Source organism: Pseudooceanicola aestuariicola, from assembly GCF_045763785.1.
GTDB lineage: Bacteria > Pseudomonadota > Alphaproteobacteria > Rhodobacterales > Rhodobacteraceae > Pseudooceanicola.
Map to the genome: position 1 here is coordinate 685,784 of NZ_JBJGSF010000001.1, position 57,671 is coordinate 743,454.

General features: G+C 61.6%; 50 protein-coding genes and 1 tRNA gene (2 of these 51 running past the window's edge). 34 read left to right on the plus strand and 17 right to left on the minus strand.

From position 1 onward, the window contains the following. Both ACI3GR_RS03020 and ACI3GR_RS03025 read right to left on the minus strand, forming a co-directional pair. Window positions 1–205 carry the 5' portion of a TRAP transporter substrate-binding protein gene (locus ACI3GR_RS03020; RefSeq protein ID WP_407492488.1) on the minus strand. It extends 833 nt beyond the left edge of the window, so only the first 205 of its 1,038 coding nucleotides appear in the window; its start codon is at window positions 203–205; its stop codon lies beyond the left edge, outside the window. A 32-nt stretch (window positions 206–237) separates the two neighbouring features. Continuing rightward, complete coding sequence (locus tag ACI3GR_RS03025; protein ID WP_407492489.1) at window positions 238–1,428, minus strand: cytochrome P450; 1,191 nt, start codon at window positions 1,426–1,428, stop codon at window positions 238–240. 108 nt (window positions 1,429–1,536) lie between these two features. Here ACI3GR_RS03025 and ACI3GR_RS03030 point away from each other — a divergent pair, with 108 nt between their 5' ends. Then, window positions 1,537–2,433, plus strand: coding sequence for a LysR family transcriptional regulator (locus ACI3GR_RS03030; RefSeq protein WP_407492490.1), 897 nt, complete (start codon window positions 1,537–1,539; stop codon window positions 2,431–2,433). Between the two features lie 61 nt (window positions 2,434–2,494). Here ACI3GR_RS03030 and ACI3GR_RS03035 read toward each other — a convergent pair. Then, window positions 2,495–2,569 (minus strand) — tRNA-Gly (locus tag ACI3GR_RS03035). Between the two features lie 224 nt (window positions 2,570–2,793). Here ACI3GR_RS03035 and ACI3GR_RS03040 point away from each other — a divergent pair. Together ACI3GR_RS03040 and ACI3GR_RS03045 are read left to right on the plus strand one after the other, a co-directional pair. After that, entirely contained in the window at window positions 2,794–3,186 is a 393-nt protein-coding gene (locus ACI3GR_RS03040) for a hypothetical protein (protein ID WP_407492491.1), read from the plus strand. A 143-nt stretch (window positions 3,187–3,329) separates the two neighbouring features. Next, window positions 3,330–3,617 (plus strand): hypothetical protein, encoded by a 288-nt coding sequence (locus ACI3GR_RS03045; RefSeq protein ID WP_407492492.1) that lies wholly within the window; start codon window positions 3,330–3,332, stop codon window positions 3,615–3,617. 29 nt (window positions 3,618–3,646) lie between these two features. On the opposite strand, the gene ACI3GR_RS03050 is transcribed toward ACI3GR_RS03045, so the two are convergent. Further along, window positions 3,647–7,090: a pyruvate carboxylase gene (locus tag ACI3GR_RS03050; RefSeq protein ID WP_407492493.1), complete on the minus strand. Its 3,444-nt coding sequence runs from the start codon at window positions 7,088–7,090 to the stop codon at window positions 3,647–3,649. Between the two features lie 183 nt (window positions 7,091–7,273). After that, a complete protein-coding gene (locus ACI3GR_RS03055) occupies window positions 7,274–8,419 on the minus strand; it encodes an alpha-hydroxy acid oxidase (protein ID WP_407492496.1) in 1,146 nt (381 codons plus the stop codon). A 110-nt stretch (window positions 8,420–8,529) separates the two neighbouring features. Here ACI3GR_RS03055 and ACI3GR_RS03060 point away from each other — a divergent pair, with 110 nt between their 5' ends. After that, a complete protein-coding gene (locus tag ACI3GR_RS03060; protein ID WP_407492499.1) occupies window positions 8,530–10,896 on the plus strand; it encodes an ATP-dependent helicase in 2,367 nt (788 codons plus the stop codon). Between the two features lie 388 nt (window positions 10,897–11,284). Here ACI3GR_RS03060 and ACI3GR_RS03065 read toward each other — a convergent pair whose 3' ends face one another. Further along, on the minus strand, window positions 11,285–11,497 hold the full coding sequence (locus ACI3GR_RS03065) for a DUF1127 domain-containing protein (RefSeq protein ID WP_407492501.1): 213 nt from the start codon (window positions 11,495–11,497) through the stop codon (window positions 11,285–11,287). Between the two features lie 334 nt (window positions 11,498–11,831). Here ACI3GR_RS03065 and ACI3GR_RS03070 point away from each other — a divergent pair, with 334 nt between their 5' ends. The 10 genes from ACI3GR_RS03070 to ACI3GR_RS03115 all read left to right on the plus strand — a co-directional run bounded on the left by ACI3GR_RS03070 (window position 11,832) and on the right by ACI3GR_RS03115 (window position 24,198). After that, on the plus strand, window positions 11,832–12,896 hold the full coding sequence (locus ACI3GR_RS03070; RefSeq protein ID WP_407492503.1) for an Mrp/NBP35 family ATP-binding protein: 1,065 nt from the start codon (window positions 11,832–11,834) through the stop codon (window positions 12,894–12,896). A gap of 989 nt (window positions 12,897–13,885) precedes the next feature. Further along, complete coding sequence (locus ACI3GR_RS03075) at window positions 13,886–14,410, plus strand: division/cell wall cluster transcriptional repressor MraZ (protein ID WP_407492504.1); 525 nt, start codon at window positions 13,886–13,888, stop codon at window positions 14,408–14,410. A 3-nt stretch (window positions 14,411–14,413) separates the two neighbouring features. After that, the gene (gene rsmH, locus ACI3GR_RS03080; protein ID WP_407492506.1) at window positions 14,414–15,409 is read left to right on the plus strand and encodes a 16S rRNA (cytosine(1402)-N(4))-methyltransferase RsmH; all 996 of its coding nucleotides are present in this window, start codon (window positions 14,414–14,416) and stop codon (window positions 15,407–15,409) included. After that, window positions 15,406–15,768 (plus strand): cell division protein FtsL, encoded by a 363-nt coding sequence (gene ftsL / locus ACI3GR_RS03085; RefSeq protein ID WP_407492509.1) that lies wholly within the window; start codon window positions 15,406–15,408, stop codon window positions 15,766–15,768. Before rsmH ends, ftsL begins: the two co-directional genes overlap by 4 nt. Next, window positions 15,765–17,558 carry a peptidoglycan D,D-transpeptidase FtsI family protein gene (locus ACI3GR_RS03090; protein WP_407492511.1) on the plus strand — a complete coding sequence of 598 codons (1,794 nt, stop codon included), beginning with the start codon at window positions 15,765–15,767 and terminating at the stop codon, window positions 17,556–17,558. Before ftsL ends, ACI3GR_RS03090 begins: the two co-directional genes overlap by 4 nt. Before the next feature lie 16 nt (window positions 17,559–17,574). Then, window positions 17,575–19,065 (plus strand): UDP-N-acetylmuramoyl-L-alanyl-D-glutamate--2,6-diaminopimelate ligase, encoded by a 1,491-nt coding sequence (locus ACI3GR_RS03095; protein WP_407492514.1) that lies wholly within the window; start codon window positions 17,575–17,577, stop codon window positions 19,063–19,065. Then, window positions 19,062–20,492, plus strand: a complete 1,431-nt coding sequence (locus ACI3GR_RS03100; protein ID WP_407492516.1) for a UDP-N-acetylmuramoyl-tripeptide--D-alanyl-D-alanine ligase — start codon at window positions 19,062–19,064, stop codon at window positions 20,490–20,492. Before ACI3GR_RS03095 ends, ACI3GR_RS03100 begins: the two co-directional genes overlap by 4 nt. A gap of 24 nt (window positions 20,493–20,516) precedes the next feature. Continuing rightward, entirely contained in the window at window positions 20,517–21,599 is a 1,083-nt protein-coding gene (mraY, locus tag ACI3GR_RS03105; RefSeq protein WP_407492517.1) for a phospho-N-acetylmuramoyl-pentapeptide-transferase, read from the plus strand. A gap of 72 nt (window positions 21,600–21,671) precedes the next feature. Then, window positions 21,672–23,078: a UDP-N-acetylmuramoyl-L-alanine--D-glutamate ligase gene (murD, locus tag ACI3GR_RS03110; RefSeq protein ID WP_407492518.1), complete on the plus strand. Its 1,407-nt coding sequence runs from the start codon at window positions 21,672–21,674 to the stop codon at window positions 23,076–23,078. After that, window positions 23,071–24,198 (plus strand): hypothetical protein, encoded by a 1,128-nt coding sequence (locus ACI3GR_RS03115; protein WP_407492519.1) that lies wholly within the window; start codon window positions 23,071–23,073, stop codon window positions 24,196–24,198. Before murD ends, ACI3GR_RS03115 begins: the two co-directional genes overlap by 8 nt. On the opposite strand, the gene ACI3GR_RS03120 is transcribed toward ACI3GR_RS03115, so the two are convergent. Next, window positions 24,195–25,373, minus strand: coding sequence for a BaiN/RdsA family NAD(P)/FAD-dependent oxidoreductase (locus ACI3GR_RS03120; protein ID WP_407492521.1), 1,179 nt, complete (start codon window positions 25,371–25,373; stop codon window positions 24,195–24,197). The two genes, ACI3GR_RS03115 and ACI3GR_RS03120, sit on opposite strands and share 4 nt — an antisense overlap. A 160-nt stretch (window positions 25,374–25,533) precedes the next feature. Here ACI3GR_RS03120 and ACI3GR_RS03125 point away from each other — a divergent pair, with 160 nt between their 5' ends. The 13 genes from ACI3GR_RS03125 to recN all read left to right on the plus strand — a co-directional run bounded on the left by ACI3GR_RS03125 (window position 25,534) and on the right by recN (window position 41,262). Then, the gene (locus tag ACI3GR_RS03125) at window positions 25,534–26,700 is read left to right on the plus strand and encodes an FtsW/RodA/SpoVE family cell cycle protein (protein ID WP_407492523.1); all 1,167 of its coding nucleotides are present in this window, start codon (window positions 25,534–25,536) and stop codon (window positions 26,698–26,700) included. Further along, a complete protein-coding gene (locus ACI3GR_RS03130) occupies window positions 26,697–27,818 on the plus strand; it encodes a UDP-N-acetylglucosamine--N-acetylmuramyl-(pentapeptide) pyrophosphoryl-undecaprenol N-acetylglucosamine transferase (RefSeq protein ID WP_407492524.1) in 1,122 nt (373 codons plus the stop codon). The genes ACI3GR_RS03125 and ACI3GR_RS03130 overlap by 4 nt, the downstream gene beginning before the upstream one ends. Window positions 27,819–27,821: 3 nt before the next feature. Continuing rightward, entirely contained in the window at window positions 27,822–29,219 is a 1,398-nt protein-coding gene (gene murC, locus ACI3GR_RS03135) for a UDP-N-acetylmuramate--L-alanine ligase (protein ID WP_407492525.1), read from the plus strand. An 82-nt stretch (window positions 29,220–29,301) separates the two neighbouring features. Further along, a complete protein-coding gene (locus ACI3GR_RS03140; protein WP_407492527.1) occupies window positions 29,302–30,504 on the plus strand; it encodes an APC family permease in 1,203 nt (400 codons plus the stop codon). 116 nt (window positions 30,505–30,620) lie between these two features. Further along, window positions 30,621–30,911 (plus strand): hypothetical protein, encoded by a 291-nt coding sequence (locus ACI3GR_RS03145; RefSeq protein ID WP_407492530.1) that lies wholly within the window; start codon window positions 30,621–30,623, stop codon window positions 30,909–30,911. 57 nt (window positions 30,912–30,968) lie between these two features. Next, window positions 30,969–31,907, plus strand: a complete 939-nt coding sequence (gene murB, locus ACI3GR_RS03150) for a UDP-N-acetylmuramate dehydrogenase (RefSeq protein ID WP_407492532.1) — start codon at window positions 30,969–30,971, stop codon at window positions 31,905–31,907. 113 nt (window positions 31,908–32,020) lie between these two features. After that, complete coding sequence (locus ACI3GR_RS03155; protein WP_407492533.1) at window positions 32,021–32,926, plus strand: D-alanine--D-alanine ligase; 906 nt, start codon at window positions 32,021–32,023, stop codon at window positions 32,924–32,926. After that, complete coding sequence (locus ACI3GR_RS03160) at window positions 32,914–34,011, plus strand: cell division protein FtsQ/DivIB (RefSeq protein ID WP_407492534.1); 1,098 nt, start codon at window positions 32,914–32,916, stop codon at window positions 34,009–34,011. The genes ACI3GR_RS03155 and ACI3GR_RS03160 overlap by 13 nt, the downstream gene beginning before the upstream one ends. Further along, the gene (gene ftsA, locus ACI3GR_RS03165; RefSeq protein ID WP_407492536.1) at window positions 34,008–35,342 is read left to right on the plus strand and encodes a cell division protein FtsA; all 1,335 of its coding nucleotides are present in this window, start codon (window positions 34,008–34,010) and stop codon (window positions 35,340–35,342) included. The genes ACI3GR_RS03160 and ftsA overlap by 4 nt, the downstream gene beginning before the upstream one ends. A gap of 445 nt (window positions 35,343–35,787) precedes the next feature. Beyond that, window positions 35,788–37,395, plus strand: coding sequence for a cell division protein FtsZ (gene ftsZ / locus ACI3GR_RS03170; protein ID WP_407492537.1), 1,608 nt, complete (start codon window positions 35,788–35,790; stop codon window positions 37,393–37,395). 231 nt (window positions 37,396–37,626) lie between these two features. After that, on the plus strand, window positions 37,627–38,550 hold the full coding sequence (lpxC, locus tag ACI3GR_RS03175; protein WP_407492540.1) for a UDP-3-O-acyl-N-acetylglucosamine deacetylase: 924 nt from the start codon (window positions 37,627–37,629) through the stop codon (window positions 38,548–38,550). A gap of 186 nt (window positions 38,551–38,736) precedes the next feature. After that, the gene (locus ACI3GR_RS03180) at window positions 38,737–39,579 is read left to right on the plus strand and encodes an outer membrane protein assembly factor BamD (protein ID WP_407492541.1); all 843 of its coding nucleotides are present in this window, start codon (window positions 38,737–38,739) and stop codon (window positions 39,577–39,579) included. Between the two features lie 36 nt (window positions 39,580–39,615). Further along, window positions 39,616–41,262 (plus strand): DNA repair protein RecN, encoded by a 1,647-nt coding sequence (recN, locus tag ACI3GR_RS03185; RefSeq protein ID WP_407492542.1) that lies wholly within the window; start codon window positions 39,616–39,618, stop codon window positions 41,260–41,262. A 126-nt stretch (window positions 41,263–41,388) separates the two neighbouring features. On the opposite strand, the gene ACI3GR_RS03190 is transcribed toward recN, so the two are convergent. After that, window positions 41,389–43,221 (minus strand): alpha/beta fold hydrolase, encoded by a 1,833-nt coding sequence (locus ACI3GR_RS03190; protein WP_407492543.1) that lies wholly within the window; start codon window positions 43,219–43,221, stop codon window positions 41,389–41,391. Window positions 43,222–43,316: 95 nt separating this feature from the next. Next, window positions 43,317–44,690, minus strand: coding sequence for an FAD-binding oxidoreductase (locus ACI3GR_RS03195; protein ID WP_407492545.1), 1,374 nt, complete (start codon window positions 44,688–44,690; stop codon window positions 43,317–43,319). A gap of 111 nt (window positions 44,691–44,801) precedes the next feature. On the opposite strand from ACI3GR_RS03195, the gene ACI3GR_RS03200 reads away from it, so the two are divergent. Further along, entirely contained in the window at window positions 44,802–46,490 is a 1,689-nt protein-coding gene (locus ACI3GR_RS03200; protein ID WP_407492546.1) for a chloride channel protein, read from the plus strand. Between the two features lie 70 nt (window positions 46,491–46,560). Here the strand turns inward: ACI3GR_RS03200 and ACI3GR_RS03205 are convergent, their stop codons facing one another. From ACI3GR_RS03205 to ACI3GR_RS03220, 4 genes are all read right to left on the minus strand, one after another. Continuing rightward, window positions 46,561–46,902 (minus strand): DUF427 domain-containing protein, encoded by a 342-nt coding sequence (locus ACI3GR_RS03205; protein WP_407492548.1) that lies wholly within the window; start codon window positions 46,900–46,902, stop codon window positions 46,561–46,563. A 70-nt stretch (window positions 46,903–46,972) separates the two neighbouring features. After that, complete coding sequence (locus ACI3GR_RS03210) at window positions 46,973–48,763, minus strand: aminopeptidase P family protein (RefSeq protein ID WP_407492550.1); 1,791 nt, start codon at window positions 48,761–48,763, stop codon at window positions 46,973–46,975. A gap of 87 nt (window positions 48,764–48,850) precedes the next feature. Next, the gene (gene cobT, locus ACI3GR_RS03215) at window positions 48,851–50,725 is read right to left on the minus strand and encodes a cobaltochelatase subunit CobT (protein ID WP_407493590.1); all 1,875 of its coding nucleotides are present in this window, start codon (window positions 50,723–50,725) and stop codon (window positions 48,851–48,853) included. A gap of 170 nt (window positions 50,726–50,895) precedes the next feature. Further along, entirely contained in the window at window positions 50,896–51,285 is a 390-nt protein-coding gene (locus ACI3GR_RS03220) for a hypothetical protein (RefSeq protein WP_407492552.1), read from the minus strand. A 172-nt stretch (window positions 51,286–51,457) separates the two neighbouring features. On the opposite strand from ACI3GR_RS03220, the gene ACI3GR_RS03225 reads away from it, so the two are divergent. Then, a complete protein-coding gene (locus ACI3GR_RS03225) occupies window positions 51,458–52,066 on the plus strand; it encodes an NADPH-dependent FMN reductase (RefSeq protein WP_407492554.1) in 609 nt (202 codons plus the stop codon). A gap of 185 nt (window positions 52,067–52,251) precedes the next feature. Continuing rightward, the gene (locus ACI3GR_RS03230; RefSeq protein ID WP_407492557.1) at window positions 52,252–52,983 is read left to right on the plus strand and encodes an MHYT domain-containing protein; all 732 of its coding nucleotides are present in this window, start codon (window positions 52,252–52,254) and stop codon (window positions 52,981–52,983) included. A gap of 86 nt (window positions 52,984–53,069) precedes the next feature. On the opposite strand, the gene cobS is transcribed toward ACI3GR_RS03230, so the two are convergent. Next, window positions 53,070–54,053 (minus strand): cobaltochelatase subunit CobS, encoded by a 984-nt coding sequence (gene cobS / locus ACI3GR_RS03235; protein ID WP_407492558.1) that lies wholly within the window; start codon window positions 54,051–54,053, stop codon window positions 53,070–53,072. Between the two features lie 133 nt (window positions 54,054–54,186). Between cobS and ACI3GR_RS03240 the strand changes: the two genes are divergently transcribed. Genes ACI3GR_RS03240 through ACI3GR_RS03250 form a run of 3 tightly spaced genes read left to right on the plus strand, consistent with a single transcriptional unit; the run spans window position 54,187 to window position 55,789 of the window. After that, complete coding sequence (locus tag ACI3GR_RS03240; RefSeq protein WP_407492560.1) at window positions 54,187–54,729, plus strand: sigma-70 family RNA polymerase sigma factor; 543 nt, start codon at window positions 54,187–54,189, stop codon at window positions 54,727–54,729. Continuing rightward, window positions 54,726–55,421, plus strand: coding sequence for an anti-sigma factor (locus ACI3GR_RS03245; protein ID WP_407492562.1), 696 nt, complete (start codon window positions 54,726–54,728; stop codon window positions 55,419–55,421). Before ACI3GR_RS03240 ends, ACI3GR_RS03245 begins: the two co-directional genes overlap by 4 nt. A 53-nt stretch (window positions 55,422–55,474) precedes the next feature. Then, window positions 55,475–55,789 (plus strand): DUF1272 domain-containing protein, encoded by a 315-nt coding sequence (locus ACI3GR_RS03250; RefSeq protein WP_407492563.1) that lies wholly within the window; start codon window positions 55,475–55,477, stop codon window positions 55,787–55,789. A gap of 35 nt (window positions 55,790–55,824) precedes the next feature. Here ACI3GR_RS03250 and ACI3GR_RS03255 read toward each other — a convergent pair whose 3' ends face one another. Beyond that, window positions 55,825–56,454: a DnaJ domain-containing protein gene (locus ACI3GR_RS03255; protein ID WP_407492565.1), complete on the minus strand. Its 630-nt coding sequence runs from the start codon at window positions 56,452–56,454 to the stop codon at window positions 55,825–55,827. Between the two features lie 73 nt (window positions 56,455–56,527). On the opposite strand from ACI3GR_RS03255, the gene ACI3GR_RS03260 reads away from it, so the two are divergent. Continuing rightward, window positions 56,528–56,785, plus strand: a complete 258-nt coding sequence (locus ACI3GR_RS03260; RefSeq protein WP_407492567.1) for a BolA family protein — start codon at window positions 56,528–56,530, stop codon at window positions 56,783–56,785. Between the two features lie 6 nt (window positions 56,786–56,791). Here the strand turns inward: ACI3GR_RS03260 and ACI3GR_RS03265 are convergent, their stop codons facing one another. Next, window positions 56,792–57,316, minus strand: coding sequence for a DUF4177 domain-containing protein (locus tag ACI3GR_RS03265; RefSeq protein ID WP_407492569.1), 525 nt, complete (start codon window positions 57,314–57,316; stop codon window positions 56,792–56,794). A gap of 120 nt (window positions 57,317–57,436) precedes the next feature. Continuing rightward, window positions 57,437–57,671, minus strand: the end of a protein-coding gene (locus ACI3GR_RS03270; RefSeq protein WP_407492571.1) for a thioesterase family protein. It continues 236 nt past the right edge of the window; 235 of the gene's 471 nt are visible here — the last part of the coding sequence; its start codon lies beyond the right edge, outside the window; the stop codon is at window positions 57,437–57,439.

Consider the following 57,671-nt stretch of genomic DNA (forward strand, 5'->3'; position numbering starts at 1 on the left):
CGTAATGTTCGATCTTCAGCTTGCCGTCCGACGCCGCTTCGACCCGTTCGGCCCAAGGCTTCAGGATCTTGGCAGGCACGGTAGCCACGGGCGGCAGGAACTGGTGCAGCCGAAGCGTCACGTCCTGCGCAAAAGAAGCCCCGGGCAGCATCCCGGCAGCAAGGGCCGCAACGGCCACGGTTTTAAGAAATCCCCGACGGATCATGACATCTCCTCCATTGTCATTACTCGGTTGGTTTAGTTCAGCGTCATCGGCAGGCTAAGGGGCCCGCGGAATCCGAATCCCCGGAACACGACCTTATCCGGTTCGGGTAGGGTCATGTTCGGGAAACGATCGAAAATCATCGGCAGCAGGATCTGCGCCAGCATCCGTCGGGCAATGTGGGTGCCCTGACAGAAATGTGGCCCGTTCCCAAAGGCTTGGTGTGGGGCCTTGGGCCGGAAGATGTCGTAATTCTCGGCCTCTCCATAGACCTCCTCATCGCGGCAGGACGAAGCCTGGATCGACATCACGACTTCGCCTTTTGCGATGGCATGACCACGGATTTCCGTGTCTTCCATCACAAGGCGAGAGCTGGCTTGAATCGGTGCCACCCACCGCACGCCTTCCTCAAAAGCTTTGTCCCACATCTCGTCCTTTACGCAGGCCTCTAGCTGATCTGGATTTGTGAACAGACCATAGAGGATCGTCAGGAAGGCATCGCGCGGTTCATTGATGCCGCCGCCGATGGCGATCTTGATGTTGGAATAAATCTGGGTGGTCGGGATGGGATCTTCGGCATTCACCATGGCCGACAGGGCGGAGGCATCTGGGTCGGCTTTTACCCGTTCGGCGCATTTGTCGAACAGGGCGTTCATTTCGATGTTGGCCGCGTCGGAGAGTTTGTACAGTTCGGGCACATTGCCGAAGTTGCCAGCGCCATCGATCAGGATCTGCGACCAGCGCACCATCTCTTCGTCGGTCGCCTCGGGGATGCCCAGCAGATGCGTCAGGCATCGCGCGGCGTAAGGCGCGGCCAAGTCGGTGAACAGGTCGACGGTTTCACCACGGGGCAGGCGGCCCACGTAGTCTTCGGCGACCTTGGTATAGATCTCTTGCCAGCAGCCGCGGATATTCTTGGGCGAAAAGGCTGGCGCCATGGCGTTGCGTTCGCGCTGGTGCGCCTCACCATCTTTGCGCATCAGGGTCTGCGCCTGGAAGGCGCGCGCCATCGGCGTGCGCGGATCGTCCGAACTGAAAAGTTCCCAGTTTTCCTTGACGTACTTGGTGTCGGCCGCCTTGGTCAGCAGGATCCGGTTGACGCTTGGCACGCGCAGCACCGGCGCCTCGGCCCGCAGCCGCTTGTACAGTGGATAGGGGTCGTCGGTCAGCTGTGCGATTGTGATGGACGTGTCTACAGGGACGTCTGAACGGGTCAGCGTTGCCATTCTGCTTTCCTCCCAGAAGCAAATCGTTGAAAAACCTAGCGGCCTTGTCGTTATCGGGCAATTCGATATTCTTAATAGTGCCTATTAGGAATTTCGATTGGAGGGGTGATGGCCAACCCGCGTCTGAACCTTGATGTCGCCGCCCTGCGCACCCTGCGCGCGGTCTATGCCAGCGCCAGCTTTTCCCGCGCCGCAGAAAGCCTTGGCGTCGCCCAGCCGACCGTCAGTTACAACATCGCCCGACTGAGAGAGGTGTTCCAAGATCCGCTGTTTGTCCGGCAGGGCGCACAGATGGTGCCCACCGACCGCTGCATCGAGATCGCAGAGGAGGTGTCCGAACTGGCCGATCGGTTCGAGGCTTTGGTGGCCCCGCAGCAATTTGAACCAGCGGTGGCGAACACTCAGGTCGTGATCAGCTGCAATTACTACGAACGCATTGTCATCATCCCGACGCTGGTGCGGATGCTAAGGCGTGAAGCCCCGGGCATCCGTATCCGCATCATCCCGTCGACCGTCTATGGTCAGGAACAGCTAAGCCGGGGGGAAAGCGATATCTTGATCGGCCCAATCGCGGTGGAGAACGAAAACTTTTTCCGCCGCAGCCTGATCCGCGAAACCTATTACTGCATCATGGACCCGGATAATCCGCTGGCCACGTCAATGACGCTGGATGCCTACGTCGCGGCCCCGCAGGTCATCGTGAACTACGGCGGGTCGTTCCGGTCGCGGTTCCTGGTCAACATGGAGGCGATGGGGCTAAGCCCGAACACGGCGATGGAAATCCCGAGCCCTTCGGAACTGCCCGATCTGCTGCGCGGAACGGACCTTATCGCCACGGTCCCGTCGCGCGTCGTGCAGCACTTTGGAGAATCGGTGGCCAGCGTGCCACTGCCGCTGGAGGCCGAGATCAATATCACGATGAGCTGGACGCCACGCACGCACCGGTCAGCGCCGCATAGTTGGATCAGGGATCGCATTGCGCAGGTGGCTTCCGGACTGGGGTAGGCGGAAACGAAAAAGACCACCCGAAGGTGGCCTTTTCGATCACTCCGAAACCGGAGGAAATTGGAGCGGGCGAGGCGATTCGAACGCCCGACCCTAACCTTGGCAAGGTTATGCTCTACCCCTGAGCTACGCCCGCTTCCTTGGGTAGGGAGCGTTTATAAATTCCGCCCATCAGGTGCAAGCGCTTTTTTCGAGCACCAGCAGATTTTTTCGCGGCGACCGTCCGCCCTTGTCTTGAGCCGCGCAAATCCGCCGACTACCACAAGGCAGGGCGGTATTTTTCGTCCACCGCGAGCGTGCTTGCGGGCAGTGCTTTTTAACGTTGTCCCTTCTGAATGTTGATAATTTAAGGAATGTCGTTTGCGACTTTTGAAACTGGCGGCTCTGAGTGCGCCGATCTTTGCCACCGCCTGTACTTTTTTCATAACAGCGGGCGAATTCACCTTTCGGGGCGATACGATCAAAATCCGGGGCGAAGTCCGAAGCCGGGCCTTTGATCCCGAAGGCTCCAAAATTTGGTACTACGTCATGTACGAAGGTGAAAGAATCTCCTGCGATGGCACCGCGGATGGGTGCCGCCAAGTGCTGGAAGACGAATACGATGATATCGTCGCCAGGGTACGGGCGGCAGAGCGCGCAGAGAATAGGGACGGCCCGACCGTTGCTCCGCCACCGGTCGCAGTTCCGGGTGGGCCAGTTGTTGCCCCAGGAGGCGGCGGCGTAGGCGCACCGGGTGGCGCGACCGACGGGTAGTCTATGCGTCGTCCTGCGGGACTTGGGTCAGGCACACCTGCGCGGATTGCGCGGCGGCGTTTGATCTTGGTCCGCGCTGGCCTGAGCGTGTTAAACGCGGTAGGAGCCGAAAGACTTGGTCATTGCGAAATGGAGCGCGCCGAATGACGACAGACAGGCCCGGTAAATCTTTGCGCCGAACATTGATCTTGGGGGGCGCCTTCGGCCTGACGCTGACCGCATGCACGTCACTGAAGGACACCGGGCAGACCTTCACGGTAGATGGGGTGACGCACACGGTCTATGCCGTGGTCGACCCGGCCACTGGCGAACAAGAGCTGCAAGTTCGCTATCGCAACTTTGTCATCTTCTGCGGTGATATGGCATCCTGCCCCGAAGATATCGCGTTGCAGAAAAGGTTTATCGATCTGGTGTATCGCGGGGAACCCTGACACCGGCCCGAAGGCCGGTGCTTTAGCGATCAGCTTTCGAATTCGATCAGCAGGTCCTTGGCGTCGATCTGTCCGCCTGCCTGAACGTAGACGGCCTTGACCACCCCGTCCCGGTCGGCGTGCAGGCCGGTTTCCATCTTCATGGCCTCGATGGTCAACAACAGGTCGCCTTCTTTGACCTTTGCCCCTGCCGAAATCGCCAACGACGCCACCACGCCCGGCATGGGCGCCGCCACATGGGCCGGATTCGTCGGATCGGCCTTGGGCGCAGCGGCTTTGGAGCCTGTGGCCTTGCGATCGGGTACACGTACGACGCGCGGCTGGCCGTTCAGTTCAAAGAACACCCGAACTTCTCCGTCGTCCTGCGTCGTCCCGACGGTGACGAGGCGAATTTCTAGCGTTTTGCCGGGATCGATTTCAGCGGTGATCTCTTCTTCGGGCTGCATGCCATAGAAGAACGTCAGGGTCGGCAGGGTGCGGACCGGGCCGTACATCTCGTGCCGGGTGGCGTAATCGGTGAAGACCTTTGGATACATCAGGTAGCCGTTCAGGTCTTCGTCATCGATCTCGGCCCCATTCAGCGTCTTGCTGACCTCGGCCCGTTTTTCTTCCAGATCGACCGGGGCCAGATGTGCGCCGGGGCGGTCGGTGTTGGGCGCTTCGCCCTTCAGCACCTTCTTGACGATCCCTTCCGGGAAGCCGCCCGGAGGCTGACCAAGGTTGCCCTTCATCATGTCGATGACCGAGTCGGGGAAGCTGACGTCCTTGTCCGGGTTTTCAACATCCGCGCGCGTCAGGCCCTGAGAGACCATCATCAAAGCCATATCGCCCACAACCTTGGACGATGGTGTCACCTTCACGATGTCGCCGAACATCTGGTTCACGTCTGCATAGGCCTGCGCGACCTCGTGCCAGCGCTCTTCCAGCCCCATGGACCGTGCCTGTGCCTTCAGGTTGGTGAACTGACCGCCGGGCATTTCGTGCAGGTAAACCTCGGACGCCGGGGCTTGCATGCCGGATTCGAACGCGGCGTATTGGCCGCGCACGGCCTCCCAATAGTTCGAAATCTCGCGCACGGCGGCGATGTCGATACTGCTGGCGCGGGGGCCATATTTCAGCGCCTCAAGGATCGACCCGAAGGTCGGCTGGGACGTATTGCCCGACAGCGCATCCATCGCCGCGTCCACGCAATCCACGCCAGAGGCAGCCGCCGTCAGGATCGTCGAGATTGCCGCGCCAGAGGTGTCATGCGTGTGGAAGTGGATCGGGATGTCCACCGCGTCTTTCAGCGCGGGGAACAGCACCTCGGCCACGGGGGCGGTCATGATGCCAGCCATATCCTTGATGCCAAGGACATGGGCGCCCGCCTTCTCCATCTCTTTCGCCATTTTGACGTAGTACTTGATGTCGTACTTGGCCCGCGCCGGGTCCAGCGCATCGCCGGTGTAGCAGACCGTGCCTTCGCAGATCTTGCCAGAGGCCTGTACCGCATCCATCGCCACGCGCATGTTTTCGACCCAGTTCAGGCTGTCGAACACGCGGAAGACATCGACGCCGGTTTCAGCGGCCTGACGCACGAATTCCTGCACCACGTTGTCGGGATAGTTGGTGTATCCCACCCCGTTCGACGCCCGTAGCAGCATCTGCGTCAGGATGTTGGGCATCTTTTCGCGAATGTCGCGCAGGCGCTGCCACGGACATTCCTGCAAGAACCGATAGGCCACATCGAAGGTCGCACCGCCCCAGCATTCAACACTGAACAGCGGCGACAGCTTCTCGGCATAGGCGGGTGCGATCTTAATCATGTCGATCGATCGCATCCGTGTTGCCAGCAGCGACTGGTGCCCGTCGCGCATCGTCGTGTCGGTGAACAGCAGCTCTTTACTGTCTTTCATCCACTTTGCGACCGCCTCGGGACCATCCTTGTCTAGCAGGGTGCGGGACCCGGCGGGGACGTTCCCTTCAAGCGGCGGAATGCGCGGCGGCTTCAGGTCCGGGTGGGGCATCTGGCGGCCCTGCACCTCGGGGTGACCGTTCACGGTGATGTCGGCGATATAGGTCAGAACCTTGGTGCCCCGGTCGCGGCGTTGTTTGAAATCAAACAGCTCTGGCGTCGTGTCGATGAACTTGGTCGTGTACTGGTTCGACAGGAAAGTCGGGTGTTTCAGCAGGTTGATGACGAAGTCGATGTTCGTGCTGACACCGCGGATACGGAATTCGCGAAGCGCCCGGTCCATCCGGCGGATCGCCTGTTCCGGTGTCGCCGCCTTTGCCGTGACTTTCACCAAAAGCGAGTCGTAGTACCGCGTGATGACACCGCCCGCATAGGCCGTGCCGCCGTCCAGACGGATGCCCATACCGGTGGCCGAGCGATAGGCGCTGATCCGGCCATAATCTGGGATGAAGTTGTTGGTCGGATCTTCGGTGGTGATCCGTGTCTGCAGCGCGTGGCCTGTCAGCTTTACATCGTATTGCGAGGCCTTGCCCGTCGCCTCGGCCAGCGTCTTGCCCTCGGCGATCAGGATCTGCGCTTGAACGATGTCGATGCCCGTGACCTCTTCGGTGACGGTGTGTTCGACCTGCACGCGGGGGTTCACTTCGATGAAGTAGAAATTGCCAGTTTCCATATCCATCAGGAATTCGACGGTGCCCGCGCATTCGTAATTCACATGGGCACAAATCTTGCGGCCCAATTCGCAGATCTCTTCGCGCTGTGCCTCGCTCAGGTACGGGGCAGGGGCGCGTTCAACGACCTTTTGGTTCCGGCGCTGGACCGAACAATCGCGTTCATACAGGTGATAGATGTTGCCATGCCTATCGCCGAGGATCTGAACCTCCACGTGGCGCGCACGTGTGATCATCTTTTCCAGATAGCCTTCGCCATTGCCAAAGGCGGCCTCGGCTTCCCGGCGGCCTTCCAGAACTTTTTCCTTCAACTCCTTGGCGTTCTCGATGGGCCGCATCCCGCGGCCACCGCCGCCCCAAGAGGCCTTGAGCATCAGCGGAAAGCCAATCTCTTCCGCCTCTTTTGTGATCGCTTCGAAATCATCACCCAGCACGTCTGTTGCCGGGATGACGGGCACGCCCGCCTCGACCGCGACTTTGCGGGCGCTGGCCTTGTCGCCAAGGGCGCGCATGGTTTCGGCCTTGGGGCCGATGAACCGGATACCCGCCGCGTCACAGGCATCCACGAAATCGGGGTTTTCGGACAATAGGCCATAGCCCGGATGGATCGCGTCGGCACCGCACATCTTGGCGACGCGGATAATCTCTTCGATGCTGAGGTACGCGGCGACAGGGCCCAGACCTTCGCCGATCTTATAGGCTTCGTCCGCTTTAAAGCGGTGCAGGCCCAGCTTGTCCTCTTCGGCATAGACAGCGACGGTCTTCTTTCCCATCTCGTTGGCGGCGCGCATGATGCGGATCGCAATCTCGCCCCGGTTGGCAACAAGGATTTTCTGGAAGTCGGCCATCGGTCACTCCGTTTAAGAAATTTCCGCACAGCAAACGATATGCCGCGACGCGGCGCAAGGGGGGAATTTGAAGATTGCAAAGCCTTAAGAATGTGAATTGCAAATTCTGCAAATGTGTCGCACGTGCAGATGTCGCATGGGGGCTCTGCCCCCCGTCCTTCGGACGTCCCCCGAGGGTATTTATCAACCAGAAGAAGAGGTTGGCCAAAGCCTGCTGCGAACCTCGGGCGGTGTGGTGATCCCCATCTGGATCAGGCCTGAGGTCATGTCTTCGGTCAGGATATGGCTAACGTGTGCGGCACCTTTGGCACCAAAGCTGGCAACACCCCAAAGCCAAGGGCGGCCCAGCATTATGAAATCCGCGCCCAAGGCGATGGCCCGTAACATGTCGAGGCCCGAGGTCACGGCCCCATCGAAGATCACAGGAAAATCCGGACCAAGTGCCTTGCGCACCCGTGGCAGGGCATCCGCAGACCCCGGCGCGCCATCGAACTGCCGGCCCCCGTGGTTCGAAACCCAGATCGCGTCAAATCCCAGATCGCGCAGCATAACCGCTTCTTCCGGGACAAGGACGCCCTTGGCCACGATCGGACCCTCCCAAAGATCGCGCAGCACTTTGAATAACTCGGGATCTGGCGCCGCATGTGGGGCAAGGCCGACGTGACGGGCGGGCGTATGAGGAGAGGTGTATTTCGCCAGCCCCCGCACGCTTGGAACGCCAGCGCGCGCCACGGCCAATGACCAGTGGGGGCGCAGGACAGATTGCATGAACAGGCGCGGTGTGATGGCGGGCGGGGTCGTCAGGCCGCCGCGGCGTTGACGTTCGCGGCGGGACGGGCCGGGCACATCGACCGTGAGGACCAAAGTGTGAAACCCTGCCGCCTTGGCGCGGGCCAGCAGGTCCTTGCAGTGGTCCATGTCGCGCGGCGGGTACAGCTGAAACCAACCCTGTTCGCCGATGTGGGGCGCAAGATCTTCGACCGATGCCGCAGCCACGGTGGACAGACCAAAGGGCAGGTTCTGGCTGACGCAATGCTGGGCCAGCGTGACCTCGGCCCCCGGCCAAAACAGGCCGGTCATCCCAACGGGGGACACGCCCCACGGCCGATCATACGTCCGCCCCAACAAGGTGGTCGTCAGGTCAGGCTCAGTCCGTCCTTTCAGCACGGCGGGCGCAAGAACCACATTGTCCAGCGCCTCTCGGGACCGGCGGATCGCGCTGTCTTCGCCCGTGCCACTATCCAGATATTCCCATGCGAAATGGGGGATGCGGCGGCGAGCACGGGCGCGCAGGTCGGGTAAGGTCGGGTGGGAAAGGTCTAGGTCCATGACGCCGGATCATTCTATTTGACCGCCCGGTAGGCAAGCGAAAAAGAGATGTGAACAAGTCGTGAACACATCTCTTCCGTTTCCGCCGCTGACACGCTATTCTGCGCCGCATGAGCAGTTTCGACGATTACGACGCCTTTGAGGGCGCATCCCTCTCCGCCCGCGCCATGGCCGCAAGCGTTTCCGCGCGTGCCATGCCCTATCTGGATGAGCTGAACCCAGCCCAACGCGAAGCGGTCGAGGCGCTGGATGGCCCCGTTTTGATGCTGGCGGGCGCGGGCACCGGCAAAACCAAGGCCCTGACCGCGCGGATCGTGCATCTGCTGAACACCGGGCGCGCGCGTCCGAACGAAATCCTTGCGGTGACCTTCACCAACAAGGCCGCGAACGAGATGAAGAACCGTGTCGGTCGAATGCTGGGCGAAACCGTCGAAGGCATGCCGTGGCTGGGCACCTTCCACGCGATCTGTGTGAAGCTGCTGCGCCGCCACGCAGAGCTGGTCGACCTGAAATCCAACTTCACCATTCTCGACACCGACGACCAGATTCGCCTGCTGAAACAGCTGCTGTCGTTGAACAATATCGACGAAAAGCGCTGGCCTGCGCGGCAACTGGCCGGGATCATCGATCATTGGAAAAACCGCGCTTGGACGCCCGAGAATGTTCCGTCGTCAGAGGCCGGGGCCTTTAATAATCGCGGCACCGAACTTTACGATCAATACCAGCGCCGTCTGCTGGAGTTGAACGCCACAGATTTTGGTGACCTTCTTCTGCACGTCGTGACGATTTTCCAGAAAAATCCCGACGTGCTTGAGCAGTACCAGCGTTGGTTCAAGTATATCCTTGTCGACGAATATCAGGATACCAACGTCGCCCAGTATATGTGGCTGCGTCTGTTGGCGGGCGGGCACAAGAATATCTGCTGCGTTGGCGACGACGACCAGTCGATCTATGGCTGGCGCGGGGCCGAGGTGGGCAACATCCTGCGGTTCGAAAAGGATTTTCCGGGGGCGAAAGTCGTCCGGCTGGAACAGAACTACCGTTCGACCGAACATATCCTTGCCGCCGCCGGGGGCGTCATTCGTGGCAACGAAGGCCGTTTGGGCAAGGAACTGTGGACCGAGGCAGAGGGGGGCGAAAAAGTTCGCCTGATCGGCCATTGGGACGGCGAAGAAGAAGCCCGCTGGATCGGCGACGAGATTGAGGCGATGCAGCGCGGCACGCGCGGCATGGCTGCGATGAGCCTTGATGACATGGCGATCCTTGTCCGCGCCTCGCACCAGATGCGTGCCTTCGAAGACCGCTTTTTGACCATCGGTCTGCCCTACCGCGTGATTGGCGGCCCACGGTTCTATGAGCGAATGGAGATCCGTGATGCCATGGCCTATTTCCGGCTGGTGGTGTCGCCGTCCGATGATCTGGCTTTTGAGCGCATCGTCAACACGCCCAAGCGGGGATTGGGCGATAAGGCCCAACAGAAAATTCAGGTCACGGCTCGTCAGAACGGCGTGCCGCTGGTCGACGGTGCGCGTATCCTACTGGCCGAAGGCGGGATCACCGGCAAAGGCGCGGGACAGCTGCGCGCGCTGGTCGATAATCTGGAGCGCTGGGGCCGCATGACAGGCCATGCAGACGTCAGCCATATCGAACTGGCGGAAATGGTGCTGGACGAGTCCGGCTATACCGAGATGTGGCAAAACGACAAGACGCCCGAAGCCCCTGGCCGGCTTGAGAACCTTAAGGAACTGGTCAAAGCGCTTGAGAACTTTGACAACCTTCAGGGCTTTCTCGAACACGTCAGCCTGATCATGGACAATGAGACCGACGATGGCGGTGCGAAAGTGTCAATCATGACGCTGCACGCGGCCAAAGGTTTGGAGTTTCCGGCGGTCTTTCTGCCGGGCTGGGAAGACGGCTTGTTCCCCTCGCAACGCTCTATGGATGAAACTGGCCTCAAGGGGCTCGAAGAAGAACGCCGTCTGGCCTATGTCGGTATCACCCGCGCGGAAAAGGTCTGCACGATCTCTTTCGCGGGTAACCGCCGCGTTTTTGGCCAATGGCAGTCGCAGCTTCCGTCCCGCTTTATCGACGAATTGCCAGAAGAACATATCGATATCCTGACGCCTCCCGGCCTCTATGGCGGGGGGTATGGAGCCGCTGCTCCCGCGGCCGAAGTGCAGTCGACCATCGATCAGCGGGTCGCCGATGCGAATGTCTATAACTCTCCGGGGTGGAAACGGATGCAAGCCCGCGCAGGCCAGCGCCCGCTCAGCCAGCCGCGTGAAACACGCGCCCAAACGATCGACGCCACAGCCATCAGCGCCTTTACCGTCGGCGACCGCGTCTTTCATCAGAAGTTCGGCTATGGCGCTGTGACAGCGATTGAAGGCGACAAACTGGACATCGCGTTCGAAAAGGCGGGTCAGAAGAAAGTCGTCGCCAAATTCGTCATGGCCAGTGACGACGTGCCTTTCTAAGGCATCCGCACACATCCCCTTGCCGCAAATATCACCGCCGGAGGCATCCTCCGGCGCCATTTGCGCGCGTTGTGGAAAACAGCCCCCCAGAAAAGAGAAAACCGCGACGCCAGGGAGGAGGAGAGGCGCCGCGGTTTCATATCACGATCACCCAGGGAGGAGGAGAGGGCGACCGATACTGTTGTGCAGTGTCCGGCGACCCCAGGGAGGAGGAGAGGGGTCGCCGGTCTTGCTATCATCGACCCAGGGAGGAGGAGAGGGCCGATGCATTCTGTGCGGAGCGTCTTACCCGACTCCGGGGATAAGTGCGGTGACATCAGGGAGGAGGAGAGATGCCACCGCTATTTACAGTCGACCCAGGGAGGAGGAGAGGGCCGCCTGATCTGAATTAGATGTTCCGGTACGCAGCTTCGTGCGCCAGCGAACGGATCATGGAACGATGCAGACCCAAGTCGCGCAGTTCGCGGTCATTCAGCGCCGCCAGCTCTGCCACACATTTGCGGTAAGCTGCGTGCTGTGCGTAACGCGCGGCCAGACCTGCCATCATCCGCGAGAAGAAGCCGCCTTCGGCGGTATGTGCGGTTTGGGTGTCGGTCAGCATTGCCATTTCATCGTACCTTTTGTCTTGTGCGTCAGGGCGGCTGCGTTGAGCGTCGGTGCCCGTCTGCGCTGTGTTGAGTTCAAATTAGGGCTCATGCTGCACTTGCACAACTTTCGATGCTGCAACGCGGCTATGCACTTGATGCATAAATTAGGTGCGCGGCGTAACGCATTGAAAAATAACAATCCGGGCCGGAATCGGTTAAAAAATCGTCAGCAAAGTTGCAACGGTTCCATAAATGACGCGGCGTCGCGAACCTACCGTCCGTGGGTGGCGCATCCCGTGTTCACCCATTATCTAGGCCTGAATCCACCCAATACGGAAAGGGATCCGCATGTCCGCCACCCGAGAATCGGTGATTGCTGCACTGCAGAAAATCGAGCTACCAGACGGAGGCACCCTTGTGTCGCGCGATATGATCCGCGCCCTGTCCGTAGAAAATGGTCTGGTCCGCTTCGTGATCGAAGCTCCGTCCCCCGAAATCGCCCGCCAGATGTCCGGTCTGCAACAAATGCTGGACCAGACGCTGCGTACGCTCGACGGAGTCGATGACGTCAGCATCGTTCTCACGGCGCATGACACGGCCCAGAAGCCGCCGCAGCTTAAGGTCGGTGGTCATCCGACCCCTCAGGCTGGGCCGATGAAGCCAGCAGGCGTCAATCGCATCATCGCCGTGGCCTCGGGAAAAGGTGGCGTAGGAAAGTCGACCGTATCGTCGAACCTCGCGGTCGCCTTGGCCAAGCAAGGTCGGCGCGTGGGGCTGTTGGATGCTGATATATACGGCCCCTCTCAGCCGCGCATGATGGGGGCCAAGGGCCGTCCGGCCTCACCCGATGGCAAAACGATCGAGCCGTTGAAGGCGCATGGCGTCACACTGATGTCGATCGGCTTTATGATAGAAGAAGACAAGGCCGTCGTCTGGCGCGGGCCGATGCTGATGGGCGCATTGCAACAGATGTTGGGTCAGGTCGCTTGGGGAGAGCTTGATGTCCTGATCGTCGATCTGCCGCCCGGCACCGGTGATGTTCAATTGACCCTGTGTCAGCGTAGCGAGTTGTCTGGCGCTTTGGTTGTCTCCACCCCGCAGGATGTCGCACTGATCGATGCGCGCAAAGCCATCGACATGTTCGCGACGCTAAAAACCCCCGTGCTGGGCCTGATCGAGAATATGTCGAGCTTTACCTGCCCCAACTGCGGACACGAGGCGCATATCTTTGGTCACGGCGGCGTCGAGGCCGAGGCGCAAAAGATGGGAGTGCCTTTGTTGGGGCAGCTGCCGATCGATCTGGAAACCCGATTGGCGGGGGACGCGGGGACGCCGATCGCTGCAGGCGCCGGGCCGATGGCTCAGGCCTATGCGCAATTGGCGCAAGGTCTGATCCGCGGCGGGATCGCGTAAACGATCCACGCGTTCGGCTGGCCCTGTTGGAGGGGGCCAGCCCCGATCCCGACCAAAACCTCACTTATATATAGAGAGGGCGGTCCGAGCGATCAGGTCCCGGACGGTTTAATTCTGTGGCGCGTGGCGTGGGGGGCGAACTCCTCAATGCAGCAGGCCGCTCTGGCTTTGCTGGCACAGAAATTGTCGTCGCGATCGGCATCGGTCTGATGTGGGCAATGCGGCCAAGCGACGACATCCCTCCGTTTTTCTTAAGATGACCAATGATGACACTCGGCTGATGCCGTTTGACGGCGTGGGCCGAGATGTCATGGGATCGACTGGGACGAGCGCCATTGGAATGCCGTGGGCAGGGGGCGGCTTCCAGCCTCCAAATCGACAATCGACTCAGATTCCAAGGATTGCGTCGTTCACGGCCCGGTGATTCGTAAGTGAATCGGCGATTTTTTAAGCGTCCCATGTCCAAAAACAGCGCGTTCACTGACCGAAGGTTAAAAAACGTTCAGAAAGTTTGGATGCCATGGGACAAGCTGGGCGTAGTTTGTCGGCTACTATATGTGGTGATCGGGTTCCTTTAGGTGAACCATATAGGCGACAATTTGCCGATTTTCAGTGGCTACTGCGTACTGCGCAAAGCTTAGGTCCCGCGTTGTCCCAAGCATTTCCTGGCAATTTTGTCTTGTTTCCCATGTAAGCCCATGCCATCCATAGAACATCAGATGGAAACGGGAACGAGGCATTAAGACCTCATAAAAAAATCCCTAGGCAGGACTCATACAGGCACCCGCTTTCATCAACTAAGAGATCCGGCGCGCGAGCGAGCAGACATCCCCCCAGATGGCGCGTGCAGTCGGACATACCCGGAGACGGGACGAGGGCGGCGGATAGGGCAGTGGCAGCAGCTCCTATCCGCCGTTTCCGTTTCAGGGCCCGGCAAGGGTTCAGTCACCGGTTAAATCGCAACTTTCGGGGGGAATGGGACAAGGGAATTGGCTTACACCGAGCGGTTCCATGGCAGCGAAGACATGAAGGTGGACAGCAAGTATCGGCTGTCCGTCCCTGCAGACTTTCGCCGTGTCCTCGAAAGCCAAGACCCCGATTGGACCCCCGGCAAAGCGCCCCGCATGATGCTGTTGACCGGCCCACGTCTGGATGGATTTGTCGAAGGCTATTCCATTGACTCGATTGCGGAAATCCAAGACGCCCTGTCGAATTCCCCAAAGGCCGACCCCAAGTTCAAAGCCCTGCGCAACCACTACATCCACTCCGCCGTCTCGGTGACGGTCGATGAAACTGGCCGGATCGTCGTGCCGCAGAAAGTGCGCGACAAGCTGGGGCTGGGCAAAGACGAATACGTGACTTTCCTAGGTGACCTGAAAACCTTCCAGTTGTGGAAGCGCGACGATTACCAGGCCAAGTTCGCAGAAGAAGCGGACGTTCTGGGCGACGATTTCGATCCCGACGCCGCGATGGACGAACTGCTGTTCGCAGCAACCCCGACAGAGGCGCCGTAACCGATGGTGGCAGGCGGCCAATCCCCGGACGCGCCCCATATTCCGGTGCTGTTGCGCCCCTTGTTGGAAAAGGTGGCCCCGGTGACCGGTGTTTGGCTGGACGGAACCTTTGGGGCGGGCGGCTATTCCAAAGGTTTGCTAGAGGCGGGCGCTGACAAGGTGATCGGCGTCGATCGCGATCCGCTGGCGCTGGACATGGCGCGTGCCTGGCAGGGCGACTACGGCGATCGTCTGGTCATCCGTCAGGGCAACTTTGCCGATATGGACGAAATCGCAGGCGAACCCTTGGACGGTGTGGTGCTGGACCTTGGCGTAAGCTCCATGCAGTTGGACTTGGCTGAACGCGGCTTCAGTTTCATGAAGGACGGCCCTTTGGACATGCGTATGAGCCAGGATGGTCCGTCCGCTGCCGATCTGGTCAATACGATGGCCGAAGGCGATCTGGCCGATGTGATATTCCTTTATGGTGAAGAGCGCGCCTCCCGCCGTATCGCGCGCACTATCGTCAAGGCCCGTGCGGATGAGCCGATCACCACGACCCTGCGTCTGGCCAATCTGGTGGAATCCTGTCTGCCCCGCGCCAAACCGGGGCAATCCCACCCCGCGACCCGTACCTTTCAGGCGCTGCGCATCGCGGTGAACGACGAATATGGCGCGCTGGCCGAGGGGTTGGAGGCCGCCGAGCGTGCGCTGCGCCCCGGGGGTATGCTGGCTGTCGTAACGTTCCATTCCGTCGAAGATCGGATGGTCAAACGCTACCTTCAGCAGGCGTCGGGCGGCGGCGGGCGGGCCAATCGCTACGCCCCAGAAGCGCCCGAAGACCGTCCACGCTTCGAGATCGTCAATCGTAAGGCCACCGGCGCCGACGATGATGAGCTTGCCCAGAACCCGCGCGCCCGGTCCGCCCGGCTGCGCGTCGCCCGCCGGACCGAAGAACCGGCAGGTACCATCGACCGTAAATCCTTGGGGATGCCCGTATTTCAGGGGAAACTGCTATGAAGACCTTGCTATACATTCTGTCCTTTGCCGCCCTCATCGGGCTGGGCTTTTGGGCCTATCAGGAAAACTATCGCACCAAACAGATCGTGGACGAGACAGAGCAGTTGCAGCGCGACATCGCCTCGGCCCGTGCGCGACTGGGGGTTTTGCGCGCTGAATGGGCGTATCTCAATCGGCCCGACCGCCTGCGTGAGCTGGCCGAGCTGAATTTTACGCCCCTCGGGCTGATGCCCATCACGCCGGATCAATTCGGACGGTCTGATCAGGTCGATTACCCCGTTCAGGAGCCGCGGCGTCAACTGGATATCCAGAACCCGATCGATGTGTCGACCATGTCGATGGAAGGAGACCGGCCATGAGCGATACGCCCCGCCGCATCCCCCTGCGTCCGCTGGCCCGCATCCTTGATGCGCGGCAAAAGGGCGAAAACCCCGATGCGATCGAAAAGGAAAATCTGCGCCTGCGGCACGAGGAAATGCGTGACCGTGACCGTACCCGGGCCGAAGGTCGTATCCTTGTGCTTGGCGCCATGTTCGCGCTGGCCTTTGCCACGATCGGCATCAAGATGTGGGTCGTGGCGGAGTCTGAACCGGCCGAACCGCGCACATCCATTGCCGGGGCCTCTATTGTGGCGCAACGCGGCGATATCGTGGACCGCCATGGTAGGGTGCTTGCCACGAACCTTGATACCTACGCGCTGTATGCGCACCCGCACCAGATGGTCGAACCCGAACGTGCCGCGCGCGAACTGGCCAAGATTTTTCCTGACCTCAACGAAGAGCGTCTGACCAAGGATTTCACCGGCAACCGTCGGTTTGTATGGATCCGCCGTAAGATCAGCCCGGAACAGCGGCAGGCCGTCCATGACCTAGGTGAACCCGGTCTGCTGTTCGGTCCCCGCGAAATGCGGCTGTACCCGAACGGGGCTGTTGCCGCGCATATTCTTGGCGGTGCGGGCTATGGCGAAGAGGGCGTGCACGCCGCCGAAATCAAGGGCACGGCTGGGATCGAGCGAAAGTTCGACGATTACCTGACCGACCCGGCCAACGGTGGCAAACCATTGCAACTGTCGCTTGACCTGACCGTGCAGGCGGCGTCGGAACAAATCCTCTATGGCGGAATGAAGGTGTTCAACGCCAAGGGCGCGACCTCGATCCTCATGGACGTGAAAACCGGAGAGATCATTTCGATGGTCTCGCTGCCTGACTTCGATCCCAATGATCGCCCCGCGCTGCCCACCGAAGGGCACCCGGATGACAGCCCGCTGTTCAACCGTGCGGTGCAGGGGGTCTATGAACTCGGCTCGACCTTCAAAATCTTTGCCGCCGCACAGGCGCTGGACCTTGGCATCGCGCGTCCTGAAACTATGGTGGATATCCGCGGTCCGATCCGTTGGGGCCGCCATTCGATCCGTGATTTCCACTGGTACGGCAACGAATTGTCCGTCTCCGAAATCATCATCCAATCGTCCAACATCGGCACCGCGCGTCTGGCCGAAAAGATCGGGATCGAGCGGCAGAAGCAATTCCTCGCCGACCTAGGTCTGTTTGAAGCCACGCCGGTCGAACTGATCGAAGCGCCGGGTGGTGAGCCACTGATTCAAAATCAATGGTCTGAACTGACGACGATGACCGTTTCCTTCGGGCACGGTATTTCGGTCAGCCCGCTTCATCTGGCAGCGGCCTATGCGACGATCGCAAACGATGGCCAACGCGTCCGCCCGACCTTGCTGAAGCAAAGCCAGCCAGCCGAAGGCCCACAGGTGATGTCGAAACCCGCAGCCCGTCAGGCGCAGCAGATGCTGCGTCAGGTGGTGACCGAAGGCACCGCATCCTTCGCGCGGATCAAGGAATACGACATTGCGGGCAAAACGGGCACGGCGGACAAGCCCAAGCCGACCGGCGGCTACTATAAGGACAAGGTGATCGCCACGTTCGCGTCGATGTTCCCGGCCCATGATCCTCAATATGTTTTGATCGTGACGCTAGACGAAGCGGTCGAAACCTCAGGCAAGGAACCGCGCCGCACCGCAGGCTGGACCGCCGTGCCGGTTGCGGCCGAAATGGTCACCCGGATCGCCCCCTTGCTTGGCCTGCGGCCCGAGATTGCACAGGCTCCTCTCACTGGTATAACGCTGACATCAAACTAAGCCGGGAAGGCAAAAGATGACGTCAGAGACAGGGCAGACCCGGACACTCCAACAGCTAGGCCTGTCCGCCATGGGCGGGCGCGACGTGCAGATCACCGGCATTGCTGTCGACAGCCGAGAGGTGAGGGATGGCTATCTGTTCGCCGCCATGCCCGGCACGCGGATGCACGGCGGAGAGTTCATTCAATACGCCCTGCGGCAGGGGGCGGTTGCCATCCTGACCGACGCCGAAGGCGCGCGGATTGCCGAGGCCGAGATCGCCGAACACAGCCCTGCCGTCATCATCGCAGAAGACCCCCGTCAGGCGCTGGCAGGCACCGCCGCGCTGTGGTTCGGACAGCAGCCGCGGGTCATGGGGGCCGTAACTGGCACCAACGGCAAAACCTCCGTGGCGACCTTTCTGCGTCAAATCTGGATGTTGCTGGGACGTGAGGCTGTGAACCTTGGCACCACCGGGGTCGAAGGCAGCTATTCCGCCCCTTTGATGCACACCACGCCCGAACCCATCACGTTGCACCGCACCTTGGCAGAGCTTCGCGAAGCCGGGATCACCCATGCCGCGATGGAGGCCTCGTCCCACGGGCTCGCGCAGCGACGGCTGGATGGCGTTTACCTCAAGGTCGGGGCCTTTACGAACCTGACCCAAGATCACCTCGACTATCACCATGATTTCGAGGAATATTTTCACGCCAAAGCGGGTCTATTCACCCGCGTTCTTCCGCCCGACGCTGGCGCCGTGATCAACATCGACGGGATGCGCGGCACGGATATGGCCGAGATTGCGGCTGATCGTGGTTTGGATGTCCTGACCGTCGGCACCAGCGAAGAAGCCGAGTTGTGCATTCTGGGCCGCCGCTTTGACGCCGACAGTCAGACCATCCGCTTTTCGTTCGACGGCGACATCCATCAGGTCAATCTGAACCTGATCGGCGGCTTTCAGGCGGAAAACGTGCTGGTTGCCGCCGGGATGGCCATCCTTGCGGGCGAAGACGCGGATCAAGTGTTCAATGTACTGTCCGCGCTCGACACGGTGCATGGCCGGATGGAACTGGCGGCGCGGCGTGCGAACGGGGCTGCGGTCTTTGTCGATTATGCCCATACGCCTGATGCCATTGCCACCGCGCTCAAGGCGCTGCGCCCGCATGTGATGGGCCGACTTGTGGCGATCATCGGGGCAGGGGGCGACCGCGATCGGACCAAACGGCCCCTGATGGGCGAAGCCGCTGCAGAACACGCCGATGTGGTGTTCGTCACCGACGACAACCCGCGCAGCGAAGACCCCGCTGCCATCCGTCAGGCCGTCATGCTGGGTGCCCCCGACGCGACCGAGGTCGGCGACCGGGCCGAGGCGATCCTGCGCGCCGTCGACGCTCTTGGCCCCGGTGACGCGCTTCTGATCGCGGGCAAGGGGCATGAGACGGGCCAGACCGTGGGCGAAACCGTGTTCCCCTTTGATGACTGCGAACAGGCCAGCGTGGCTGTCGCCGCTTTGGACGGCCACCTATGAGCCTTTGGACAGCAGACGAGGCCGCGCAGGCAACCGGCGGGCAGACCTCGGGCGATTGGCAGGCCAGCGGCGTGTCCATCGATACCCGCACCCTTCAGCCCGGCGATCTTTTCGTCGCCCTGCAAGCCGCCCGTGACGGCCATGATTTCGTCGCGCAGGCCTTGGAAAAAGGGGCTGCCGCTGCCCTTGTCTCCCGCGTGCCGGATGGCGTGGCGCCCGATGCGCCGTTGCTGATCGTCGATGACGTCTTGCGCGGATTGGAAGCCTTGGGGCGCGCGGCGCGTGCCCGGATGCAGGGCAAGGTTGTTGGCGTCACCGGGTCGGTTGGCAAAACCTCGACCAAGGAAATGCTGCGCACTGTGATCGGCGGGCAGCGCAAGGTCCATGCCGCCGAAGCGTCTTATAACAACCACTGGGGCGTTCCCCTGACGCTGGCCCGTATGCCGCGCGACACCGAAGTCGCAGTGATCGAAATCGGCATGAACCACCCCGGAGAGATCGCGCCACTGTCGCGTCTGGCCCGTCCGCATGTCGCCATGATCACAACCGTGGGCACCGCGCATCTTGAGGCGTTCGACAACATCGAAGGGATCGCCCGGGAAAAGGCGTCTATCTTCAGTGGCTTGATGCCCGATGGCTGGGCTGTCGTGAACGGTGATCTGGAAACGACCCCGATCCTGACCGCCGCTGCGAAGGACGCGGGCGCAAAGGTTCTGACCTTCGGTGAGGCGCCTGCGAACCACCACCGCCTGATGAAGGTCGACATCATCGACCAGTCTACGGTTGCCGAAGCCCGCATCTGGCGTGCTGCAGCCCTGTTCCGTGTGTCCGCCGCCGGACGCCATTACGCTCTGAACGCTTTGGGCGTGCTGGCGGTTATTCAGGCGCTTGAGCTGGACCGCGCACTGGCCTGTGCTGATCTGGCGCAATGGTCCCCGCCCGCTGGTCGGGGCATGCGTGAACGGCTTTTGCTGGACCCCGTGGATGAGCACATGGCGTTCGAATTGATCGACGACGCTTTTAACGCCAACCCGGTGTCAATGGCCGCGTCGCTTGAGGTGATCGCAGCAGCCAAGCCGCGCAATAACTTGGGCCGTCACGCCCGTGGACGTCGGATTGCCATCTTGGGTGAGATGTTGGAGCTGGGCCCGGACGAGATTGCCCTTCATGCGGGTCTTGCCGATTTGCCGTCCATGGAAAACCTGGACGTGGTGCATTGTGTCGGTGATCGCATGAAAGCCCTGTACGAAGCTTTGCCGCCCGAAAAACGTGGCCGATATGCCAAGAAGGCAAGCGATCTGGCCGACAAAGCCCCCCGGTTGGTGGACGCAGGCGATGTCGTGCTGGTCAAAGGCTCCAAGGGCTCCAAAGTCAGTCTGGTTGTTGACGCGCTCAGGAAATTGGGCCATCCCGCAGCCGATGGTTGAGGCCCCCGATCAGGAGATCGCTACATGTTGTACTGGTTAACAGCCCTGTCGGACGGCGGCGACGTGTTCAACCTGTTCCGCTACATTACCTTCCGGGCGGGCGGCGCGTTCATGACCGCGCTGATCTTTGGGTTCATCTTTGGGCAGCCGCTGATCAACGTCCTGCGGCGTCGTCAGGGCAAGGGCCAGCCAATCCGCAACGACGGGCCCGAGGGGCACTTTGTCAAAGCCGGAACCCCCACCATGGGCGGGTTGCTGATCGTTGGCGCGCTGCTGACCTCGACCCTTCTGTGGGCGCGTTTGGACAACGGCTATGTCTGGATCGTGCTCTTCGTCACCATGGCCTTCGGTGCCATCGGCTTCGCGGATGATTATGCCAAGGTCTCCAAGCAGAACACCAAGGGCGTACCGGGCCGTGTCCGCATCCTGCTGGGCCTGCTGATTTCGCTGATCGCGGCCTATTGGGCGTCGATGCTGCACCCAGAAGAGCTACAGTTCCGTCTGGCGTTGCCGGTGTTCAAGGACGTGCTTTTGAACCTTGGCCTGCTATTCCTGCCCTTCGCCATGTTCGTGATCGTCGGCGCCGCCAACGCGGTGAACCTGACCGACGGTCTGGACGGTCTGGCCATCATGCCATCCATGATCGCGGCCGGGGCTTTGGGGATCATTGCCTACACCGTGGGCCGGGTCGATTTCACCGAATACCTCGACGTGCACTACGTGCCGGGAACCGGAGAGATCCTGATTTTCGTCGCGGGCCTGATCGGCGGCGGGCTGGGGTTCCTGTGGTACAACGCGCCGCCTGCGGCCGTGTTCATGGGCGACACCGGTTCTTTGGCGCTAGGCGGGGCCATCGGTGCCATCGCCGTGGCGACCAAGCACGAGATCGTTCTGGGCATCGTCGGCGGCATCTTCGTTGTCGAAGCGCTGTCGGTCATCATTCAGGTGTTCTACTTCAAGCGGACCGGGAAACGGGTGTTCCTGATGGCGCCGATTCATCACCACTACGAGAAAAAGGGCTGGGCCGAGCCGACGATCGTGATCCGGTTCTGGATCATTTCGCTGATCCTGGCACTGATCGGCTTGGCGACGCTGAAATTGCGGTGACCCGCGGGGGTTTTGCACCCCCGCACCCCCGCAGGATATTTTCGGCAAGAGGATGTTGCAGGGGGATTTTGCATGATTCCGGTTAAGGGCGTTGAAGGGCAGCGCATTGGCGTGCTGGGGCTGGGCCGGTCTGGTCTGATCGCGGCGCGCGCGCTGCGAGAAGGCGGGGCCGATCCGATCTGCTGGGACGACAATCCAGCAGCGCAGGACAAGGCGCAGGCCGAAGATTTCACGGTTGTCGATCTGTCCCGCGCAGGCGCGATGGAGGGTATGTCTGCCCTGATCGTCAGCCCCGGGATCCCGCATCTGTACCCGACGCCGAACCCCGTGGTCGCCCGCGCGCTGGACGCGGGGGTGCCTGTCGATAACGACATAGGGCTGTTTTTCCGATCTGTCGCCGATGCGGATTGGGGGGACTACGACACCGAACCAAAGGTGATTGCAGTCACCGGGTCGAACGGGAAATCCACGACGTCAGCCTTGATCCATCACATTCTGGAACATGTCGGTCGCGACAGCCAGTTGGCAGGCAATATCGGGCGCGGCGTGCTGGATATCGACCCGCCCGGCGATGGCGGTGTCGTGGTGCTGGAATTGTCCAGCTATCAGACTGACCTTGCGCGGGCGCTGACGCCAGATGTGGCGGTTTTCACCAACCTGTCGCCGGATCATCTGGATCGCCATGGTGGACTTGGGGGGTATTTCGCCGCCAAGCGCCGGTTGTTTGCCGAAGGTGGACCCGACCGGGCGGTGATCGGCGTGGACGAGGCCGAGGGACGATATCTGGCGAACCAACTGTCGGAAGGGGCGGTCGACGACCGGGTGATCCGTATCTCTTCTGGTCAAAAACTGGCGGGGCCCGGCTGGCTGATCTACGCCCGCAAGGGGTTTCTGACCGAATGGCGCAAGGGACAGCAGGTCGCCTCGATCGATCTGCGGTCGGTGCAAGGACTGCCGGGAGCGCACAACCACCAGAACGCCTGCGCCGCCTATGCGGCCTGCCGAACCTTGGGGCTGGCACCACGGGTCATCGAAAAGGCGTTCCACGGCTTTGCTGGCCTGCCGCATCGGTCGCAGATCGTTGGCGAAAAAGATGGTGTTCGCTTCGTAAACGACAGTAAGGCGACGAATGTGGATGCAGCGGCCAAGGCTCTGACGGCCTTCGATAATATTCGCTGGATTTGCGGTGGGCTGGAAAAAGAGGGTGGGCTGGATGCGCTGCTGCCCGCCACCGCCACCGTGCGCAAAGCATACGTGATCGGGCGCGAGGCGGCGAACTTCGCGGTCGCTCTGCGCGGGGTAGAGACCGAAGTTTGCACCGATATGGCCGTGGCCGTGAAACGCGCTGCAGAAGAGGCAGAGCCAGGCGACACCGTGTTGTTGGCCCCGGCAGCGGCATCTTTCGACCAGTACGACAGCTTTGAAAAGCGTGGCGAGGATTTCGTGGCCAACGTGACCGCGGTGATCGGCGATGGCTGAGGCGACGAATTCCCTGTCCGGTTTGCGGCTTTGGCTGGCCGCGGAATCCGATCCCGAACGTCGGTCCAACGTGCGGATGATGATGGGGCGCCGGATGAAGAAACTGGGCATGTTCGGCGCTGCCCGCGATATGTTCGACGCGGCACTGCAAGAAACGCCGAATGACCCGGCGATCCAGCGGTCTTTGGGGTTGGAGCTGTTTCGCGCAGGCCGTATCCGCGAGGGCCTCGATATGTACGATTCCGGTCGCTGGCGGATGGAATCGTTCGATAAGTATCGGCGCGATTACCCTTTTCCGACATGGAGAGGAGAGCCACTGCAAGGTCGACGTCTGCTGCTATGGGCCGAACAGGGGATTGGCGACCAGATCATGCAGCTAAGGGTGCTGCCGCAGCTTTTGGCCACCGGCGCCGAGATTACTTTGGAGGCTGATCCGCGGATTAAAGCTCTTTTAGGGCCGATGACTCAAAGGATTAAGTTCGTCCCGCAACTTGTTCAATTGAATCAATCAATTTCCAAAGCGAAGTATGACTTTCAAACGTCGATGCTTTCGGCCTGGGCGTATCAAAGGGCCCCTTTGGACTGCGGCGATTGCCTGACGGCGGATGCGAGCCTCGTCAAACAATACCGCGCCGCGTGGAAGCGTCTGGGGGATGGGATCAATGTTGGCCTGTCTTGGCGGTCGTCTGCCAAGGCCAACGGCGAAGAACGGACACTACGGCTGGAAGACCTGCGACCTTTGACGCTGGGGCCCAAGGCGCGGTTCCACAATCTGCAATACGGTGAGGTCGATGTCGAAGCGTCATCCCGCGCCTTCGGGTCCGCGCTGCTGACTGACCCGGCCAGTGATCCGCTGAAAGACCTGACCCGTCAGGCCGCGCAGATTGCGGCCCTTGATCTGGTCATCACGATCGACAATGCCACGGCGCATCTGGCGGGGGCCTTGGGCAAACCCGTCTGGATCATTCTGCCCAAGGGGTCGGATTTCCGCTGGGGCAGTCTGGTCAAACCGATGCCCCTGTATCCGGGGCAAAAGCTTTTCCGCTCGGGCAACATCGACGATTGGTCGACCTGCCTTTGGGCATTGTTCGAGGCGTTCAACAAGTTCAAGCCGGCTTAGGACGAAATCGACCGCGCCGCCGCAATGGCCGAAGCCCAGGCCCATTGGAAATTGTAGCCGCCCAGCCAGCCCGTCACATCGACGCATTCACCGATGAAATACAGGCCGGGTTGAGAGGTCGCCTCCATTGTCTGGCTCGACAGCGCGCTGGTTGAGACCCCGCCAAGCGTAACCTCGGCCGTACGATATCCTTCGGTCCCGCCGGGCGTGACCTGCCAGCGGTGCAACCGATCATCGACCCGCTGCAACACCGCATCAGACATATCTGCAAGATTGCCGGGGATCGCCAATTCAATGGCGACGGCGTCCGCCAGACGTGCGGGCAACAGGGCAGACAGCACCCGCGACAGACCCCGCCGTCCGGCGCTGGATCGTTCGCCCCGAAGGAAATTCATCACCGATTGGCCAGGCAACAGGTCGAAGGCCACTGATTGGCCTTCGCGCCAATAAGAACTGACCTGAAGGACAGATGGCCCGGACAGGCCGCGATGGGTGAACAACAACGCCTCACCAAAGGCAGGGCCCTCGTCGGCCCGCGCAGTCACGGGAAGCGCGACACCCGACAGCGGCGCAAACGGTTGATCGGGGAAGGTAAAGGGGACAAGGGCAGGGCGCGTCTCGACCAATGGCAGGTCGAACTGCCGTGCAATGTCATAGGCCAGCCCGCTTGCCCCCATCTTGGGGATCGATTTGCCGCCCGTCGCAACGACCAGTTGATCCGCTTGCACAGTGATCCGTCCACCCTGACGCCGCAGAACCACGTCATAGCCGCTGGCCGTGGCGGTGACCGACAGCACCTCGGTTTCCAGCCAAAGGTCCGCGCCCGCCTTGGCGCAAAGGCTCGTCAGCATGTCGACGATCTGCGTCGCCTTACCGTCGCAGAAAAGTTGCCCAAGAGTTTTCTCATGCCAGGCGATGCCTTGTTCTGACACCAGCGACACGAAATCCCACGGCGTATAGCGGGCTAAGGCAGACTTGGCGAAATGGGGGTTTTGGGACAGGAAATTCACCGGCTCGCAGCCGGTGTTGGTGAAGTTGCAGCGTCCACCACCGGAAATGCGGATCTTCTCGCCCGGCTTTTTCGCGTGATCGACGATCAGCACGCGCCCGCCGCAATGCGCCGCGCACATCAGACCCGCCGCACCGGCGCCCAGAATGAGAGTATCCACCTGCATATCCCCGCACATGCCCTAAACCGCGCAAAGGGGCAATCGCCCCTATGATGCGCATTCTGACTGGCCAGAACGCAAGATTTTGGCTAATATAGGCGAACAGACCCCGAAAAAATGGGGCGGCCCGCAAAATCGGGCGGACAAAGGCAGAAGGCAGTGTCCAATGACGGAAATGGTGTATGGCGCGCTCCCCGCAGCTGACGGAGAGCCGATCCTTCCCAAATGGTGGCGGACCATCGATCGCTGGTCGCTGACCACGATTCTGGTTCTCTTTGCTCTCGGGCTGTTACTGGGCCTCGCGGCTTCGCCGCCGCTGGCGGAACGCAACGGCTATGCCCCGTTCCACTACGTGACGCGTCAGGCGGCCTTCGGGTCGATGGCGATGGTGGCCATGGTCATCACCTCGATCCTGTCGCCGCAGATGGTGCGCCGTTTGGCTGTCATGGGGTTCATCGTGGCCTTCGCGGCGCTTGCGTTGTTGCCGGTCTTTGGGACCGACTTCGGCAAGGGCGCAACCCGTTGGTATTCGCTGGGCTTCGCATCGCTTCAGCCGTCCGAATTCCTCAAGCCACTGTTCATCGTGGTTGCCGCGTGGCTATTGGCCGCCGCACAGGATTTGAACGGTCCTCCGGGGCGGCTTTGGTCGTTTCTGTTGATGATCATCATCGTGGGCTTTCTGGCCGCGCAGCCCGACTTTGGGCAGGCCAGCCTTGTTCTGTTTGGCTGGGGCGTGATGTATTTCATCGCTGGCGCGCCGTTGCGGCTGCTTCTTGGCATGGCGGGGGGCGTGATCGTCTTCGGCGTCTTCGCCTACAACAGCTCTGAACACTTTGCCCGCCGTATCGACGGCTTCCTGACGTCCGAGGTCGATCCGACGACCCAGATCGGCTATGCCACCAACGCCATCCGCGAAGGCGGCCTTTTCGGCGTCGGAGTGGGGCAGGGCGAGGTCAAGATGTCCCTGCCGGACGCGCATACCGATTTCATCATTGCCGTCGCCGCCGAAGAATACGGGCTGGCGCTGGTCGCCGTGATCATCCTTTTGTACGCCACCTTCGTCTTGCGGTCTTTCATGCGTCTGACGCGGGAACGTGACACTTTTGTGCGTCTGGCAGGCATCGGTCTGGCCTCGATCGTCGGTGTGCAGGCGATGATCAACCTTGGCGTGGCTGTGCGTTTGCTGCCCGCCAAAGGCATGACGCTGCCCTTCATCTCTTACGGCGGGTCCTCGGTGATCGCCTCTGGCATCGCGGTTGGCATGCTGCTGGCGTTGACCCGGTCCCGTCCTCAGGGCGAATTGACGGACCTTCTGGCAGGGAGAGGCCGATGAACACCCGCGCGCCCCTGTTGGTGATCGCCGCCGGTGGCACCGGTGGCCATATGTTCCCCGCTCAGGCCCTTGCCGAAACGATGTTAGAGCGTGGCTGGAGGGTCAAACTCTCGACCGATCCGCGTGGTGGTCGCTACACCGGCGGCTTCCCCCCGGGGGTCGAGATCGAGGTGATGTCTTCGGCCACCTTCTCTCGGGGTGGCCTGCTGTCCAAGCTGATGGCGCCGCTTCGCATCACGGGCGGGTCGATAAAGGCGCTGTGGAAGATGCTGTTGGACCGCCCCGTCGTGGTGGTGGGCTTTGGCGGATACCCGGCGATCCCGGCAATGGTCGCCGCGACGATCCTGCGCAAACCGCGGATGATCCATGAACAGAATGGCGTGCTGGGCCGCGTCAATCAGGTCTTTGCCAAACGGGTTCAGATCGTTGCCTGTGGCACATGGCCGACCCAGCTGCCGGAAGGCGTGCAGGGTATCCACACCGGCAATCCAGTTCGCAGCGCCGTGCACGATCGCGCTGGCGCGGGCTATATCCCGCCGGGCGATTACCCCATGTCGATCCTGGTCCTTGGCGGATCGCAGGGCGCGCGGATCCTGTCGGATGTCGTGCCCCCCGCCATTGCAGCCTTACCCTCCGAACTTTTGCGCCACGTCCGCGTCAGCCATCAAGCCCGCGCCGAAGATCAGGAGCGTGTGGCGACCTATTACGCTGAACATGGCATCGACGCAGATGTCGAACCCTTCTTCCACGACGTCCCCAACCGGATGAGCGAGGCTCAGCTGGTGATTTCCCGCGCGGGCGCGTCGACCATTGCGGATATGACCGTAATCGGGCGGCCCTCAATCCTTGTGCCGCTGGCCGCAGCCGTGCGCGACGAGCAGACGGCGAATGCCCGAGGGCTGGTTGCCGCCGATGCAGCTGTGCTGATGCCTGAAAGCCAATTCACCGTGGAAAACCTTTGCGAACAGGTCCAGGGCATCCTGTCGAACCCCGAAGCGGCCGAGTATATGGCCCGTGCCGCCCTGTCCGTTGGCAAGCCTGACGCAGCAACAGACCTTGCCGATCTGGTGCAAGGTCTGGCAAAGGGCGGGGCAAATACGGACCATTCGGGGGATTAACCAGTGAACGCAGCGACCAAATTGCCCGGCGACGTCGGGCCCATTCACTTTGTGGGCATCGGTGGCATTGGCATGTCCGGCATCGCCGAGGTTCTGTTGAACCACGGCTACGTCGTTCAGGGGTCCGACCTGAAGCGGTCCAAGATCACCGACCGTCTGGAAGGCCTTGGCGCGTTGATCTTCGAAGGCCAAAATGCCGAAAACCTGTCGGACGCGCAGGTCGTCGTGATTTCCTCGGCCATCAAACCTGGTAACCCAGAATTGGACGAGGCCCGCCGCCGTGGCCTGCCAGTCGTTCGCCGGGCTGAAATGCTGGCCGAACTGATGCGCCTGAAGTCCAACGTCGCCATCGCGGGCACACATGGCAAGACGACGACGACCACGATGGTCGCCACGCTTTTGGATGCCGGTAATTTCGACCCCACGGTCATCAACGGTGGCATCATTCACGCCTATGGTTCCAACGCGCGCGTAGGTCTGGGCGAATGGATGGTGGTCGAGGCGGATGAAAGCGACGGCACCTTTAATCGCCTGCCAGCAACGATCGCCATCGTCACTAATATCGATCCCGAGCATATGGATCACTGGGGCGATTTCGACACGCTGCGCAAAGGCTTCCTCGACTTCGTGTCCAACATCCCCTTCTACGGCCTAGCGGTCTGCTGCACAGACCACCCTGAGGTTCAGGCGCTGGTCGGTAAGATCACCGACCGCCGCGTGATGACCTACGGCTTCAACACGCAAGCCGACATTCGCGCGGTGAACCTGCACTACAAGGCCGGTGTCGCGCATTTCGATATCCTGCTGCAGTCCGAAAACGACCGGATCGAAGGCTGTTCGCTGCCGATGCCCGGCGATCACAATGTGTCCAACGCGCTGAGTGCTGTGGCTGTCGCTCGGCATCTGGGCATGAAAAAGGATGAAATTCGCACCGCACTGGCCAACTTCGGCGGGGTGAACCGCCGTTTCACCAAGGTCGGAGAGGTCAACGGCGTCACCGTGATCGACGACTACGGCCACCATCCCGTGGAAATCGCCGCCGTGCTGAAAGCCGCCCGTCAGGCGACCGAAGGCCGCGTGATCGCCGTGCACCAGCCCCACCGCTTTACCCGCCTGCATTCGCTGTTCGAAGATTTCTGCGGCTGCTTCAATGACGCCGACGTGGTCGCCATCGCCCCGGTCTATTCCGCAGGCGAAGACCCGATCGACGGCGCGTCGCGCGATGATCTGGTGCAGGGGCTTGTCCGCCACGGCCATCGCAACGCCAGCGCCATCAATACCGAAGATGATCTAGAAGCCTTGGTGAGGACTGAGGCCAAGCCGGGCGATATGGTTGTTTGCCTTGGCGCGGGCACGATCTCGGCTTGGGCGAACGGGTTGCCCGCGCGGCTCAAGGCGTGACGGTCAGGTGGCGGCATGATCCCGATCAAGTCGCTGCCATCGCGTTTCTGACACACTGGGCCCGGACGAAAACGGAGAGCCCATGCCCGACACCCAGCTGAAACGCCGCATCGGCCCTGGATTGCTGACCGCCTATGGCGTCGGCGTGATGGTCGGGGCGGGGATCTACGTGCTTGTCGGGGCCGTCGCGGCGCAGGCTGGCATCTTCGCCCCGCTGGCGTTCCTGTTGGCTGGGCTTGTCGCGGCGCCCACCGCGCTATCCTACGCCGAATTTTCCACCAGATTGCCACGCGCGGCGGGTGAGGCGCTGTATGTCGCCCAAGGCTTCCGCATCGACGCGCTGGCCCTGATCGTCGGCTTGGCCATTGTCGTGGCTGGCGGAATTTCAGCGGCGGCCGTTCTTCGGGGTGGGGCGGGCTATCTGCAACTGGTGATCGCGATCCCGCCCGAATGGGCCATGATCGGCATCGGTCTTCTTTTGATTTCGGTGGCAATCATTGGCGTTTTGGAAAGCCTCGCCCTTGCCGCGCTGTTCACGGTGATCGAGGTGGCGGGCCTTGCCTTGGTCATCTGGGCAGGCATGAAAGCCCCTGTTTCGCCAGACCTTGTGTTGCCCGCCATGACGCCAGACCTAACTGGCCCGATTTTGACTGGCATCGTCAGCGGCGCTGTTCTGGCGTTCTTCGCCTTTATCGGGTTCGAAGACATCGTCAACATGGCAGAAGAGGTGCGCGATCCGGCCCGCACCCTGCCGCGTGCGATCCTGTGGTCTTTGGCGATCACCGCGCTTCTGTACGGAGGGGTGACTTGGGTCGCCGTGCGCGCCGTTCCTATGGACATCCTGATGACCAGCGAACGCCCCTTGGCGCTGGTCTGGCAGGCGGGGCAGGGGGGTGAGGCGCGGTTCCTATCGGCGATTGCCGTGGTGGCGGCGCTGAACGGTGTGCTGGCACAGATCGTCATGGCCGCGCGCGTTTTGTACGGGTTGGGCGAACGCCATGCTGCACTCGCCATGTTCCACCGCGCCCATCCGCGATTTGGCACCCCCGCCGTGGCCACCGCATTGATCGGCGCCGCCGTGATCGTGACCGCGCTGGTGCTGCCGGTCGCCACGCTGGCCGGCGCCACGTCCTTTGTTCTGTTGTCGGTGTTCGTTCTGGTGAACCTCGCCCTGATCTTGCTGAAGCGTCGGGCGCCCTCGGCCCCGTTCCGTGTGCCGATGCTGGTGCCGGTGGCGGGATTGGTGCTTTCCGCGATGGCCTTGGGTGCATCAATCCTGCACTGACACTGTTGCAACAAAGACTCGGACCACGATCACTCGCCCTATAGGCGAAAATATGCTTGCCCAATAGATATTGATGGCGGACCATCGGTTATATCTAGAGGTTGGGGAGCCGCCAGATGGTATTTATCCAGACGTATTACTTTTTCATCGTATCGGGTTTGGCTTTTCTGGCCGGGCTTAGCTACTGCTACGCCGCCACATCTGACGGTCTGTGGCCCAAGGGTATCGTCCTGCCGTTGGTCGGTGCGGCGCTGATGGCGCAGACGATCTATCTACCCATTCCCGGCAGCGATGTTCTGCTGATTGAATCGCTGGCGTTCTGCACGATGGTGGGCAGTGTTCTGGGCCTGTCCGGCCGCATGATCCGCCGGGGTCAGCTGCGGCGGCGGGCGGAAAAGGCCGCGTAACTTGCCGCCACGGGCGCGGATTGCTATCCCGGCGCAAACCGCCGCGGAGACTGATCCATGCCAACCCCCGACCAGATCGACACGCAGGGCAAGCTGACGCCCCAAAGATCCCTGTCCGATCTGACGTGGATGCGGGTCGGTGGCCCGGCTGAATGGTTCTTTCAACCCGCCGATGCTGACGATCTCGCAAACTTTTTGTCTCAGCTTGATCCAGACATTCCTGTCTTTCCCATGGGCGTCGGGTCCAACCTGATCGTCCGCGACGGCGGGTTGCGTGGTGTGGTGATCCGGCTGGGGCGTGGCTTCAATTCCATCACCTGTGATGGTGAATTTGTCACCGCAGGTGCGGCAGCGCTTGATGCCCATGTTGCGCGCCGCGCGGCTGACGCGGGCCTTGATCTGACCTTCCTTCGGACCATCCCCGGATCTATCGGCGGAGCCTTGCGCATGAACGCGGGCTGCTATGGCATCTATACCGCCGATCATTTCGTCAGCGCCCGCGCGGTCACCCGCGATGGCCGCATGGTTGAACTGACGGCAGACGACCTGCAATTCGCCTATCGGCAGACCGCTTTACCGGACGGATGGGTCGTGACCGACGTGACGCTGAAAGCGGAAAAAGGCGACCCGGAAGAGTTGTCTGCGCGCATGGACGCCCAGCTGAAAAAGCGTGACGAAACCCAACCCACGAAGGACCGGACCGCCGGATCGACCTTTCGTAATCCGGCCGGGTTTTCATCCACCGGTCGGGACGATGACGTGCACGATCTGAAGGCGTGGAAAGTGATCGACGACGCGGGTATGCGCGGGGCCACGCGCGGCGGCGCGAAGATGAGCGAGAAGCATTCCAACTTCCTCACCAATGCCGATAATGCGACAGCTGCCGATCTGGAAGGTCTGGGCGAAGAAGTGCGAAAAAAGGTTTTCCAAACGTCCGGAATAACGCTAGAATGGGAAATTATGCGCATCGGTGAATACGACCCCAAAGAGGGTTAAGGCCGCGACGCAGAGCAGAATACAGGACCATTCCGGTTCAATAAGCAAAAAATGGGCAAGAAGCCCGGAACTTGAGGCACAAAGTGGGTTCGTCGAGCAGGACAACCCCGAAAGTGGCGGTATTGTTGGGCGGCTCCTCGGCTGAGCGAGAGGTGTCGTTGTCAACGGGGCGCGAATGCGCGGCCGCCTTGCGGGGCGAGGGGTATGACGTGATCGAGGTCGATGCAGGCCGCGATCTTTCCATGCGTCTTGCGGAAATCTCACCTGACGTTGTGTTCAACGCGCTGCACGGTCGCTGGGGCGAAGACGGCTGCGTTCAGGGCATCCTTGAATGGATGCAGATCCCTTACACGCATTCCGGCGTGCTGGCTTCGGCCCTTGCGATGGACAAGGAAAAATCCAAGGCCGCCTATCGGACGGCTGGTTTGCCGGTGGCCGACAGTGTTCTTGCCTGCAAAGACGAAATCCGCGCCCGCCACGTGATGCAGCCACCCTACGTGGTCAAACCGTACGACGAGGGGTCCTCTGTTGGCGTCTATCTGGTGCACGAGGCCGCTAATTCCCCACCGCAGGTCGACGACAAATTGCCTGACGTGCTGATGGTCGAGCAGTTCATTCCGGGCCGAGAACTGACCGTGTCCGTCATGGGCACCGGCGAAGGTGATCCAGGTCCGCTGTGTGTGACCGAGATCATCACCGACGGCTGGTACGACTATGACGCCAAGTACAAACCCGGCGGGTCGCGCCATGTCTGCCCTGCAGAACTGCCGCAAGAGATTACCGATGCCTGCCTCGACTACGCCCTGCGCGCGCACAAGGCGCTTGGCTGCCGCGGCGTGTCGCGCACAGATTTTCGCTGGGACGACAGTAAGGGGCTGGAAGGGCTGATCCTGTTGGAAACCAATACGCAGCCCGGCATGACGCCCACGTCGCTGACCCCGGAACATGCGGCTGCGCGTGGCTATGATTTCGGCAAGCTGTGCCGCTGGATCGTGGAGGACGCGTCATGCAACCGCTGATCGCGACCCGCGCCATGACCCAGAAGGCGGGGCCCAAAACGCCGCCGCCGATTAAAGCGTCTGCCCAGACACCGACACTGTCCGCGCCCACCCCCGCGCGGTCCCATCCCAGAACCACACCGCAACCGGCCAGCGAAGATCAGCGCGCAACCTTGATAAGCCGCGCCGTCGCCAGCGTGCAGGGTGCGCAGGCCGCCCGCAGGGGCCCGGCGCAGCCCAACGGTCAAAAGGCCGACCCGGCCCCGTCGCGTGCCGCGTACCGCATGCAGCGGATCATGCTGACCCCGGCCTACCGGCTGACGATCCGCATCCTTTTGCCCTTCCTGTTCGCGATGGCAGTCACTGCCATTTACCTGTCTGACGAAGGCCGCCGGGACAACCTGCTGATGTCCTTCTACGAGTTGCGCAACGACATCCAGACGCGCCCGGAATTCATGGTCAAACTGATGGCTGTCGATGGCGCCTCGGATGAAACTGAGGCTGACATTCGCGAAATCGTCCAGATCGATTTCCCGATCAGCACCTTTGACCTCGACCTCGACGCGATGCGCGAAAATATCCAAGGCCTGCCTTCTGTGGCGCATGCCAGCGCCCGCATTCGCCAGCAGGGCGTATTAGAGGTCGCCGTGACCGAGCGTGATCCCGCGCTGTTGTGGCGCGGACGCGATGGTATCCGTGTGCTGGATAAGACGGGCATCGAGATTGCTGAACTGGACCGCCGCTCTGACCGGCCTGACCTGCCGGTCGTGGCGGGCTTTGGCGCCAATACGAAAACCGAAGAAGCCCTGAACCTGCTGCAAATCGCAGCCCCCTTCGCCGACCGCCTGCGCGGTCTGGAGCGGATCGGCAATCGCCGGTGGGACGTGGTGCTGTACCCGGACATCAGGATCATGCTGCCGGACGCGCAGCCAGACCTTGCGCTGGAACGCGCAATCGCCCTGCACGATGCGCAGGACGTACTTAACAGGGACATCGCGGCGCTGGACCTGCGCCTCGCCGCGCGCCCGACCATTCGGATGAACGCCCCCGCGCTAGAGCGTTGGCGGCAGATCAAGGACGTGTTTGTGGGGACCGGCGACAGATGACGATGCTCTATGAAACTCAGCGCGCGATGCGCAACATGCGTAAGGCTGCCCTTCAGCGGGGCGTGGTGGCGGTTCTGGACGTAGGTTCCAGCAAGATCGCTTGCCTTGTTCTGCGCATCGATCAGTCGGGCGTGCATTACCAAGGTGACACCGCTGGCCCCTTGGCCGGTCAGGTTGGGTTCCGCGTTATCGGCGCTGCAACGACCCGGTCGCGTGGTGTGAACTTCGGTGAAGTCGATGCCATGCCCGAAGCCGAACGCGCCATCCGCACCGCCGTTCAGGCGGCGCAGAAGATGGCCAATATCCGTGTCGACCACGTGATCGCCTGCTTCTCGGGCGGGGAGCCGCGGTCCTACGGTTTGGATGGTCAGGTCGAGGTCGAAGGCCCCGCAGTTGGCGAACAGGATATCGCCCGCGTTCTGGCCGCCTGCGACGTGCCGGATTACGGGGCAGGGCGCGAGGTACTGCACGCGCAGCCCGTGAACTTCACGCTCGACCATCGCTCTGGTCTGTCGGATCCGCGTGGCCAGATTGGACACCAGTTGTCCACCGACCTGCATTTGCTGACGGTCGATGCCACTGCGATACAGAACCTGGCCTATTGTCTGAAACGCTGCGATCTGGAATTGGCGGGCGTCGCCTCTTCATCCTACGTGACCGGCATTTCGTCCTTGGTCGAGGATGAACAGGAACTGGGCGCCGCCTGTATCGATATGGGTGGTACGACGACCGGCATCTCGATCTTCATGAAGAAACATATGATCTACGCCGACAATGTCCGAATGGGCGGTGATCATGTGACCAGCGATATCTCCATGGCGCTTCAAATCCCCGCGTCCCATGCCGAGCGGCTGAAAACTTTCTACGGCGGCGTCGTCGCCACGGGCCGTGACGATCTGGAACGGATCGAGTTGAAAAGCGACACGGGCGATTGGAACCACGACCGGCGCGAAGTCTCTGTCGCGGAACTGATCGGCATCATGCGCCCCCGGGTCGAAGAAATCTTGGAAGAGGTCCGGTATCGCCTGGATGCCGCCGGCTTTGATCATCTGCCCAGCCAGCAGATCGTCCTGACCGGCGGGGCCAGCCAAATCCCCGGACTGGACGGGCTCGCCTCTCGTATCCTTGGCCAGCGCGTGCGCCTTGGCCGTCCGCTGCGTGTCCATGGTCTGCCGCAGGCGGCGACCGGGCCGGGCTTTGCGTCCTCCGTCGGGATGTGCCTGTTCGCAGCGCGCCCGCAGGACGAATGGTGGGACTTCGAAGTGCCTGTCGATCGCTACCCGTCCAAAAGCCTGCGCCGCGCCGTTCGCTGGTTCAAAGACAACTGGTAAGCACCCAATCCTGCGATTTCAAAAGGCCGCGCATTCGACGCGGCCTTTTTTGGTGTGAAAACAAGCGATTCCTTGCCCAACCCCAGTGCATTCGCTGTGACTCGGTCTGTCCGCCATGGTATGCTGCGACACAGACCGGACAAACCGGCGCAGGCAGACGGGCAGTCTTCCGCATCAAAACCAGAGAATCGCACCGCCGCTAAGGTGCGAGATTCGTTACAAGTTCGGACTATTCTTGTTCCGAAGGCGACTATTCTTGCCTAATCTTTGCTTCAAGATGTCGGTGTAACAGCAATATTACGCTTGATTTTGTCCGATTACCCCCAGGTTTTGGGCCGAAACCGGATATTTGCTGGTGACGTTGCCAGAGACTCGGGTTATGCTCATCAACGATAGGCATGAATAGACAGCGCCCCAACACATGGCTCCTAAGGCGGATAAAACAATGGCATTGAACCTCTCGGTCCCGGGACAGGAAGAACTGAAACCGCGTATCACCGTGTTCGGTGTCGGCGGGGCAGGCGGCAACGCAGTTAACAACATGATCGATAAGGCGCTGGACGGCGTCGATTTTGTCGTTGCGAATACCGATGCCCAGGCCCTGCAGCAAAGCAAGGCCGAACATCGCATCCAGCTGGGTGTGAAGGTGACCGAAGGATTGGGTGCCGGGGCCAAGGCGTCGATCGGTGCGGCTGCTGCAGAAGAAAGCATTGAACAGATCGTCGACCAACTTGCCGGGTCGCACATGTGTTTCATCACCGCCGGGATGGGCGGCGGCACCGGGACCGGCGCCGCACCGATCATCGCGCAGGCTGCCCGTGAACTGGGTGTGCTGACCGTTGGCGTCGTGACCAAGCCCTTCCAGTTCGAAGGCGGCAAGCGCATGCGTCAGGCCGAGGACGGTGTGGACGCGCTGCAAAAGATGGTCGACACGCTGATCATTATTCCGAACCAGAACCTTTTCCGTCTGGCGAACGAAAAAACCACGTTCACCGAAGCCTTCTCGATGGCTGACGACGTGCTGTATCAAGGTGTTAAGGGCGTGACCGACCTGATGGTTCGGCCCGGTCTGATCAACCTCGACTTTGCGGACGTGCGCGCCGTGATGGACGAGATGGGCAAAGCCATGATGGGCACCGGCGAGGCCGAAGGCGAAGATCGCGCCATTCAGGCTGCCGAAAAGGCCATCGCCAACCCGCTGCTGGACGAAATCAGCCTGCGCGGTGCCAAGGGCGTGCTGATCAACATCACCGGCTCGGACGATCTGACGCTGTTCGAACTGGACGAAGCGGCCAACCGCATCCGCGAAGAGGTCGATCCCGACGCGAACATCATCGTCGGCTCCACCCTCGACACCTCCATGCAGGGCAAGATGCGCGTGTCCGTCGTGGCCACCGGTATCGACGTCGCCGAGATGACGAACGATGTCCCGACGCCGCGCCGTGCAGCCGTTGCTGAACAGCGCCCCGCCTTCGTGGCCCCTGCAGCTGCTGAGCCTGAGATCGAAGTTCAGCCCGAGCCTGAGTACGAAGCACCGGCCGCTACCAGCTTTGCTGCCGTCGAAGAAGATGAGGCGGATGAGCCGTCGCTCTTCCACGATTTTGAGCCTGCTGCAGAAGACGAATTCCATGCCGAGGAAGAAACCGATGATGGTCTTCCCGCCCCGGCATACCGTCCGCAGATCGTGCACGAGGCCCCGCAGCCTGCCCCCCAAGCCCGGGCAGAGCGGACGCCAAGCGCCGAGTTTGTAGCGCCGTCTGCCCCGCGCCCCGGCCAGCCTTCGGCTGAAACGCTGGCACGGCTGCAAGCTGCGGTGACCAAGGCTCCGGCCCCGCGTCAGGCAGCCTCCGAGAGTGAGGAAAAATCGCGCTTTGGCATCAACTCTTTGATCGGCCGCATGACCGGCGATCAAAAGCCCGGTGGCCACGCCGCGCCGGCTTCGGCCCCCAAGCCGCAGCCCGCAATGCGCACGCAGGAAACCCAGCGTAAGGCCGAAAATCCGGATCAGGAACGCATCGAAATCCCCGCGTTCCTGCGTCGTCAGGCCAACTGATCCAACCAAGTTTACCTTGGGAAACGGTCGCCTTAGGGCGGCCGTTTTTCGTTAGGAGGCAATGGTTTAGGGGCTGAGGTTAAACGATTAATCCGCATGTTACATTCCGTTGCAAAGAGTGAGTTGAGGCCATCCCCCTGCGGTCTTATTTAAATGGCACGGAAAAACTCTGCCGGAATCGATGGGTAGCATTGGGTTCGCAAAGGCAAATGTCCGGGAAATGAGGACGTCGTGCAAAAGACGCTGAAAGCGCCAGTTCATCTAAAAGGTGTCGGGCTCCACTCTGGGGCACCGGCCACGCTTGTCGTGCGTCCTGCAGCCGTGAACCACGGGATCGTTTTCCGCCGCACTGACATCCGCGTCGGCGATGCGACGATCCCCGCGATCTGGAGCGCGGTGAACCGCACGCCCCTTTGCACCCTGCTGGAGAACGCGTCGGGCGCGTCTGTATCGACGGTCGAACACCTGATGGCGGCGCTGGCAGGATGCGGCATCCATAACGCGCTGATTGAAATCGACGGCCCCGAAGTGCCGATCCTTGACGGATCCTCAGCCCCGTTCGTGCGCGCCTTTCTGGAAACCGGCCTGCAGGTTCAATCCGCGCCGATCCACGCCATCGAAATTCTTCGCCCGGTCGAAGTGACCGCAGGCGGCGCCACGGCGCGGCTAGAGCCGTCGCGCGTGATGGAGATCGCGTTCGAAATCGACTTCGCCGACAAGGCCATCGGGACGCAGACCAAACATCTGACGATGGAAAACGGCACCTTCGTTCGCGAGCTGTGCGATTGCCGCACCTTCTGCCGTCAGGCGGACGTCGATGCGATGCAGGCTCAGGGCTTGGCCTTGGGTGGTGTCGCGGGTGAAAACGCCGTGGTCTTTGACGGCGACGACGTGGTCAGCCCCGGCGGTCTACGCCGTAGCGACGAACCTGTGCGTCACAAAATGCTGGACGCGCTTGGCGATCTGGCGTTGGCGGGTGGCCCGGTTCTAGGGCTCTACACCGGAACGCGCTCTGGCCATAACCTGACCAACACGCTGTTGCGTGAGGTCTTCAGCGATCCGGCGAACTACCGCGTGGTACACTGCAGTGCTGCACAGGCTGCGCGTCTGCCCGGTGCAGGCGTCCATCTGGCCGAGATTCCGCAGGTCGCCTAAGCGGCTAATGCCAGCCCTGCTACAATGGGGCGCAGCCGACACCAAATTTAGGGCTAAAGTCGATTTGCCCCCCCGATTTTCTGTGCTAGACCCTTAACAACTGCGTAACACGGGGGGTGTTGCGCCGACCCGAGATTGAGCAAGTCATCAAAAAGACGGAAGAGGCGGCACGTGAGGGAGTTTCGATTGTCTGGCGGAAAATCTAGTGCCGCAGCCCTTCTTCTGTGCGCCTTTCTGGCCGCATGCGGTGAGTCGACGGATGGCCTTGGTATCGGCGGAGAGCCGATCGAATCTTTCACCGCCGAACAGATCTACGGCCGGGCTGAATACGAACTGAATCGCCGTAAGTACGAACGCTCTGCCGAATACTTCGGTGAGGTCGAGCGGCTGTATCCCTATTCCGACTGGGCCAAGCGCGCGCTGATCATGCAGGCCTTCGCCTATCACAAGGAAAAGGATTACGAGAACAGCCGCGCCTCGGCGCAGCGCTATATCGATTTCTATCCGACCGACGACGATGCGGCCTATGCACAGTACCTTCTGGCGCTGTCCTATTACGATCAGATCGACGAAGTTGGCCGCGATCAGGGCCTGACCTTCCAGGCGCTGCAATCCCTGCGGACGGTGATCGAACGGTATCCCGAAAGCGATTACGCGCGGTCTGCCATCCTGAAATTCGATCTGGCCTTCGACCATCTGGCGGCGAAGGAAATGGAAATCGGCCGCTACTACCTTAAGCGGGATCACTTCAGCGCGGCGATCAACCGTTTCCGCGTCGTGGTCGAAGATTTCCAGACCACCACCCACACGCCCGAAGCGCTGCATCGTCTGGTCGAAGCCTATCTGAGCCTTGGCCTGACGGACGAAGCGCAGACGGCGGGGGCCATCCTTGGCTACAACTACCAATCCACGGAATGGTACGAAGACAGCTATCGCCTGCTGACCAAACAGGGTCTGGAACCCAAGGTCCGCGGCAAGAACTGGCTGTCGCAAATCTACCGCCAGATGATTCAGGGCAAATGGCTTTGATCCAGACCCGCTTGGGCGATCTGACAGGTTAGACACATGCTGCGCGGCTTGGACATCCGGGACATGCTGATTATCGACCGGCTGGAGCTTGAGTTCCGACCGGGCCTGAACGTGCTGACGGGCGAAACCGGGGCGGGCAAATCGATCCTGCTGGATTCGCTGGGGTTCGTTCTGGGCTGGCGCGGACGCGCCGATCTGGTCCGTCAGGGGGCTGAACAGGGCGAGGTCACAGCGACCTTCGATCTGCCTGACGGCCATGCTGCCCATGCAATTCTGGAAGAAGCCGGGATCCCCACGGGGCCAGAGCTTTTGTTGCGGCGCGTAAACACATCAGACGGACGCAAGACCGCCTGGATCAACGACCGCCGCGCCAGCGGTGAAGTGCTGCGCGCCCTGTCCGATACGCTGATCGAATTGCACGGTCAGCACGACGACCGCGGCCTGCTGAACCCGCGCGGACATCTTGCGTTGCTGGACGCTTTCATGGATCAGCCCGATCTGACCGCCGCGACCCGCGACGCCTGGCGCAAACGGCGCGAGGCCGACAAGGCCCTGACCGCCGCCCGCGCAACTCTGGAAGAGGTTCAGGCCGAAGAAGAATTCCTGCGTCATGCCGTGGCCGAATTTGACAAGCTGGATCCGCAGCCGGGTGAGGATGAGGCGCTGGATGCCCAACGCCGCATGATGCAGGCCGCGGGCAAGGTCCGCGACGATATCGCCCGTGCGGGGCAGGCGCTCGGCTCTGACGGGGCGGAAAGCCTGCTGACCGACGCGCTGCGCTGGCTGGAAGACGCCGCCGAACATATGGGCGACCGTCTGGACGGGGCCATTGCCGCACTTGGCCGGGCGGCGACGGAACTGGGCGAGGCCTCGGATCAGGTTGACCGCTGCATGGACGATCTGGATATCGATCCACTGGAGCTTGAGCGGACCGAAGAACGCCTGTTTGCCATCCGCGCCCTGTCGCGCAAACATAGCATCGTGCCGGATGACCTACCCGCTTTTGGCGACACGCTGCGCGATCGTCTGGCGCGGCTGGACGGCGGGGCCGACGACATCAAGGATTTGGAGGCCGCGTTTCAAGCCGCGACCCAAGCCTATGACGCCGCCGCCGATCAGTTGCGTGCTGCCCGGGCCGAGGCTGCTAAACGTCTAGACGCCGCCGTCATGGCAGAACTTGCCCCGCTAAAGATGGAGAGGGCGGTTTTCACCACCGATCTTCGACCCACCGATCCCGGCCCCGATGGCGCGGATGAAGCAACGTTTACCGTGGCCACCAACCCCGGTGCCCCGGCGGGCGCGTTGAACAAGATCGCATCGGGCGGGGAATTGTCGCGCTTTTTGCTGGCGCTCAAAGTCTGCCTGCGCGGCGAACGGTCTGACGCGACAATGATATTTGACGAAATCGACCGTGGTGTCGGCGGCGCGACAGCCGATGCAGTCGGTCGCCGTCTGGCACAACTGGCCGCGACCGGGCAGGTTCTGGTGGTGACACATTCGCCGCAGGTGGCCGCCCTTGGTGCGCATCACTGGCGGGTGTCGAAACAGGTGCAGAATGACGTCACCCTGTCGACAGTGACGCCACTGCAGCAGGATGACCGTGTCGATGAAATCGCCCGGATGTTGTCCGGCGATCGCGTCACGCCAGAGGCGCGTGCAGCCGCCTTGGCCTTGCTGGGATAACAAGAACCCCGATCAACCAGAAGCTGACCGGGGCCCACCGAAGCACTATTTACTGTTCTTTTGCTACGCCTGTTAACCTTGTGGGCGCATACCCCATATGGGTGATTTTTCTGGTGCGGCGAAAATTTAATCCCTGTCCAAGTGGTCTGCCGGCCCCATCAGCCGTTCCATCCATTGCAAAACCGTGAAGGTGTGTTGGAACAGCACAAAGACCCCTGCGTTTTCAAGGGTTTCGATCCGCACGTCCGGATAATCTTGGAGGAATTCCAGCCGGGTCTGCGGTGCCACGCTTTGATCCTCTGCGCCGATCAGATCGACCACCGGGATGTCTCGGCTCATTTGGCGAAAATCGTCGGCCCAGGTTGGAGTGTGAAACAGCAACACGTCCTGCGCATAGGCGTCGACCGCGTCCACGCCGTCGCCCAAAACAATCTCTGACCCGCAGTCGATTGCGTCGAAGACGCGTGGAATCCGCGTCACCTCGATATCCGACGGTGACCCGGCATAGACTGCACGGACAAACCCTGCCTTACCGAGCTGCCGCGCCATGGCAAAGCCCGCGTGAACCGCAAAGTTGAACAGATGTGGCGCAAACCGCGCGGTCCCAAGGGCAAAGCGATGCCAACGTCCCATGCGGCCATATTGCTCGGGTCTCGTGAAGGGGAGGGCGGCAGCACAGCCCAGCACACCCAGAACCCGATGCGGCGCATATTTATAAAGCTCAGAGGCAAAGATCATGTCCTCGTCCAGAACCAGCAAGTGGACCGCATCGATCCCCAGATGGTCCAGCAGGGCGATGGCATCGCGCGTAACTTCGTCCAGCCGGTTGGCCGAGGCCGGCAATGGGTCTGACCAGCCATAGCCGGGCCGGATCGGCACGATGACCCGGATGTCAGTACGTCGCGCCGTCAGCTCTGCATCAGCAGGCCAGCGGGACAGCCCGAAGTTCGAACACATATAAATCAGGGGGCGACCCTTGGGATCGCCAAACTCCAGATAATCCATCTTGCGCCCACCGGGGCGATCCAAACGGTGGAACGGCAACTCAGGCAGTTCCAGTCCGGCACGTGATACCGGCATCTGGCTGGTCCCATGCCCTGCGTCGGCCCCTGCATCTGGCAGCACCGTTGTCATCAGGGCAAGTCGCACCAGATCGGACTGGCTGTTGCTTTCCGTCTTCGTCATCAACGACTTCATCTGAGTGCGTACTGTGTTCAGCGACCTATTGCGCAGCGCTGCAATCTCGGCCGGGGAATGGTCCAGCGTCAACAGGGTCAGCACCTCGACCTCTGCCGCTGACAGGCCCAGCAAATCCCGCAGGCGATCCAGCCGGTCGGCGGACAGGTGCAATTCGGTCGTCGCCACCAGAACATAGCCTGCCTGTGCCTCGTCTTCGCTGCGCACAAGGCTGACAAGGATCGGTTTGTCGGTTTCACGGTGCCGGGCGCGGATGACGCGCGGGGCGGCTTGGCCGCGCTTGCGGAACAGGTCTTTGACGGCACTTGAGAGGGCCGTAATGTCTTCGTCACGGGCGCGAAGCGTCGACAGGTTGGATCCGCGGGTCACCCCAAGTTTGGCCCGCGCCCCACGGTTCGCCGCGGTCACCCGCAGATGACGATCCAGCGTGAAGGCCACAGTGCGCCGATAGGGCAAGAGCGCCAGATCCTCGGCCCGCATTACATTGGCGCCAAGGGTCTTGATCAGCAGCGTTTCGACCTGCCGGACATGTTTCAAAAACCCCTGAGAGCTTTTCGTGTCCCGGCGCACCCCGCTGGCGCCCGACCAGTTGGGGGCAAGCAGACGGTCCCAATGGTCCAGCAGGTCGGGCAGGGCGGATGGATCCAGCGCCAGCCCGTACATCCGGTCCAGCAACTCGGCGCGAAAGGCCGGGTCGTCCACGTCGGCCAGATCCGAATTAGCCGGATTGGCGTCGTCCATAGCTTTGCGAGTCGCGGTCACGCAGGCCCCCTGTACACAACAGCGACCGCCACGGTGATACGAAGGCGCGGCAGCCGTCAATGCGCCGCACCTGCTTTTTTGATAAAGTGATACTATTAAGCGTCAGGAACCAGCTTGCCCGGATTCAGCAGGTTGTCCGGGTCTAGCGCAGCCTTCAGCGCGCCCATGACGGCCCAAGCCTCTCCGTGCTCGGATGCCATGAAGGGCTTTTTGCCGACGCCGATCCCATGTTCGCCCGTCGCCGTGCCACCCATTTCAAGCGCGCGGCGCACCAGCCGGTCGGCGGCTTGCTTCACGCGCTCCAACTCGGCCGAGTCGTTGGGATCGAACAACAGGATCGCGTGAAAGTTTCCGTCGCCCACGTGGCCCAGGATCGGACCGCGGATGCCATGGGCCTCCAGGTCCTCTTGAGTCGCCTCGACCGCTTCGGCCAGCCGCGAAATCGGCACGCAGATGTCGGTCACCACCGCGCGTGTGCCGGGGCGTTCCTGCAGGATCGCCCAATAGGCATTGTGGCGCAGCGTCCACAGCGCCTTGCGTTCTTCGGCGTCCGCCGCCCATTTGAACCCACGCCCGTTGTGGTCGGCCACGATCTCTCCGAAACTTTCGGCATCTTCCTGCACCGAATTGGCAGAGCCGTGGAATTCGATCAGCAGGTGCGGCACCTCGTCCATGCCCGCCCTGGCGTAGCTGTTGAATACGTTCACCGTCGCCGCATCGACGAATTCGATCCGTGCCATTGGGATGCCCATCTGGATCGCATCCGTCACCGCGCGCACCGCGTCGCCAATGGTGTCAAACGCACACACGGCTGATGTGATCGCCTCTGGCTGGCCATGCAGGCGCAGCGTCAATTCGGTAATCAGGCCAAGCGTGCCTTCGGCCCCGACGAACAACCCGGTCAGATCGTATCCTGCCGAAGATTTGCGCGCTCGGGTGCCGGTTCGGATGATCCGGCCATCGGCCAGCACGACCTCCAGCCCCAGCACGTTGTCCCGCATGGTGCCATACCGCACCGCCGTCGTGCCGCTGGCCCGGGTCGAGGCCATGCCACCGATCGACGCGTTGGCCCCCGGATCGACCGGGAAAAACAGCCCCGTCGCGCGCAGATCATCATTCAGCGCCTCACGCGTCAGGCCGGGTTGCACGCGGGCGTCCATGTCGCCTTGGCTGACCTCGAGGATACGGTTCATCCGGGCGAAATCCACCACGATACCCCCCGAGAAGGCCTGCGCCTGACCTTCCAGCGACGTCCCTGCGCCCCAGCCAACAACCGGCACACCATGCGCCGAGCAGAGCTTCATCAGCGCCGAGACCTCTTGGGTCGTTTCCGGATAGGCCACCGCATCGGGCGGGGTCAGGGGAAAATAGCTCTCTGATCCGCCGTGAGCCTTTAGTTCACCCTTGGACCTCGTGACCCGATCGCCTAATAAATCAGAAAGCTCCGGCCAAACCGCGTCTAGTGTCATAAGGTTATCCTACCCATAAAGTCTCGCCTTCTTAAATTAGGCGAAGGTCTTGGGAAAGGGCAGGGCGGGATCGGATAGGTCAGTCACATTCCCGAAGGGGGCCCCGAACACATGTCCGCGTCCAGCAGTTCCCAGCTTGCGGCCTATATGGCAAGCCTTTGGGACGTGGCGCGCACCGCATGGCGGGTGATCCGGACGCGCGGGCCAAACCAAGTCCAGTTCTGGTTGATCGCCATGGCGGTCGGGATCGCGGCGGGCTTTGCGGCACTGCTGTTCCGCAAGGGCATCGCGGCCCTGCAGGCGCTGCTCTACCGCGCTGAGGACCTTAGCCACCTGCACACATGGGCGGGCACCCTGCCGTGGTACTGGGTCTTGGCGATCCCGATCCTTGGCGGTCTGGTCGTGGGATGGATCCTGCACCTTTTCACGCCAGATGGTCGCGTGCGGTCTGTGGCCGACGTTATCCAAGGGGCGGCTCTGCACGAAGGTCGGGTCGAAGAACGCGCGGGCCTAGCCTCGGCCGCCGCCTCACTCATCACACTCGGCACGGGCGGCTCGTCGGGGCGGGAAGGACCGGTCGTACACCTTGCCGCCGTGATCTCAACCCGGGTGCTGAACTGGATCAAGGCGGACGGCGTGACGGGGCGCGACCTTTTGGGCTGCGCCGTGGCAGCGGCGGTCTCGGCCTCGTTCAACGCTCCGATTGCCGGGGCGCTGTTTGCGCTAGAGGTCGTGTTGCGCCATTTCGCGATCCACGCCTTCGCCCCCATCGTCATCGCATCGGTCGCAGGCACTGTGATCAACCGGCTGGAATTCGGCGGCGTGACTGAATTCACCCTGCCGGACGCGTCGTTTCTGCAGTTCTATCAGGAACTTCCTGCGTTCCTTTTGCTGGGCGCCACCTGCGGTGTTGTTGCGGGCGTGTTGATGCGGGCGATTTTCGCGGCCGAGGATTTTGCCACCCATGTGCAGGGCCAGACAGGTCTGCCCCGTTGGTTGCGCCCCGCCTTGGCCGGGGCGGTTCTGGGCGTCCTTGCCATCGGGTTCCCGCATATCATCGGCGTCGGGTATGAAACGACGTCAAACGCGCTGACGGGTCAACTGGGTGTCTGGGACGCGATCGTGTTTGCGGTGATCAAGACCGTCGCCGTGGCCGTAACCATCGGTGGGCGCATGGGTGGCGGCGTCTTTTCCCCGTCGCTGATGGTCGGCGCGTTGACGGGTCTGGCCTTCGGGCTGATCGCCACATCGGTGTTTCCCGATGTCTCGGGCTCATTGTCGCTATATGCCTTGGCAGGCATGGGAGGCGTGGCCGCAGCCGTGCTGGGCGCGCCGATTTCCACCACCCTGATCGTGTTCGAACTGACAGGGGACTGGGCCACCGGTCTGGCGGTGATGGTCACGGTCTCGATCTCGACCGCGATCGGCACCCGGTTGGTCGACCGCAGCTTTTTCCTCACACAGTTGGAGCGACGCGACGTGCACCTAGCCGCCGGGCCGCAGGCCTACCTGCTGGCGCTGTTCCGTGTGTCCGAGGTCATGCGCCCCATGGGCAGCGAACGCGCCCCATCCGCCGATGCCTGTTGGGAGCTGATCGAGGCAGGTGATTATGTTGACGCGCAGTCGACGCTGGAATCCGCATTGCCCGCCTTCGACCGCACCAGCGCGGTCTTCCTGCCGGTCGTGCAGATCACCAAAGCGAATGAGCCGCCCAAACTGCTCGGCGCGATCTATCACGTCGACGCACTGCGGGCCTACAACAGGGCCCTGGCGGCCACGGCGGCCGAAGAACACAGCTAAGACACAGGCCAAGGGTTTGAGGGGCGCGGCCCCTCAAACGTCCCGGGATATTTCTGGCAAGATAATAGGGTCAGACGCGTTCGACGGTGACAAAGTCGGTCGCGTAGAATGCGATATGGCCTGCGATCCGGTCGGCCCCGTCCAGCGGCGCCTCGTAGGACCACGCGGCGTTTTCCAGTGTGGTGGATTTCGTCACGATCGAGAAATAGGTCGCATCGCCTTTTTTCGGGCAATGACTGGTGTGATCGGTCTGGTCCAAGAAGGCCATGGCGATGTCGCTGCGTGGGAAATAGATGACGTCGGGATAGCCCGGTTCGGACAGTTCCAGCGCGTCACGGCTTTCGCCCAGCACGGCCCCACCGGCACGAACGGTCCAAGTGCCCGCGGCGTTACGGATGGTAATATCGGTCATGAACGGCCCTCCCCAAGGCGGTGTTGTTTTGGCCCGCGAAAGTCACAGAACTATGACGGCGGGCGTATACCTATAGCTTTTCTGTCGCAGCGCCGAACCATACCTCACATTCCGACGGGAGGAGATGGCCGATTTTGTCGCGGCAAGTCGCGTGGTAACTATCTATCCAGTCGCGTTCCTCTGGGGTCAGCAGACTGGTGTCGATCAGGTTTCGGTCGATCGGAACCCAGGTCAGGGTTTCGAACGCCAACATGTCACGCGCGTCGCCGCCCGGCAAGGGGGACGCAGGCTCTACCACGATCAGGTTCTCGATCCGGATGCCGAAGGCACCTTCGCGGTAGTAGCCCGGCTCATTCGACAGGATCATGCCGGGCATCAGGGGAACGTCGCCACCGCGCGCCAGCCGTTGCGGGCCTTCGTGCACGCACAGGTACGCGCCGACGCCGTGGCCCGTTCCATGATCATAGTCGAGGCCGTTCAGCCAAAGCGGATAGCGGGCCAGTGCATCCAGATGCGACCCCGCGACGCCCCGCGGGAAACGGGCACGGGAAATGGCAATCATACCTTTCAACACCAGCGTGAACGCGCGCTTTTCCGCGTCGCCAGCTTGGCCGACGACCAGAGTGCGGGTGATATCGGTGGTGCCATCGGGATATTGCCCGCCGCTGTCCAGTACGATCAGGGCGCCGTCTGTCAACTGGCGGTTGCTGTCCGTTGTCACCCGGTAGTGGGGCAGGGCACCGTTCGGGCCTGCGCCGGCAATGGTGTCGAAAGATATTTCGCGCAGCATGTTGGTGTCGCGGCGATAGCCTTCAAGCTGGGTGACCAGATCGATTTCGCTAAGCCCTGTCTTATCCGCACCGTCGTACCATGCGAGGAACCGACACATGGCCACGGCGTCGCGAACATGGGCATCCCGCATCCCCTGAAGCTCTGCCTTGTTCTTGCAGGCCTTGGGCAGACGGCAGGGATCGGCAGAGGGACGCGAAGTGATACCAAGCTCCTCTAGCATCAGGGTGACGGCGTGCGGCGTCGTTTGCGGATCAATCATCAAGGGTCCGCCGGTCGCCTCCAACACCTGACGCAACTCGGCCTCGGGCCGTATCTCGACCTGAGGACCAAGGTGGTCGCGAACCTCGGTGCATTTCTCTGGGTCGGTCAGCAGAACGGCACTGCCATCCGCGCGCAGCAGGGCAAAGGCATGGGCGATCGGGTTCCGCGGGATATCCGCGCCACGAATATTCAGCAGCCAGGCCACGCTGTCGGGCAGGGTGATCAGGGCCGCCGCCGCGCCCTTGGCCTGAATATCGCGGGCCAGTCGCGCCCGCTTCTCGCCATGGGGTTCGCCCGCGAAATCCAGCGGATGGGCCATAATCGGCTCTGCCGGAGGGGCGGGCTGATCGTCCCAGATCGCGTCGACCGGATTGTCGATCGGCTGAAACGTCAGCTGCGGCAGACCGTCCGTCAGTCGCGCAATTTCATCCATCGTATGCAACCAGGGATCAAAGCCCACGGTGCCAGACGCGCCCAATTCATCCCCTAGCCAGTCGATATGCGTGGTCATAGGCCAGTCGACGGGCGTAAAGTCCGGCGCAACCTGCGCACGCACTTGAACTTTGTAGCGACCATCGATGAACACGGCCGCCTTGGATTGGGTCACAACACAGAAACCGGCCGATCCGGTAAAGCCCGTCAGCCACGCCAGCCGGTCGTCGTGGGCGGCCACGTATTCGCCCTGAAACCGGTCGGCGCGGGGGACGATACAGGCGTCGACGCTTAAATCGCGCATCTTGTCCCGCAACCGGGCCAGACGCGGTGGCCCCTGATCCGGAGAGGACGGCGTGTCGAAACTTTGGAACATGGCGATACCCTGTCGATTGCGGATGGCCTTTCGGGCGAAGCGGGGCGCTGCCCCGCACCCCGGGATATTTTCACGACCAAAGAAGGATCAGGAGGCTTTCTTGATCCCCACCATCCGCGCGCGGGCCCGTGGGTCGCTGTCGAAAAGCGCGGCGAGTTGTTCGGTCATCGCACCGGCCAGCTGATCCACATCCGTGATCGTGACAGCGCGGTCGTAATACCGCGTCACGTCGTGGCCGATCCCGATGGCCAGTAGTTCGACCATCTTGCGTTTTTCGACCATGGCGATCACGTCGCGCAGGTGTTTTTCCAGATAGTTCGCCGGGTTGACCGAAAGCGTGGAGTCGTCCACCGGGGCCCCGTCGGAAATCACCATCAGGATCTTGCGCGCCTCGCGGCGGTTCACCATCCGGCGGTGTGCCCATTCCAGCGCCTCACCGTCGATATTTTCCTTCAAAAGGCCCTCTTTCATCATCAGGCCAAGGTTTTCGCGGGCCCGGCGCCAAGGAGCATCGGCGGATTTATAGACGATGTGGCGCAGGTCGTTCAGGCGGCCCGGCTGTTGCGGGCGACCGTCGTTCAACCAGCGCTCGCGGCTTTGCCCGCCTTTCCACGCGCGGGTGGTAAAGCCCAAAATCTCGACCTTGACCGAGCAGCGTTCCAGCGTGCGCGCCAGAACGTCGGCGCAGATCGCGGCGATAGAGATCGGACGGCCCCGCATGGAGCCCGAGTTGTCGAGCAGCAAGGTCACCACGGTGTCACGGAATTCGGTGTCTTTTTCGACCTTGAACGATAGCGGCGTCGTCGGGTTCGCCACAACGCGGGCCAGACGGCCTGCATCCAGAATGCCTTCTTCCAGATCGAACAGCCAACTACGGTTCTGCTGGGCCTGCAACCGGCGCTGCAATTTGTTGGCCAAGCGCCCGACGGCGCCTTTCAGCGGGTCCAGTTGTTGATCCAGATAGGCCCTCAGACGCTCCAGCTCGATCGGGTCGGCAAGGTCTTCGGCGGCGATTTCTTCGTCGAAGTCAGACGCGTAAACGGTGTAGTTCGGATCGGCCTCGGACGCGGGCGGGGGCGGCGGAGGCTCTAGCGGGGCCTCACCCTCGGGCATCTCTGCTTCTTCGCCCATTTCCTCGTCGGCCATGTCGTCCATGCTAACGCTGGCCTCGGACGGGTCCTGTTGTTCTTCCTGAGAAGATTCGGGGCTGGCCTCCTGATCCTCGTCATCATCGGAATCGCCGGTGCTGTCGGGCTGGTCCTCTTCTTCCTGACCATCCTCGGTCGCGTCCTGATCTTCGTCATCGGACCCATCGGGATCGTCCCCCAGCTGATCGCCATAGCCCAGATCATCGATGATCTGGCGGGCGAACCGGGCGAACTCGGTTTGATCAGACAGCTTCTCACCAAGGTCTTCCAGCGTGGTGCCGGCCTGTTGTTCGATGAACCCGCGCCACAGCTCCATCACGTTTTCCGCGCCTTCGGGCATCTGCCGGCCCGTGGCAAGGTGTCGGATCAGGTATCCGGCGGCAACGGGCAGGGGAGCATCGGCCATTTGGGTGATACCGTCATAGCCTGCGCGCTTGGCCTCGGCCCCGATCTTGGCGTCGATGTTGCCGGCGGTGCCGGGCATGTCGCGGGCGCCCATCGCTTCACAGCGGGCGGTTTCCATCGTTTCATATAGATCGCGCGCCATCTGCCCGGTGGGGGCGTATTTCGCATGCGTCGCCGCGTCATGATAGCGGTGGTGCATCGCCAGCGCATCGGCGGTGCCACGGGCCAGCAGCACCTCGTCCTTGGTCATGCGACGGCTGACCTGAGGCAGGCGCATGTTGTCGCCGGACTTGCCCGCCGGATCGACGGAATAGCTGACGTTCAGATCGGGATCGTCGGCAAGAACCTTGGTCGCTTCGGCCAAGGCCTTTTTGAACGGATCGGCTGGGTTATCGCTGGATTTGCTCATGTCAGAGGTAAAGCATTCCGCGCCGGAATCGGCAAGACCCTCAGCACCACGGTCGGAGGCCCTGTCGGCTCGGGTGAACGGCTGGCCAAGGCCGCTCATCCAGTGGGGTATCCGCAAGGGCGTGCATGCATCCTGACATTGGTCCGCAGGTGCGGCGCCAGGTCAAGCGGTCAGACGCCGGGCAGCAGGCGCGAACAATGACGCAGCGACGATTGCGCCAGGCGCAGGGCGCGGTCGGCGATGGCGGGGTCTGGGTTGAATTCGGCCCGTTGCAGAAGCGCGGCCTGGGCCATCTTCGCCTCAATCCGCAGGGCGAGGATCAGCGGCCCCTGATCGGGCAGCCGGACCGCATCCACCAGATCGACCATGGCGCGGCGTTGTTTGCTGGCCTGATCCGCGTCGCGCCCCATCAGCCAGCGATGTTCCACTTCGGCCGAATAGCGGCCTGCACAGGTGGCAAAGGTCATCACGGGATTGGAGAGCGTGTCTGGCGAATGGCCCGGATCGGCCCGTCCGGGTCCCGGGGGAACCAGCGCGAGCAGTGCGATGAGGAAACGCATCAGGGCCATGGTACCAGAGTAAACTAAAGCGATTAAACGCCGGTTAAACCCATCGTGCGGTGATTTTCCCGACCTCTCAGTTCCTGCACATGCGGTGTGCGGGCATCGGCGTTTCGCTTTGCCGGGAAGGGCTTAGCTTAGGGTTACGAAACGCGAACAACAGGAGAGACCCATGTCTACCACCCCCCGCATCGCCCTGATTATCACCTCGACCCGTGACAGCCGTTGGGCTGACGTGCCCGCCCAGTGGATGCTGGAAAAGGCCAAGGCCCGTACCGACATGGATGTCGAGCTGGTTGATCTGAAAGACTACGACCTGCCGCTGTTCAACGAACCCGCGTCGAACATGTGGATGCCGACCGAAGACGAAAACGCCATCAAATGGCAAAAGAAACTGGCCGAATTCGACGGCTTCATTTTCGCCGTTGCAGAATACAACCACTCGATCTCTGGCGCGCTGAAGAATGCGCTGGACCAAGCTTACAACGAATGGGTGCACAAGCCGATGACGGCGATCGCCTATGGCTCCATGGGCGCTGCCCGCGCGCTGGAGCATCTGCGCAACATCGCGGTCGAACTGCAGATGGTGCCTGTTCGGGGTGCCGTGCATATCGGCGGCGCCGACTTCTTCACCGTCCACCCCCTGGGCGGTGGCAAGGACCTGTCCGAGATCGAGGCGAACATCGCTCCCGCAGCCGATGGTGCGCTAGACGATCTGGTCTGGTGGGCGAACACCACCATGGCCGCACGCGCCAAGGATGCTGAAACCAAAGCTGCCTGAACGGGCATGGATCGGGCGGGGCAACCCGCCCGATCTGCATATCCGCCTATGCATTGGGCGGTGACGTTGCGGAACCCCTGTTTTTAGAGGTATTTCCGCATCACCTTCATCTTCTGACACATCTGCATTCTTTGTGACCCGATCAGGCTTCTGTATTGCCTAAAGAAAAAATACAGGAGCAGTTGATGATCGGAGTCCTTCTTCAGGGCGTCCTAGAGACACAGGCGAACTTTATCCTCGCGGCAGCGGGGGTCTGTGTTCTGACGGCCTTCACGCTTGTTCTGCTGATGCGGAACACGGATATCGCCAGCAAACGCCAGAAAACATACGCCGCGATCTGGACGGCCCTTGTCGCCGGCGTAGGTGTCTGGACCACCCATTTCGTTGCCATGATCGGCTATCGCCCGGACGCGGCGCTGACCTATGATCTGTCGCTGACCACACTGTCGATCTTTGTGGGCGTCCTTGGCATCGGCATCCCTGTCGCCGCCAGCATCTTCGCCACGCAAGCTGGCACCCGCATCATTCTGGGCGTTGTTGCAGGCCTCGGCGTCGCCGCGATGCACCTGACGGGGATGAGCGCGATACAGAATTGCCTTGCCACCTATAACCCGCTGGTTCTGATCGCAGGCGTCGCGGCAGGCATCGCGGGATTTGTCGTGGCCCTGCAGCACCATGATGACAGTCGCCGGTCACAGTTGATCAAATCGGCGGGCATCGTTCTGGGCGTCTGCGGGTTGCACTTTATCGCCATGGCCGCGGTCTCGCTGGATCAGACCGGAACCTCTCTGGCGGGGATAGGCGGGTCGTTCCTGTCGATCATGGTGGCTGTCGTATCCCTTGGGGTCTTCACCATGTCCGTGCTTGCGACCTTCACGCACCGCCGGACGCTTGCCATGACCCGCGCCGGATACTGAGCGAGGCCATGCACAAAGAAAAACCGGGGCCGCCAATGGCGACCCCGGTTTTTGTTTGTTTGGTGACCTAGTCTGGCGATCCAGCCTTACGCAGCGGTCGAGGCGGCGCTTTCCGGCAGTTCTTCGTCAAAGCAGCGCTGGTAGAATTCGGCCACGGTCTGACGCTCCAGCTCATCACATTTGTTCAGGAAGGTCAGGCGGAAGGCATAGCCGACATTGCCAAAGATCTCGGCGTTCTGGGCCCAAGTGATGACAGTCCGGGGCGACATCACGGTGGACAGATCGCCGTTCATGAAGGCCGTCCGGGTCAGATCGGCCAGATGCACCATCTGGCTGACGGTCTTGCGGCCCTTTTCGTTGTTGTAATGCGGCGCCTTCGACAGAACGATGTTCGTTTCGGCGTCGTGGGACAGATAGTTCAGCGTCGCCACCAGCGACCAGCGGTCCATCTGCGCTTGGTTGATCTGCTGCGTCCCGTGGTAAAGGCCCGTGGTATCCCCCAGACCGACGGTGTTCGACGTGGCGAACAGGCGGAAATACTTGTTGGGGGTGATGACCTCGTTCTGGTCCAGCAGCGTCAGCTTACCGTCGGTTTCCAGAACACGCTGGATCACGAACATGACGTCCGCGCGGCCCGCATCATATTCGTCGAACACGATCGCGGTCGGGTTGCGCAGCGCCCAGGGCAGGATGCCTTCGTGGAATTCGGTGACCTGCTTGCCATCTTTCAGCTTGATCGCGTCTTTCCCGATCAGGTCGATCCGGGAAATGTGGCTATCAAGGTTCACACGAACGCAGGGCCAGTTCAGACGAGCGGCAACCTGTTCGATATGCGTGGATTTACCCGTACCGTGGTAGCCCTGCACCATGACGCGGCGGTTGTGGGCAAAGCCCGCAAGGATCGCCAGCGTGGTTTCGGGATCGAACTTATAGGTCTGGTCCACCTCGGGAACGCGGTCGGTGCGATCCTCGAATGCTTTGACCTTCATGTCGCTATCAATGCCAAAGATTTCTCTGACTGAGATCTCTTCGGTCGGTTTTGCATTGATATCGGTCATTCCCTCGGCCATCGTTGCCTTGTCCTTCTGCCTGACGGGTCTAATTCCAGACCCAGGCTGCAACATATCGCAGCGACACCTGAGGGAAAGGGCAAAATGGCGGGCGAAACGCGACGTTTCGCGCCACTGCCGTTGGAAGGGGTCTATGGCGACCATAGAAGAGATCGAGGCCTACATAGACGCCACCGCCGCCGGGGACCGGACGGCGTTTTCTGCACTGTATCAGAATACATCCGCGAAACTCTTTGGAGTCGTGCTGCGTATATTGAGGTCAGAGGCAGAAACGGAAGAGGCCGTACAAGAGATATACGTCAAGATCTGGCGCAATGCCGACCGCTACCGGGCAGGGGGATACAGCCCCATGACGTGGTTGATCACCATTGCCCGCAACCACGCCATCGACCGCCTTCGGGCACGACGGGCGCAGGGGGCCGGTATCGACGAGGCAGAAGAACTGCCTGATGCCGCGCCGGGGCCGGAAGCACTGGCCATGGCGTCGTCGGACAGGGCACGGATCGTGGACTGCTTTGGACAACTGCCTCTGGACCGGGCGGAGGCCGTGCGCCGCGCCTACCTGGAAGGGGAAACCTACGCCGAACTGGCCGCCCGGTTCGAAGTGCCGATAAATACGATGCGAACATGGCTGCGCCGCAGCCTGATCAAACTGAAGGAATGTCTGTCTGAATGACCGAGACGCCCGACATACGCGACGATGACGACCGCATTCTTGCGGCGGAATACGTCTTGGGTCTGATGACCCCGGCGCAGCACCGCGCGTTCGAAGAGCGTCTGGGCGGCGACGCGGCATTGCGGGCCTTGGTCGCGGCCTGGGCCGAGGATTTCGTCGATCTGACGCGGGACATTCCGGAACACGCCCCGCCGCAAGACCTGTGGCGCGCGATCGAGGCGCGGCTGGATCAGCCCATGACCCAAACGCCGCGCCGCCCGTGGTACGTCAGCCTGCTGGGCTATGCCGTGGGCGGTGTCGCTGCCGCCGCGCTGGCGTGGTTCGTGGTGACATCGCAGACCCTGACGCCGCCGGTGCCGGAATTCGCCGCGCAGATTGCGGCCGAAGACGCCTCGATCCAATTCGCGGCGGCCTATGACGTGGACACTGGCACACTTCAGGTGCAGCGCCAGTCCGGTGCCGCCGCCCCGGGCCGTGCGTTGGAATTTTGGCTTATCGCCGACGGCGACGCCCCTGTGTCGATCCTTGTCTGGCCCGACGGTGGCGAGTCCGAAGCCGTCACGCTGCCCGCCGAACTGGGTGCCAAATTGCCCGGCGCCGTGCTGGCCATTTCCGACGAACCCCCAGGCGGCTCTCCCACGGGACAGCCAACCGGCGCCGTGCTGGCCGTGGGTCAGGTGCAAGAGGTCTAGCGTTTCCGCAGTAAGCCCCCTAGCGTCTGAAAGCGCAGTCAAAGGGGATGCCAATGCTGGAGCTCAGGCCGAATTGCGAATGGTGCGACAAGGACTTGCCGCCCGACAGCATGAACGCGCGTATTTGTTCTTATGAATGCACCTATTGCGCGGATTGTGCTGACACTGTGCTACACAACGTTTGCGCCACCTGCGGTGGCAATCTGGTCCCGCGCCCCATTCGCCCGCGACTAAACTATCGCGACGGCAAGGCGCTCGGGCTGATGAACCACCCCGCATCGACCACGCGCATTCAGTCGCAATGGAGCCAGAAACAGGTCCGCGAACAATCTGATCGTTTGAAAGACGTGCCGCCCGACCAGCGCTAATAAGGCATGACCGGGCGTTTCGCGATCGACAACCGTTACTTAAAGTTCCGGCTGTCTTTGATCTGATCCCAAGCCCACATCACCAGCTGCAGCTGTTCTTCTTGGCTCCGGTCGCCGCCGTTCATATCCGGGTGCAGCACCTTGATCAGCGCCTTGTAAGCCTTGCGCACCTCGGCCTTGGACCAGTGATCCTTGGCCTCCAGAATTTCAACCGCACGACGTTCGGTCGACGGCAGGCGCTTGGTCGTGACCCCGGCGGCATTCTTGCCGGGGTTGCGGGTGGCATTGCCGCCCAGAACCTGATGCGGGTCGTCAATGCCCAGACGGGCCCAGGCGCGCGCTTCGGGGTCGGTGAACGACTTGGTTTCGCGTTCCCAAACCTTGTCCTTGGACATCTGGGCATTCATCTCGGCCTCGGTCGTGCCGTCGAAGAAATTCCACTTCAGGTTATACTCGCGCACGTGCTGCTGGCAGAACCAGTAATAGTCGTCCAGCACGTCCGGCGCTTTGGGTGCGCGGAACTTGCCCGGCTCTTCACAACCCGGGTGTTCGCACAGCTTTGTAGAGGTCTCCGAGGCACCCGACATGCCCCGCCGTCCACGGGTATTCTTCTTTTTCGCCGAAGAAACCGACATGTCGAATCCGAAGGGGTCCGTTTTACTCATGCGATGTCCTTTCCGAGTCAGGCGATGCAGTTTAAACTGACTTTCCTAAGATTGAAGAGGCGAGGCACAAAAAATGTCGAGAACCGAGACAATACGCGACAAGTTGCAGACGGCGTTTTCGCCCGAAGCCTTGGAAGTCATTGACGAGAGCGAAAAACATATAGGTCACGCTGGCTATCAGGAAGGCGGAGAGAGTCACTTTCACGTGCGGATGAGCACATCTTTCTTCGAAGGCAAATCCCGGCTCGCGCGTCACCGCGCGGTGCACGATGCCCTAGGCCCTGAGCTGATTGGGGAAATCCACGCCCTGAGTATGGATCTGACGACCTGAACGGTCTTATTCGGCAGCAGACCGGCGCATCGGCGTGACGTTTCCGTCGTCGGCCTGCCCCTCTTCCTGACCTTCGTCCTCGGCCAGATCGTCGCCTGATTGTACGGGCGCCTGATCCGCTGACTGACCCGCAGGAAACAGCCGTGCGGCACGGCGGCGCAACAGCGCGCTTAGCCCGTGGTCCGCGTTGGGATCGCGGCGTTCGCTGTCTTCTTCGTCATCATCGGGCGTGGGCAGCAACAAGGTCGGGGTCGCGGGCTGATCCAGCAGGCGGGGATCATAGGCGCCCAGATCGTCACGTTTCTTGCGACGAAAGATCAGCAGGCTGCGATACACGGTGGTGGTCGAGCTTAGCCCGGATCGTTCTTCGGACGGCAGCGTCTCGGCCCGCTGGTATTCCCAGCCTTCGGCCGCCAGATCGTTGATCGCCTGTTCCAGAGAATGGGCAAACCGCCCGTCGGCGCCTTTGACGCCGGGGCCCCGCGCGCCTTTGCTTGGTGCGGTGATCACCTTGTATTCATAACTGCCCATGCCGAACCCGTGCCCGGGAACCGGCCCTGTCCGACCGGTTCGCAACTCATTTCTTAACGAACTATCAACCAACTACTCCAAAAAGACGACCGCCTATTTGGAAACAAACCGTCCCTGTGGCTATTTGCGCAGCTTCATCGGCGCGCCGACCCATTCCGGCACCGGCAGCTTGGAGTGGCTTTCCAGCGCCGCGTCCAGCTTGGCCTTGATGTCGTCGGGGTAGGGCGCGACGCGCGGCCCCGACTGATCGATATGCAGGCTGATGCCTTCGCCCGTGGCCGCGACCCAGCCTTCGGTGTGGATCAATTCCTGACAAAAGTGGAACGCCTTAGGACCCACGTCCAGAATGCGGAAC

Coding starts and splice junctions, on each gene's coding strand:
- ACI3GR_RS03140 (WP_407492527.1), top strand. CDS start 29,302: ATGCCCGACACCCAGCTGAAACGCCGCATCGGCCCTGGATTGCTGACC.
- ACI3GR_RS03245 (WP_407492562.1), top strand. CDS start 54,726: ATGACCGAGACGCCCGACATACGCGACGATGACGACCGCATTCTTGCG.
- ACI3GR_RS03115 (WP_407492519.1), top strand. CDS start 23,071: ATGGCTGAGGCGACGAATTCCCTGTCCGGTTTGCGGCTTTGGCTGGCC.
- ACI3GR_RS03250 (WP_407492563.1), top strand. CDS start 55,475: ATGCTGGAGCTCAGGCCGAATTGCGAATGGTGCGACAAGGACTTGCCG.
- ACI3GR_RS03095 (WP_407492514.1), top strand. CDS start 17,575: ATGACGTCAGAGACAGGGCAGACCCGGACACTCCAACAGCTAGGCCTG.
- cobS (WP_407492558.1), bottom strand. CDS start 54,053: ATGGCCGAGGGAATGACCGATATCAATGCAAAACCGACCGAAGAGATC.
- ACI3GR_RS03225 (WP_407492554.1), top strand. CDS start 51,458: ATGTCTACCACCCCCCGCATCGCCCTGATTATCACCTCGACCCGTGAC.
- ACI3GR_RS03100 (WP_407492516.1), top strand. CDS start 19,062: ATGAGCCTTTGGACAGCAGACGAGGCCGCGCAGGCAACCGGCGGGCAG.
- ftsL (WP_407492509.1), top strand. CDS start 15,406: ATGAAGACCTTGCTATACATTCTGTCCTTTGCCGCCCTCATCGGGCTG.
- ACI3GR_RS03030 (WP_407492490.1), top strand. CDS start 1,537: ATGGCCAACCCGCGTCTGAACCTTGATGTCGCCGCCCTGCGCACCCTG.
- ACI3GR_RS03045 (WP_407492492.1), top strand. CDS start 3,330: ATGACGACAGACAGGCCCGGTAAATCTTTGCGCCGAACATTGATCTTG.
- ACI3GR_RS03060 (WP_407492499.1), top strand. CDS start 8,530: ATGAGCAGTTTCGACGATTACGACGCCTTTGAGGGCGCATCCCTCTCC.
- ACI3GR_RS03220 (WP_407492552.1), bottom strand. CDS start 51,285: ATGCGTTTCCTCATCGCACTGCTCGCGCTGGTTCCCCCGGGACCCGGA.
- ACI3GR_RS03050 (WP_407492493.1), bottom strand. CDS start 7,090: ATGGCCGACTTCCAGAAAATCCTTGTTGCCAACCGGGGCGAGATTGCG.
- mraY (WP_407492517.1), top strand. CDS start 20,517: ATGTTGTACTGGTTAACAGCCCTGTCGGACGGCGGCGACGTGTTCAAC.
- ACI3GR_RS03025 (WP_407492489.1), bottom strand. CDS start 1,428: ATGGCAACGCTGACCCGTTCAGACGTCCCTGTAGACACGTCCATCACA.
- ACI3GR_RS03065 (WP_407492501.1), bottom strand. CDS start 11,497: ATGCTGACCGACACCCAAACCGCACATACCGCCGAAGGCGGCTTCTTC.
- rsmH (WP_407492506.1), top strand. CDS start 14,414: ATGGTGGCAGGCGGCCAATCCCCGGACGCGCCCCATATTCCGGTGCTG.
- ACI3GR_RS03120 (WP_407492521.1), bottom strand. CDS start 25,373: ATGCAGGTGGATACTCTCATTCTGGGCGCCGGTGCGGCGGGTCTGATG.
- ftsA (WP_407492536.1), top strand. CDS start 34,008: ATGACGATGCTCTATGAAACTCAGCGCGCGATGCGCAACATGCGTAAG.
- ACI3GR_RS03055 (WP_407492496.1), bottom strand. CDS start 8,419: ATGGACCTAGACCTTTCCCACCCGACCTTACCCGACCTGCGCGCCCGT.
- ftsZ (WP_407492537.1), top strand. CDS start 35,788: ATGGCATTGAACCTCTCGGTCCCGGGACAGGAAGAACTGAAACCGCGT.
- ACI3GR_RS03255 (WP_407492565.1), bottom strand. CDS start 56,454: ATGAGTAAAACGGACCCCTTCGGATTCGACATGTCGGTTTCTTCGGCG.
- ACI3GR_RS03205 (WP_407492548.1), bottom strand. CDS start 46,902: ATGACCGATATTACCATCCGTAACGCCGCGGGCACTTGGACCGTTCGT.
- ACI3GR_RS03260 (WP_407492567.1), top strand. CDS start 56,528: ATGTCGAGAACCGAGACAATACGCGACAAGTTGCAGACGGCGTTTTCG.
- ACI3GR_RS03230 (WP_407492557.1), top strand. CDS start 52,252: ATGATCGGAGTCCTTCTTCAGGGCGTCCTAGAGACACAGGCGAACTTT.
- ACI3GR_RS03070 (WP_407492503.1), top strand. CDS start 11,832: ATGTCCGCCACCCGAGAATCGGTGATTGCTGCACTGCAGAAAATCGAG.
- ACI3GR_RS03090 (WP_407492511.1), top strand. CDS start 15,765: ATGAGCGATACGCCCCGCCGCATCCCCCTGCGTCCGCTGGCCCGCATC.
- ACI3GR_RS03145 (WP_407492530.1), top strand. CDS start 30,621: ATGGTATTTATCCAGACGTATTACTTTTTCATCGTATCGGGTTTGGCT.
- ACI3GR_RS03200 (WP_407492546.1), top strand. CDS start 44,802: ATGTCCGCGTCCAGCAGTTCCCAGCTTGCGGCCTATATGGCAAGCCTT.
- ACI3GR_RS03210 (WP_407492550.1), bottom strand. CDS start 48,763: ATGTTCCAAAGTTTCGACACGCCGTCCTCTCCGGATCAGGGGCCACCG.
- cobT (WP_407493590.1), bottom strand. CDS start 50,725: ATGAGCAAATCCAGCGATAACCCAGCCGATCCGTTCAAAAAGGCCTTG.
- murD (WP_407492518.1), top strand. CDS start 21,672: ATGATTCCGGTTAAGGGCGTTGAAGGGCAGCGCATTGGCGTGCTGGGG.
- murB (WP_407492532.1), top strand. CDS start 30,969: ATGCCAACCCCCGACCAGATCGACACGCAGGGCAAGCTGACGCCCCAA.
- ACI3GR_RS03265 (WP_407492569.1), bottom strand. CDS start 57,316: ATGGGCAGTTATGAATACAAGGTGATCACCGCACCAAGCAAAGGCGCG.
- ACI3GR_RS03160 (WP_407492534.1), top strand. CDS start 32,914: ATGCAACCGCTGATCGCGACCCGCGCCATGACCCAGAAGGCGGGGCCC.
- ACI3GR_RS03195 (WP_407492545.1), bottom strand. CDS start 44,690: ATGACACTAGACGCGGTTTGGCCGGAGCTTTCTGATTTATTAGGCGAT.
- recN (WP_407492542.1), top strand. CDS start 39,616: ATGCTGCGCGGCTTGGACATCCGGGACATGCTGATTATCGACCGGCTG.
- ACI3GR_RS03130 (WP_407492524.1), top strand. CDS start 26,697: ATGAACACCCGCGCGCCCCTGTTGGTGATCGCCGCCGGTGGCACCGGT.
- ACI3GR_RS03125 (WP_407492523.1), top strand. CDS start 25,534: ATGACGGAAATGGTGTATGGCGCGCTCCCCGCAGCTGACGGAGAGCCG.
- ACI3GR_RS03240 (WP_407492560.1), top strand. CDS start 54,187: ATGGCGACCATAGAAGAGATCGAGGCCTACATAGACGCCACCGCCGCC.